Origin of the sequence: Acetobacter papayae (assembly GCF_047721125.1) — a bacterium.
GTDB classification, from domain to species: Bacteria; Pseudomonadota; Alphaproteobacteria; order Acetobacterales; family Acetobacteraceae; genus Acetobacter; species Acetobacter papayae.
Genome location: NZ_JBDNWF010000021.1, coordinates 1 through 43360, shown reverse-complemented (window position 1 = coordinate 43360; position 43360 = coordinate 1). Strand labels below are relative to the sequence as shown.

The window sequence follows — 43360 nt, the reverse complement described above, 5'->3', positions numbered from 1 at the left end:
CCGTATGCCCGCCCGCCCCGAAGCTCTGCCCGCCCCCGCGCGCCAGAAGCTCGAACGTGGCGCACGGCGCGCCCTGTCCGCCCGGCATGGCGGCTTTACCCAGAAAACCAGCATTGGCGGGCACCGCCTGTTCATGCGTACCGGAGAATATGAAGACGGCACGCTGGGCGAACTCTCGCTCTCCCCCACACGGGAAAGCAGCATGGTGCGCGGCCTGATGGAAAGCTTTGGCGAAGCTGTCAGCATCGGGCTGCAATACGGCGCACCACTCGATGCCTTTGTGGATAACTTTGCCTATTCCTGCTTTGGCCCGGCTGGCACGGTAGAGGGCGACCCCGTGGCCTCTTACGCCACGTCCATGCTGGATTACGTGTTCCGCGCCCTGTCAGACACCTATCTGGGCAAACGCCTGCCCGACGGGCCGCATCAGGATACCCAGACAGAGCCCGACCCGCTCCTGCCGCTTGACCTGCCCGGTGAGGATGATACCCCTTCAGGACAGAGAAAGCGTGGCCTGCGGCTGGTCTGCTGACCCGTAGGCACGCAACGATCAAGGGAAGAACCCGCTATGAACACCCCCGAATCCCGCCTTGAAGCTCTTGGCATCATCCTGCCCGTGCCTGCTGCCCCGGTCGCCAATTATGTCGCCTGCGTGCAGACAGGCTCGACTCTGGTGGTTTCAGGCCAGTTGCCGCTACTTGATGGCGCGCTGTTCGCCACCGGCAAGCTGGGCGGACTTGTCACAGTCGAAACCGCTGTGCAGGCCGCCCGTTACAGCATGATCAACGTTATCGCGCAGGTGAAAGCCGCCATTGGCGATCTCTCACGCGTCAAGCGCGTGGTACGGCTGGGCGGGTTCATTGCCTGCACACCGGACTTTACAGCACAGGCCACGGTCATGAACGGTGCATCCGATCTGGCGGTAGCCGTGTTTGGTGATGCCGGACGCCATGTGCGCTCCACCGTGGGCGTGCCGTCCCTGCCGCTGGACGCTCCGGTGGAAGTCGAAGGACTGTTCGAAATCGCGTAATGCCCGGCCTCCCCTCCACCGGGGTGGGAGGCGGCCCCCTACAGGGAGCGTGATCGCCATGGCTGACTGGGCCGTTACTCTGCATGACAGCATTCATGCCATTCCCCCGGCACAATGGGATTCCTGCGCCGGGCCGGATGCCCCGTTCATCAGCCATGCTTTTCTGAGCGCGCTGGAAGACAGTGGTTCCGTCAGCCCCGAAACAGGCTGGATACCCCGCCACCTGCGCCTGCAAAGCCCCGATGGGGCTTTGGCCGCAGTCTGCCCGGCTTATTTCAAGGAACACTCCTGGGGCGAATATGTATTCGATCAGGGGTGGGCACGCGCCTTTAACGCGGCGGGGGGGCGCTACTACCCCAAGCTGCAATGTGCCGTGCCCTTTACCCCGGCACCCGGCCCACGCCTGCTGGCACACCCTGCCGCCCCGCCTGAAACCCGCGCCGTGCTGGCCGATGCGCTCCGCCAGATCTGCGGTGATACGGGGCTTTCTTCTGTCCATGTGACGTTCTGCCAGCCCGAGGAAAGCACCCTGCTGACCGAACGCGGGTGGCTGCCGCGGCTTGGTGTGCAATATCACTGGCACAATCAGGGTTTTTCAAGTTTTGACGATTTCCTCGCCACCCTTTCCTCCCGCAAGCGCAAAAGCATCCGGCGCGAAAGACGCGAGGCCAATAGCTGTGGCCTGACATTTGAAACCCTGCGTGGGCAGGCCATAACTGCAGAAGACTGGCAGGCTTTTTACAGTTTCTATCAAGATACGATCGACCGCAAATGGGGCCGTGCGTATCTGGCCGACAGCTTTTTTCCACTCCTGTCCGACCGGCTGGGCGATGTGGTTGTGATGATGGTAGCACGCCATGGCCAGACCCCCGTTGCCATGGCGCTGAATATTCTGGGCGGCACCACCCTGTTCGGTCGCAACTGGGGATGCAGGGGGGAATGGCCCTTCCTGCATTTTGAACTCTGCTATTACCGGGCAATAGACTTTGCCATTGCTCATGGGCTGGAACGGGTAGAAGCCGGAGCACAGGGCGAACACAAGATCCAGCGCGGCTACCTGCCGGTACTGACCCATTCGGCCCACTGGCTGGAAAATCCCTCCCTGCGCCGTGCCGTGCAGGACTACCTGCAAAGCGAACGCCCGGCCATGCGTGCCGAAGCCGAGACCCTGATGGCGCTGTCGCCTTATCGCAAAGATGGCGATGGCAAGGAAGGAGACAGCACGCCTTCATAGGCCGTCACCCCACCACACAAGACGGCATGCCCAGCTCAGCCCGCGCCGCCGCTACGATACACCGGCATCGGCTGCCACACAGGGCGGCAAGCCGCACAAACCACTCTCTGCCACCCCTGCCGCACCACCCGCCCTCAGGGTTCACGGCATTGCAGGGGCGTTCCTTTTTGCGTATGCCCGACTCATTCCTTACACCAGCAAGACCACACCCTCCGGCGACAGAAGCAATGAGCAGCACCAGCACCCCTCTTTCCTCCGGCCCCAGCGCCCAGCTTATCGACGGCAAGGCCTTCGCCGCCACGCTGCGAAACACGGTGCGCGAGGAGGTGCAGGCCTTCCATGCCCGCCATGCCGTCACGCCCGGTCTTGCCGTTGTACTGGTGGGGAACGACCCGGCCAGCGAGGTCTATGTCCGCAACAAGGCCATACAGACGCACCATGCGGGCATGCGCTCGTTCATGCATATGCTGCCCGAAACCACATCTGAGGAAGAGTTGCTCGGGCTGGTGGACAGGCTGAACAACGACCCCGAAATTCACGGTATTCTGGTGCAGCTTCCCCTGCCCGCCGGACTGGATGCGCGCCGCGTTACCAACGCCATCGCCCCTGAAAAGGATGTGGACGGGCTGGGCGAGGTCAATGCCGGACGGCTGGCCGTCAATCTGCCCGGTATCGTGCCCTGCACCCCCCTTGGCTGCCTGCTGCTGCTGCGCGACCAGCTTGGCGACATGACCGGCCTGCATGCGGTGGTGATCGGCTGCTCTAATCTGGTTGGCAAACCGCTGGCCCTGATGCTGCTGGCCGAAGGCTGCACCGTCTCCATTGCGCATATCCACACCCGCGATACGGCGGCTGTCGCGCGTGAGGCGGATATTCTGGTTGTGGCCACCGGCTGCCGCGAACTGGTGCGCAAGGACTGGGTCAAGCCCGGTGCCACGGTCATTGATGTGGGCATTACCCGCACCACTACGCCAGACGGCAAAAGCCGCCTTGTGGGTGATGTCGCCTTTGATGAAGTCGCAACCGTTGCCGGGCGCATTACCCCCGTGCCCGGCGGCGTTGGCCCCATGACCATTGCCTGCCTGCTGAGCAACACACTGGCAGCAGCACGCCTGCAGATAGAGGGAAAACTGCCGTGAGTCTGGCCCGCTTATCTATCGAACTGGTACCGCGCACACCGGAAGACCTGATAAACGAAGCCCGGACCGTCAAAACCCTGTTTCCTGCGGCGGATACGCTCAACATCCCCGATCTCATGCGCTTTCCCCTGCGCAGCTGGGATGCGGCCACACTCGCGCAGCCTTACTGCAAGCGTATCATCGCGCATGTGCGCGCCATCGACATCGCCCCCGATGCCCCCCTGCCCGGCGCGAATCAGCCGGGACTGGAGGAAGTGCTGGTTGTGCATGGCGACCCACCGGCCGACCTGTCGCGCCGCACCTACCCCAACAGTTCGGAAAGCATTATCCGCCGCTACAGGCGTGAAGCCCCGCACCTGCGGGTTTATGCCGCGTTCGACCCCTATCGCCGCGCGCCATGGCAGGAACTCGAAGACGTTGCCCGCAAGAAAGATGCCGGGGCTGAAGGGTTTTTTACCCAGCCGGTTTTCGATTTCAAACTGTTCGACCTGTGTCGTGAATGGCTCAAGAACGAGACCGTGTTCTGGGGGCTCTCCCCCGTTATCGGACCGCGTTCGCGCTCATACTGGGAAACCACGAACCATATCGTCTTCCCGCATGATTTCTCCCCCACACTGGAGGCCAATGTCGCGTTTGCGGGGCGGGTTCTGCGCGAACTGTCACACACACAGGGCAATGCTTACCTGATGCCCGTGCGCATCAAGCTAGAACAGTATCTCCCGCCGCTGCTGGCCTGGCTGGACTGATACGCACCAGCCAGACCCGCAGAGAGTCTTATTTGGCGGAACCGCCATACAGCGCGGTCAGGCTGGCCGCGCCAAGCTGGTGATGGTGGACCATGAAACCCACCATAGCCGGGCTGGCATCCGCCCCCACATCAAGAGCGGGTACATCCAGCGCGTAAACCGTAAAGATATACCGGTGCACACGCCCCGGCGGTGGGGCCGCCCCACCGTATCCCGGCGCGCCAAAATCAGTACGGATCTGCAAAGCGCCTTCCGGCAGGCCCCCCTTGCCTGAACCCGCACCTTCCGGCAGGGCTGTCACCTGTGGGGGAATATTCACCACCACCCAGTGCCACCAGCCAGAGCCTGTCGGGGCATCCGGATCATAAACCGTCACCACAAAACTGCGCGTGCCTTCCGGAGCGCCTTTCCATGTCAGCGCGGGAGACAGGTTGGCCCCTGTCTGGCCCATGCCGTCATAAACCTGTGCCTGAGGCAGCACATCCCCGGTAACAAAAGCCGGGCTTTCAAGAACAAACGTCATAGCCAGCCCCTACCAGTTGCGGCTGATCAGCCAGAATTCCTCGGATGTCAGGGTTACACCCTGCCCGGATTCCGAAGCTGCCTTGGCCAGCGCCTCGATCCGTTCAATCATGATAACCTTGCGCGTATGCGCCTCGGATGTTTCCGTGACGCTCTTGAGCACACCGAGCGAAACCTCGGCAGCCTTGGCAACACGGGCCGCATCAAGCAGGGCATAGGACATGTGTTTCTCTCCTTGTCGATCTGGGAGCGCACCCGCATCGGGCGGAGTTGCCCCCTTTCATGCAAGGTAAAAGACCGGATTTTGCGTGTAGCTTTTCTGTCCGAACCTCGACCTGTGCTTTTGTACGGGGCGCGTCGCATCCCTGTCAATCTGGGCCATTCCGAGCGCTGATATCGGCCCATAAGCACCGTAGATACCCCGTGTTAAAGCCACGGCTGCTACCGGCAACACCACAGGATGCAGACAGTAAACAGCCGTGGCAAAAACCATATCAACCCGACAAATGCCGCTTGGGCGTCATTATTGACAGGGCCTTGACCAGAACCGGATTTCCCGGCCGTTGGGCATATGCGTGACCTGTTTTACGGAAAAACCGCTTAGCGTTGCAGCCTGCTCCAGTGCTGGCACATCAACCGAAGGAAGAATATCGCCCGCTGTGCCGGGAGAAGACAGTAAAGAGCAACTCGGGCTTGCTTCAATCCAGTGCCTGTAATCCTCTACTGTGCCCGGAAAAGGGGGAGCCTGATCAATGGGCAGTGGCGTGCCCACCCGTCTGCCATTAGCAAACAGCACTGTATTCCCGTTGAGCACATAAGTTCTAAAACCGAACTTCACCTCTTTTCCCGGTGGTGTCATGTCGTGGAGTATAAGAGATATTTGATCAGCCGCCGCCACCCATTGACGAGACTCGTCTGCCGAAATGACGGTGGGCACATCAGGACTTCCGAGCTGGCCGCTGAGCATGTAGCCATAAATCGGTGCCCGTGAATCCGCTTTTGGAATAGTGTGAATCAGTGGCAGGTTAATATTGGCCTCACGGTAGAAAGGTGGGCCCATACCCATCAAGGGAAAGGCCGCAGCAACCGAAGAAACAACCACCAGCGCACTGACAACCCCCTGCCATTGCCGGTTCTGAAACAGGGTGTAGAGGCCATAAAGTGCTACAATGGCAATCGCGGGAAACAGCGGAATAGAAAAACCACTCCCTTTGTTCGATGAACTCATGAGTGCGGCCATGGAAAGCACCGAAAAAATAACGATCGGTGCAATAGCGGATGAAGACAGTCTGGAAAAAAGGTCGTTCCTGCCTGTATGCCGCAGGGCGTATCCCCCCGATGCAATAAGGGCCATCCACCCCAATACAAGCCACAGGAAATGCCGCAACTGCGCGTAAATACCCAGATACTGGACCGTTATTCTTACACTTTCCCAGAAAGCCGAAGGACCATAGTTTTTGGCCTTTGCTCCATACCCAAAGGAAAAAAGATAGCCAAAAACACGCTCCCAACTAAATATCAGCCATGTCGATGCAGTCAGGACCGCTATCACCCCTGCTATCACGGCATTGAGCAATGCCCGCTTTCTGTGCCTGTCATTCGTGAACACCGCCCAGAGCACGGCAGCACCAATCGCGGGATAGAACGCCAGTGTCATGGTGCGGCCAAGCACCATCAGGCCAACGGACACCCCCAATGCGATCGACCAGCGGCGGCTGGACAACCCCTTGGAAAGCAACAGGCATAACAAAGCGAGCGTCGTAAAAAATGTTGCCGCCATGGCGAAATTAAAATTGCGGCTGAAATTGATAATTGCTGGAGAGGTCGCGACAAAGACCGCCACAAGCGTACCAAACCATTCGCCTGCAAGCCTACGCGCAATCAGGTAGCTCAAAATGACCGTCCCTGCGCCAAAAGCAATCGGGACAAGATAACCAAGTTCCGAAACCGGGCCGGCCATCATATAAAGAACAGATGAAAGCGCTGTGGTTATCGGCGACTGGATGGACGGTGCTTCCACCTCTTTTATCCAGCCAAGGAAACCATGGAGCAGCCATGCGCGATAATCGCTTAGGGCCGTAGCAAAATAACCTGCCTCATCAATATCGAGCGCCTGCCCGGCCCGGTAACGCCATATCCACAGAATATTGAGGAACAGAAACAGCTCTGCGGTACCTAAAATAATTGTTTTTGGCAGCCATGCGCGCAGTGGATATACTTCGTTCCGCACGCTCACCGGGGAGGCGCCATGCTCGACTGTCATACCCGTGCCATCGTAATGACCGGGTTAATATTCTCGGGTTGACTAGCAGTATACAATGCCATGGAACACCTTTCAGGTAGAAGCCATGGAAATCTAGAATTGTTTCAGATACATTTCTAGCCTTCAATTGCCTTATCCATAATACACTTCCACAGCATATTCGTTCAGAACTGCCCTATCCGGTTTTCCGCCAGAAAGCGGCACCATGGCAGGCGGCTCCATACCACCTGTCGTGCACAAAAAGGCGTCCATTTTTTCAACAAAGGCTGCCGTGCCTGACTGACGGGCGAGGTCAAAATGGTAGGCTGCGTCCTCAAGCCGGTTTTCGCGCAACAGGAACCGGCCGTAATTGAAGTGCCCACGAAAGTCGCCGCACCGGGCGGCAGCGGCGTACCAACCCCGTGCCCTGCGCAAGTCGCGCGGACAGGCCCAGCCATCCTCATAAAAGCCGCCTATAATATTAAAGGACTTACAGTGCCCAAGGGCTGCCGCACGCCTGAACCACAAAAAAGCGGCGTCATGATCGCGCGCACCATTCCAGCCCAGTGTCAGGCCCGTTGCGTAATTATACATGCCCCAGTCCAGCCCGCCCTGTGCCGCACGCCGGTACCATGGCATGGCCTCAGCCGTGTCGAGTGCTACCCCCCAACCCAGTTCGCGGCAGCGCCCGACCATGTTGCAGCCCATGGCCTGCCCCTGAAGGGCGCTGGCCAGAAACCATCGGAAAGCCGTTTTCTCGTCCCGGCCGGTGCCAATCCCGTTAAGCAGCAACTGGCCCAAAGCCAGTTGCGCCTGTGCATCCCCAGCCCTTGCATGCTGCGTGACAAGGACCAGAAGGGCCGCGTGCTCCTCAGAAGTGGACATTCATGTTGACCATCGCGGTCCGCCCCGGAGCCTGCAGGGCATAATGCGTCGTATAGGCCTGTATGAAATACCGCGTGTTAGCAATATTCTGGATATTGAGCTGCAGCGTATAATGCTTGAGAAAGCGGTAACTGGCCATAAAGTCGAAACGCCAGTATGCGGGCACGAATTTTGGTGCTGTGGGTGAATCCGTGCCGTAAATGCGGCTCATATAATACACACCGCCACCCAGTTTCAGATTTTCGACAGGCCGGAACGTTGTCCATAGCGACAGGCTGTTTTCAGGCGTGTTGGGGGCATGGCGACCGTTCATCAGGCCTGCGCTAGCACCCGAGCCACCATATTCGATAAGCCGCGCATCGAGATAGGAATATCCCCCCGAGACTTCCCACCATCTGGTCAACTGGCCGTTAATGCTGATTTCGCCACCGCGGGTGCGCTTTTTGCCGCCATTGGCAATACCCCCCGTTGCAGTCGTGATCTTGAAATCGCTGGCGTCGATCTGAAACAGAGCTCCGGTTACGAAAATCCTGTTATGCATCAGGCTCCATTTTGTGCCGACTTCAATCGTGCGATCCCGCTCGGGTTTGAGCACGGAGCCCACATTGCCGGAACGATCCGCCCCCAGCGAAATATCATCCGAACCCTGCCCCACCGAGTTGCCCGGCGGAATGGCTGAGGTCGCGTAAGAAACATAAATCGATCCATTGGGTGCAGGTTTGTAAACAAGGCCACCCTGATAGGTAAACAGGTTGTCGCCCCGCCCGTATTCCAGCCCTCCGGAACGGAAGGTGCTCTGAACATTGTCGAGGCGGACACCAAAGTTTCCAAGCAGTTGCGGCAGAAAAGTGATCGTATCGGTCAGGTAAACCGCCTTGGTATCAAAACGGGTGCTGTTAGGATTGCCTGCGCGCCGGATCGAGGCGGAATACGCATCATCAGGGTTAGGGTTAAGCAGCGTAGTGCAGGTGCCCGACGAAAAAGCCAGAGCCGTGGCGCAGCGCGTATAATTCGTGCCCGATGTCACATTAACGCCGTTTACAAAGGCCGCGTAGGTATCGTTCTTGCCCTGCTCACGGGTAAACTCTGCTCCCATTGCAAAGGAATTCTTGAACCCGAGCAGATGCACAGTGCCGTAGAAATCGGTCTGGTTGGTCGCGGTATCGAAGGTGGAAATACGACTGTTCATGCGCCGATAGACATAGCCGTAATAGATATTGCCGTTACTGTCGTCCGGCATGGTCCAGATATCGTCCTGCGTGGTTTCTGAATAACGGGTTGAATTACGGATATGCAGGTTGGGGCTGAAATCATGCTCGAACCGCAAGGTGCCCATGTCGATCCCGTCATTATTGCGATCACGGTTCTTGAGGCCGTACCATGTATCGAACGGCACCGAGACAGGCGCGCCGCTACCGGTGCTCATAACGCGCGGGGCACCATCCGTCCGGGCCGTAAAATTCGGATTGTTATAAGGAATACCGACATCCGGCGTGTCGAAATTCTGCATGTGATAATACATCAGCGTGACACGGTTGGGTGTGCCCAGCCCGAATGAGAGCGAAGGGGCTAGGCCATAGCGCTCAAAATGGGTCGGCCCGCGACCGGCCTTGTCCTCGTCATCAACCATCAGGTTAAAGCGGAATGCCCCGGTGGGGGCTACCTTCCAGTTGCCGTCGAAAGTCGCACGCTTGTAGTCGGCATTACCAAAACCGACATTGGCATCGATAAAGTTCGTTAACTTCGGCATCTTGCTGTTGATGACAATCGCACCACCAGCGCCAGCACGCCCGCTGATTGCGCCGGTATCACCTTTGATGACATCAATGGATTCAACATTGAATGTCTCACGCGACTGGGCCCCGACATCGCGCATGCCATCCACAAAGGTGCTGGACTGCGCATCCTGCCCCCGCAGAAAAGGCCTGTCCCCCACGGGGTTCCCGCCTTCGCCCGCACCCATTGTAATGCCCGGCACATTGCGCAGGGCATCAGCCAGCGTATGGGAGGATGTTTCATCGAGCATCTGACGCGAGATGACCGAAACGCTCTTGGGCGTATCCAGAATGGACGCGGTAAATTTCGGAGACCGGTTCCTGAACTGACCGATAACCTCGACCTGCTCGTAACCAGGCACGGTTTTATGCTGTCCGGCATGTTTATGGTCGGCGGTTTTTTTCTTTTTACCATCCGCATGATCCACATCGACATCAGCGGCGAAGGCAAAAGACTGCGCGCCCATCCATACGGTTGCACCCAGCAGCGTAAGGTTCGAGGCTGCGTCAGTCACTTTTCCAGAAATCGGCCTCACGGACAGATCCTTTATCTCCAGGGTTGAGAATTTTAAATAAGAATTTACTATCGCATCCATAATGATAATGATTCTTAATATCAATATAAATATGACTCTTATGCAAAATGTTTTCAGATGCCGCGTATGCAGCCCGCCAGAGCAGAGGCGCGGCATTTCTCTGGCGTTGCGCGCCCCTATTGCGTAAACCCGGCCCACCATGAGCGACCGCACAGAAGATTTTGACTTCCCCCTGCCCCAGTCCCTGATCGCACAGGAACCGGCGCGCCCGCGTGAAGCCGCGCGCCTGCTGGATGCCACCGCCCCAGCCCCGGCCCTGATCGACCGCCATATCCGCGACCTGCCGGACCTGTTGCAGCCGGGTGATCTGCTCGTGGCCAACGATACCGCCGTTATCCGTGCGCAGTTGCAGGCCCGGCGGGGCGAGGCCCGGATTGGCATCACACTCGACCAGATCCGCCCCGATGCCACATGGCATGTGCTGGTGCGCAATGCGCGCCGCCTCAAGCCGGGCGATACGCTAACCTTCGAAAACACGGTGCACACCGCTCAAGTGCTGGCTCTGGAAGAAGGCGGGGCGGCAACGCTGCGGTTTTCCGCCGAGGGCGATGCGTTCGATACTTTCCTGCGCGATGCGGGCGTACTGGCACTGCCCCCTTATATCCACCGCCCGGATGGCCCAACCGAGCGCGATGCTCAGGATTACGCCACCATTTTTGAACAGGTGCGCGGTGCGGTCGCGGCCCCTACGGCGGGGCTGCATTTCACGCCTGCTCTTCTGGCGGCTCTGGACGCACGCGGCATAAGCCGCTGCACCCTTACGCTGCATGTGGGCGCAGGCACGTTCCTGCCCGTGCGAGAGGCTGATATTTCGCGCCACCACATGCATACGGAGCGCGGCGTTATCACGCCTGAAACGGCGGAGCGCATCAACGCCACACGCAAGGCGGGTGGGCGGGTCATTGCCGTAGGCACCACAACACTGCGCCTGCTGGAAAGTGCGGTAGACGAGCAGGGCGTGGTACACCGCTTCGCAGGAGAGACCGCCATTTTCATCCGGCCGGGCTACCGGTTCCGGGCTGTGGATGTGCTGATGACCAACTTCCACCTGCCCCGCTCCACGCTGTTCATGCTGGTCTCGGCCTTTGCGGGGGTGGAGCGCGCCCGGCAGGTTTACGACCACGCCATAGCCTCGGGCTACCGCTTCTATTCCTATGGCGATGCCTGCCTGCTGCGCCTTTCTACTGACTGACTGCTCCGGAATCCCCTGCCATGACCCGTTTCCACTGGACATGTGAAAGCACCGACGGCGCCGCCCGCGCGGGCACGCTGCACACCGCCCACGGCCCTGTATCCACCCCCACCTTCATGCCCGTTGGCACGGTTGGTACGGTCAAGGCCATGACCATGGACGCCGTGCGCTCCACGGGTGCGGGCATTGTGCTGGGCAATACCTATCACCTGATGCTGCGCCCCGGTGCCGAGCGGGTGCGCGCACTGGGCGGTCTGCACCGTTTCATGGACTGGCCCGGCCCGATCCTGACCGATTCCGGCGGGTTTCAGGTCATGTCGCTAGGGGCGCTGCGCAAGCTGGATCAGGATGGGGTGACCTTCCGCTCCCATATCGACGGTTCGGAACACCGGCTTACACCCGAAAGCTCCACCGACATCCAGCACGCGCTGGATGCCACCATTACCATGTGCTTTGACGAATGCCCGGCCCTGCCTGCCCCACCGGAAGCCATTGCGGCCTCCATGCGCCTGTCCATGCGCTGGGCCGCCCGCTCGCGTGAGGCTTACGTCCAGCGCGAGGGCTATGGCCAGTTCGGCATCGTGCAGGGTGGCACGGAGCCTGAACTCCGGGCCGAAAGCGTGAAAGCCCTGACGGATGTGGGTTTTGAGGGCTATGCCATCGGCGGTCTGGCCGTGGGTGAAGGGCAGGCCCTCATGTTCTCGACACTGGAAGCCACAACCCCGCTGATGCCGCAGGACAAGCCGCGTTACCTTATGGGCGTGGGCACGCCGGATGACCTGCTGGGCGGTGTCATGCGCGGGGTGGATATGTTCGACTGCGTCATGCCCACGCGCGCGGGCCGTACCGCACGTGCTTATACCGAGCGCGGTACGCTCAACCTGCGCAATGCCCGCCATGCTACGGATGCGCGTCCCATTTCACCACATTGCGACTGTCTGGCCTGCACCCGCCACAGCCGAGCCTATCTGCACCATCTGTTCCGCGCGAATGAAATTCTGGGCCCCATGCTGCTGACATGGCATAATATCGCCTATTACCAGCGCCTCATGCGCCAGATGCGCGAGGCCATTACAACCGGCACACTCCAGACCCTTGCGGATACACTCCGCGCCGGGTGGCAGGCCAGCGACTGGACAGAAGATGAAATGCCCCAGCCCGCCATCCCCCTTGCCCCCTGAAAGCCCGGCCTCGCCAGAAGCCGACACACGGCGCATGGCCCGGCTGACAGAGCGTATTCGCGATAAGGCGCTGGCATTGGGGTTTGATGCCATTGGCTTCTGCCCGGCCCATCTCGGCCCCGAAATCCGCGCCCGGCTGGAAGATTTTCTGGCCAGCGGACACCATGGCAGCATGGGCTGGCTGGCTGAACGCACAGCCGAACGCGCCCAGCCCACCGCGCTATGGCCAGAAGCGCGCAGTGTAGTCAGCCTTGGTGTCTCCTACGCCCCGGAAACAGACCCGCGCATTCCCCTGCCGCCAGACAGGGGCACCATATCCGTCTATGCCCGCCACCGCGATTATCATGACATGATCAAGGGCATGCTCAAGCATCTGGCCCAGTTCATGATTGGCGAGGCCACAAAGCTTGGACTCCCTGCTGCCGAGGTCAAGGTATTCGTGGACACAGCCCCCGTGGCCGAAAAACCACTGGCCGCACAGGCGGGGCTGGGCTGGCAGGGCAAACACACCAATCTGGTTTCACGCCAGCATGGAAGCTGGCTGTTTCTGGGCGAAGTCTACACGTCGCTGGCCCTTGCCCCCTCGCCCATACCTGCGGGTGGGTGCGGCACCTGCACACGCTGCCTGAGTGCCTGCCCGACCGATGCCTTTCCCGCCCCCTATCAGCTCGATGCCCGGCGCTGCATCTCCTACCTGACCATTGAACACGCCGGGCCGATTCCCATGGAACTGCGCCGGGGTATCGGCACACGGATCTATGGCTGCGATGACTGTCTGGCTGTCTGCCCGTGGAACCGCTTTGCGCAGGTCTCGCGCCACCCTAAACTCCAGCCAAGAGCCGACCTCATGGCCCCCGAACTGGCGCGGCTGAGCCAGCTTGATGATCCCGCCTTTCGCACGCTGTTTTCTGGCTCTCCCATCAAGCGCATCGGGCGGGACCGATTTATCCGCAATGTGCTGATCGCTATTGGCAATAGTGGCCTGCCGGAACTCCGCCCTTATGCAACCGCCCTGCTGAACGACCCCAACGCCGTTGTGGCGGAAGCCGCGCAATGGGCTCTGGCGCAATCTCACTCTGTGGAAAGCTCCACACCATGAGCCTGCATCTGAAAAAACGCAGCCTGATCCTGGCTGGTCACGATACCAGCGTAGCACTGGAACCCGCTTTCTGGGCTGTGCTGGATCAGGCTGCCACGCAGGACGGTCAGGGACTGGCGCTGCTTGTCACGCGCATAGATGCAGCCCGCCTGCCGGGCCAGTCTTTGGCCTCGGCCCTGCGGGTATTTGCCCTTGAGTGGCTTCAGGCCCGCCTACCCTACCCCCCCGAACAGCCCACCTGACCTCGCAGAATGTGGAGCCACACCCCGCACTGAAACACCGGGCATGGCAGCAACGCCCGGATACCACACAGCCACCTGTGGAAGAGTGCCACGCAGCATGATAGACTGAACCCTATGGCGATATGGGGCAAAATTTTCGGGGGTGTTACCGGCTTTGCCGTGGGCGGCCCTCTGGGAGCGGCTGTTGGAACCGCTCTGGGACACGCGGCGGATACCCGCACCCTTCTTCAGCCCCCCACCGGGGGATGGAGTGAGCGCTGGGCCGCACGGGCCCGCCCCGATGCCGGGGGAGCCGCCACATTCATTGCGGCAAAGCTGGCCGCCACTCTGGGCAAGAAAGAGCAGCTTTACGGGCTGAGCTGCGTTATCCTGAGTGCGAAGCTGGCCAAGTGCGATGCTCCGGTCAACCGCCACGAAATCAATGCCTTCAAGGCACGCATGATGGTGCCCGCGGAAAACATGCGCGAAATTGGCCGCCTGTTCGACATGGCCCGCCAGCGTACGGATGATTACGAGTCTTTCGCCCGCGAACTGGGCAATGCCTATCAGCAGGACAAGCAGCCGCTTGAAGAACTGCTGGCCATTCTGTTTGCCATAGCCCGTGCCGACCTCGCCCCCGAAGACCCGCTAACGCGCGAGGAAGACCGCTTCCTGCGCCGGGTGCATACGCTGTTCGGGCTAAGCCACGGCGCATGGGAGCGCGCCGCCACCGGCCGCGCCCGCCCCGCCATGGCGGAGGAAGACGCCTATGTGGTGATGGGTGTAAGCGCCTCACTTTCCAATGAGGAACTGCGCGCACACTGGAAAACGCTGGTGCGCCAGTACCACCCGGACATCATGGCTGCACGCGGCGCCACCGAGGAAGAAACCCGCGCCGCATCTATCAGGATTTCGAAAATAAATGCCGCCTGGGACGTTATCAAACGCGACAGGGGCCTTTAAGGCGGGCAAGACTGTTTTTGACGGCTGTCGTGCATGCAGGGAAGCCCTGCCATTGCAGATGGCGTTTCTCATGCTAGAGAGGTCTGGCTCACTTTACATGGGCGGGCTTGGGCGCATGCAACATAAGGTAGGGGCTAGAATGACTTCAGGACGGAACGGCGCATGGCTCCGCCCTTGCGCACAGGCGCGGCAGAACCACGAGACCCGGCAAGGCACGCGGCGCGGCTGGCGCCCGACGGCTGGGCGGCTGGGTTTGGCCATGCTGCTGGCCAGCACCACCGCGTGCAGCGCCATCAAGGCGCCCGTCCCCAAGGACCCCGATGAACTGGCGGAATACAAGGCGGCCAACGACCCGTACGAGCCCCTGAACCGCAAGACCTACAACATGACCATGACGTTCGATAAATATGCGCTGCGTCCGGTCGCCAAGGCTTATGTGTGGGCCGTGCCCCGGCCCGTGCGGAACTCGCTAGGCAACATGATCACCACCATGAACGAGCCTTCGGTGTTCTTTAACGACGTGGGCGCGGGCAAACCACGCCGCGCGGGCGACTCGTTCGTGCGCTGGTGCATCAACATGACTGCAGGGCTTGGTGGCTTTATCGACGTCGCCAAAATGGCGGGCTACCCCCACCATGCCAATGATGCAGGCCTAACACTGGCCAACTGGGGCATTGCCTCGGGGCCGTATCTGTTCCTGCCCATGGGCCCGTCCTCCCTGCGCGACGGCATCGGCTACGGAATCGATCAGGGGCTTTCCCCCTGGAACTACGTGCCGCGCGGCTATGGGCTGATCAGCTTCAACTGGGCCTATAACATGCTGGGCGTGATACATGGCCGTTCCGAACATCTTGATGATCTGGACGCCCTGCAGCGCGATGCGCTCGACCCCTACGCCACCATCCGCAGCGCCTACCAGCAGCAGCGCAAGGCACAGGCGGAAGCTATCCGCAACGACCACCGCGCCACCGTGCCTGCCTGGTATCAATAACAACAACAGCAAGGGTGCTTAGCATGACTTTTTCTGTCAGCCGCCGTGGTGTTCTGGGTTTTCTGGCCGTCGCGTCCACCGGGCTTGCGCCCGTATCCGCTGCATGGGCAGCACAGGATTCGCGCGCCTTCATCCAGTCCTTTGGCGATCAGCTTGTGGCCATTGTAAACAGCCCCCTGTCGCTGGCGGACAAAAAAGAAAAAATCATGCCGCTGGTGAGCAAGAACGTCGATATCGACGGGATTGGCCGCTACTGCCTCGGACGCTTCTGGAAAGTGGCAACTCCTGAGCAGCAGCAGCATTATCTGGTGCTGTTCCACCAGATTCTGGCCAACGCCATTGCCGACAAGCTGGGCGATTATCGGGGTGTCAGCTTCACCATTGGTAACGTGACCAAATCGGGTGATGACGACTCCGTCGAGGCCACGCTGGTACGTCCGCAGCAGCCCCCGGCCGCCATGCAGTGGCTGGTGAACAGCAGCAGCGGTTCACCTAAAGTGGTGGATGTCATTGGTGAAGGCGCCAGCCTGCGCCTGACCCAACGCAACGATTACTCCTCCTTCATTGCGCGCAATGGGGGCGATGTGGATACCCTGCTCCGCGCGCTACAAAAGCAGATCGACCACCACAACGCCGCCAGCGCCCAGCAGTAATCATCACCAGCGCGCCGTCTAGGCGCGCTGGCTTTCGTACAGCACCATGGTCTGGCCGTTTCTGGCAAAGGTTTCGACCACGTGCATACCGATACTGCCCAGTATGGTGCGCGATGCCACGTTGCTTTCGGCCGCAACGGCCACCACACGGTGTATACCCGCATCATGTGCGAAGTTCAGGGCCGCATTGGCGGCCTCACGCGCAATACCGCGCCCTCTGGCCCATGGATGCAGGGCAAAGCGCAGGCCAAAGCCACGCCCATCCGGCCTGAGATGCAGGCCGGTCATGCCGACAAAACGGCCATTTTCCCGAATTGTGAAAATACCGACCCGATAGCGCGCCCAGAACGCGATATCCTCGGCCATATCCTGCTCGGCCTGCTGGCGGGTACGCACGCCCCCCAGCATCTGCCCAAAAGCGGCACCATCGGCCTTCAGCGCCGCCATGTGGTCCATATCCTGCCATGTGACAGGATAGAGCCACAGCCGGGGTGTGCGGACGGAACGTAAATCCATCACCTGACCCCGCAGGGTAAAAAAGCGGCCGCAGGCAGCCGCCCCGCCCTGTTAGCGAGCGAGAGGCTTGTAGCGAATCCGGCTGGGCTCGGTGGCATCGGGGCCAAGGCGACGGCGTTTGTCTTCCTCATAGGCCTGGAAGTTACCCTCAAACCACTCGACGTGGGAATCACCTTCAAACGCGAGAATATGCGTTGCCAGACGATCAAGGAACCAGCGGTCATGCGAGATAACGACCGCGCAGCCGGGGAATTCCGCCAGAGCGTCTTCCAGTGCGCGCAGGGTATCCACGTCCAGATCGTTGGTCGGTTCGTCAAGCAGGATAACGTTGCTTTCCTTGCGGAGCATCTTGGCCAGATGCACGCGGTTACGCTCACCGCCCGACAGGATGCCGACTTTTTTCTGCTGATCAGAACCCTTGAAGTTGAACGCCCCCACATAGGCACGGGAAGGCACAGCCCGCTTGCCCAGATAGATGACATCCGTGCCGCCCGAGATTTCTTCCCACACGCTCTTGTCCGGGTCGAGGCTGTCACGCGACTGATCCACGTAACCGAGCTTTACGGTCTCACCAACCTTGAGCGAGCCCGCATCGGGCTCTTCCTGCCCGATAATCATTTTGAACAGGGTGGATTTACCTGCGCCGTTCGGCCCGATCACACCCACAATGCCGCCCGGCGGCAGCTTGAAGTTCAGGTTATCGATCAGCAGACGGTCAGCGAACCCTTTGCTGAGCGCTTCAGCCTCGATCACCGTGCCACCAAGGCGGGGGCCGGGGGAAATGACGATATCCGCCACACCGCTAACCTTCTCCGCACTCGCGGCCAGCATTTCCTCATACTGGGCAATACGGGCCTTGCTCTTGCTCTGACGCGCCTTGGGGCTGGAGTGAATCCATTCCTCTTCAGCCGCGAGAGCACGCTGGCGAGCACTCTCTTCCTTTTCTTCCTGCGCCAGACGCTTGCGCTTCTGTTCCAGCCAGGAGGAGTAATTGCCTTCGAACGGAATACCGCGACCGCGCTCGATTTCGAGAATCCAGTTGGTCACGTTGTCGAGGAAGTAGCGGTCATGGGTAATGACCATGACTGTGCCCGCGTAGTTGCGCAGGGTCTTTTCGAGCCAGGCAACACTTTCCGCATCGAGATGGTTGGTCGGTTCGTCAAGCAGCAGCAGGTCAGGCTTTTCCAGCAGCAGGCGGCACAGGGCCACCCGGCGGCGCTCACCACCCGAAAGCTTGTCCACAGCACTGTCAGCCGGGGGGCAACGCAGCGCATCGAGGGCGATTTCGAGCTTGCGATCCAGCTCCCAGCCGTCGCCCGCGTCAATTTTCTCCTGCAATTCGGCCTGTTCGGCCAGCAGGGCGTTCATTTCGTCATCGTCCATCGGCTCGGCGAAGCGCAGCGAAATCTCGTTGAAACGGTCTACCGCCTTTTTCAGCTCACCAAAGCCAAGGGCCACGTTCTCGCCCACGGTCAGGTTCGGGTCGAGCTGGGGCTCCTGCTCCAGATAGCCGACACGCGCCCCTTCAGCCGCCCAGGCCTCGCCGCCGAACTCCTTGTCCAGACCGGCCATGATCTTGAGCAGGGTCGATTTACCGGCCCCGTTGACACCCAGAATACCGATCTTGGCGCCGGGCACGAAGGACAGGGTAATGCCCTTGAACACCTCACGGCCACCGGGATAGGATTTTGTGAGATCCTTCATCACATAGACGTATTGATAAGATGCCATGATGATGACCCCCCGTATGTGGCTGAAGCTGAAAGCGCTGCCAGCAGACACGCCAGCCAACTCGCGATGAATGCCTGCGCCCGGCAGGACTTGAACCCGCAACCAAGCCGTTATGAGCGGCCCGCTCTAACCAATTGAGCTACGGGCGCGCAGGCGGCTTCCTGATTACGCAACCAGAGAAATTTGGCAAGGGTCTTCCTCAGGAAAATCCACGTAAAGCCATACCGCGGGGTGGCTGCCACGCCCGTGCACCAAAGGGCTCTTGGCAAGCTGCGGGCGGGCGGATAGGGTCTGCACCATCCCAATTTTCATGTGCTGGAGCCGTGTTCCATGGATGTCTCGAAACTTTCCGCCGGCAAGGATGTGCCGTTCGACATCAATGTCGTGATCGAAATTCCGCAGGGTTCTTCGGTCAAATATGAAATCGACAAGGAAAGCGGCGCCCTTGTGGTGGATCGTTTCCTGTTCACCCCCATGGCCTACCCCACGGCTTATGGCTTTATTCCCAACACGCTGGCCGCCGATGGCGACCCGACGGATGCACTCGTGCTCACCCCCGCCGCCGTCGTGCCCGGCAGCGTAATCCGCGCCCGCCCCATTGGCGTGCTGAAGATGGAAGACGAGTCCGGTCAGGACGAAAAAATCATCTGCGTGCCGCACGACAAGGTGCACCCACAGTTCACCACCGTGCAGTCCATCGACGACCTGCCCGAAATCACGGTCAAGGCCATTGAGCACTTTTTCACCCGCTACAAGGATCTGGAAAAGGGCAAGTGGGTCAAGGTAACGGGCTGGGGCGACAAGGCCGAAGCTGGTGACTTCATCGTTCAGGCACTGGAAGCGGCGCGCGGCAAGTAAGCCGCCCACCCGCTGGCCACAGGCCATGGAACGGCGCATCGGCTCCCGCATTCAGGGAGCGGATGCGCCGTTTCTGTTTGTTGCCCGCAAGCCAAATCCGAGCCGGAATAAAAAATGACCCATCTGGTGCATTTTTTTGCTTAACCCCGGTTGCCAAACGAAAAAACATCAGTATAAAGCGGCACATACCGACGCACACCACGGTGAGCGTCTGGACTGCGGGTGTAGCTCAGTTGGTTAGAGCGCCGGCCTGTCACGCCGGAGGTCGCGGGTTCGAGCCCCGTCACTCGCGCCACTTCAAAATTCCTTAAATCAGAATATGTGAAGTGGCGCGACAGACACCTTCTGGTGCCTGTCTACCACGCTTCAATCAATCTTCCAGAGCTACAGCGGCCTCAAGCGTTACGGCAACGGCATGCACGACTGCGGCAATCCGCGCGGCTGTCTGCACGGCCCCAGAGCCCAGCGCCTCACGCACGATTTTTTCATGACTGGTCACGCACAGGTCACAGCCATTGATGGCGGACACAGCCAGACACCACAGCTCAAAATCCACCTTTTCCACACCGGGGTTGCCAATCACGCTCATACGGAGCTGCGCAGGCATCTTGCCGTATTCACCACCCGCCATATGCACAAAGCGGTAGTAGATGTTGTTCATGCCCATGATGGCTGCAGCGGACTTGGCCGCCGCCAGTGCCTGTGCGGACAGGACATCCGTGAACTGGGCTACAACGGCGCGTGTCACCTCATCATTGCGCGCGGCAATGGCGCAAGCCACGAACGTGCCCGCAAGCTGCTGGGGGCTCAGGCTGACATCATTGGCCAACGTGCCGAGATTGAGGCGCAGGTCTTTGGCGTAATCGGGAATACGATCCTTGAGTGCATCAATGGACATGACTTTTCCTTCACCTGTTGGGGTGTTGTGGCAATAAAACTGAACGGAAAGATCAGAAATCAGGGGCCTGTCCGGCAATAATATGCCGAGACCGCCAGCGGCACGCCATGGCGCAGCGCCATAACTGCTTGTGATGGGGTGCCGCCCTGCAGAGCGAGGCACCCCACACCCCACGTGCGGGGGCTCCGACAGGGCCAAAGGCCCCGCGGAAACCTTTCCGGCCAAACCGGAAAGGCAGGTTTTCAGGCTCAGACTTTGATGAAGTCTTCGCCCTGCTTCCAGTTGCACGGGCACAGCTCATCGCTCTGCAGACCGTCGAGCACGCGCAGGACTTCCTGCGGGTTACGACCAACGGACAGGTCGTTGACGGAAACATGACGGATCACGCCCTGCGGATCGACAATGAAGGTAGCGCGCAGAGCAACGCCTGCTTCCTTGGCCATGACGCCCGTGCCTTCCGTCAGCTCGCGCTTGATGTCGGCCAGCATCGGAATCGGCAGATCCTTCAGATCCGCGTGGTGGAGGCGCCAGTTCAGGTGAACGAACTCGCTGTCGATGGACACACCGTACACAACGGCGTCACGGTCAGCGAAGTCTTTGGCCATCTTGCCGAAAGCCACGATTTCCGTGGGACAAACGAACGTGAAGTCCTTGGGCCAGAAGAACACGATCTTCCACTTGCCCGCGTCGGTCTGATCCGTAATCTGAACGAACTCGCCCTTGAGGCCTTCCGGGCCACCCGGAACGGAGGTCAGGTTAAAGCTGGGAAATTTATCGCCAACGGTCAGCATTGTTCTAGCTCCTTGTTTGACTAGCTTTTTTGCCACCAGCGCCAGAAACGCCAGCGGCTGCGTTAATCTGTATGGCCCGGCCCGTTCATTTAATCCAATGAATATTTTATATAATAATGATTGATAGGATCGATCAAACGCGCCACGTTTGATGAACCGACCTCCGCCATACGGGAAACCGCCATGCTGCCCCTGCCCTCCGCCCAGCAGCTCCGTTATCTGATTGCCTTGTCCGAACTGCGCCATTTTGGCCGGGCGGCAGCGGCCTGCGCAGTCACACAATCCACCCTGTCCGCCGGGATCATGGCGCTTGAACGCCAGCTTGACGCCACCCTGCTTGACCGCACGGTAGGCAAAAAAGTGGTATTTACCCCGCTTGGTCACGAAATCGCGCTCAAGGCCCGGCAGGCGCTGGCGGCGCTCGAATCCGTGCCTCAATTAGCCGCCGCAGCCCGCACCCCCCTGACAGGCCCAATGCGACTCGGTATCATCCCCACCATCGGGCCGTTTCTCATTCCGCAGACCGTCACCACCCTGCGCGAGCATTTTCCGCAGCTACTTCTGTCCATTACGGAAGACACGACCGAGCATCTGCTGGAAAAACTCTCGCTCGGTCAGCTCGATATTCTTGCCCTTGCCATGCCCTGCCTGTGCGATGGCACGGAAACCCACCCTCTCTGGCAGGACCCTTTCCGCGTTATCATGCCCGAGGGCCATCCACTGGCCAGCCTGAACACCGTGCCAGTCTCCCGCCTGTCGAGCCACGGCATGGTAATGATGGAAGACGGGCACTGCCTGCGCGAGCAAACACTGGCCATCTGCCGGCAAGGCCCCAACCGGGCAGGCACCGAAGGGGAAAGTGAGGCCACCTTTACCGCCATGTCGCTCCACAGCATGGCCGAGCTGGTGGAACTGGGTTTGGGAATCGCCATCATGCCCGCTCTGGCCATTGATGCTGGTATATTGAAAGGGCGGCGGATTCTTTCACGCCCCCTGACTGGCGGCCCCGCATGGCGCACACTCGGGCTGGCATGGCGGCCCCGCTCTCCCCGCTCGGCGGATTTTCAGACCCTCTCCGCAACACTGGCGACACTCCGCCCACCGGAAACCGCCTAAAAAGGCTGCGCGCTCCTTTGACACCGCAGCATGGCCTCATGCGGGGGTTTTCAGCCGGAAAAATGGCGAATTTGTCGATCAAACAGGCCGTAAATCTTGACTCCGGGGCTTAGTGCCAGTAATTGCCAACCCAACTTGAATTATGCACTCACCAGTTTCGGCGGAGAATACGGGCCATGAAGATCAGAAACAGCCTGAAGTCAGCCAAGGTGCGCGATAAGGACTGCCGTGTGGTTCGTCGTCGTGGCCGGGTTTACGTCATCAACAAAAAGAACCCCCGCATGAAGGCCCGTCAGGGCTAAAGCATATGGCGGAACAGACCCACACGGTCTGCTTGTTCCTGCCTGTCATGCGTGAGACCCGTTTTTCCGCACGGCGGAGAAACGGGTTTCTGTTTTTATGCCTGCTGCATCTGGCCCTGTTAGGCAGCACTGGTGCCATAATGGTTCTGGGCCTGCCTCCTGCCGCTCACGCGCAAGCTCCCGATCTGTCCGAGCCTGATGGCAGTGCTGGCCCCCCGCCAGTACCGACCCTGCCGCCCATGATGCAGATCCACCGCCCGGCTGCGCCCGCCACATCCACACCACAGGCCGCCCGGCCAGCGACAGCTCCCACACAGCCTGTGGCCCCTGCTCCGGCCTCCCCCATGATAGGGGTGCTGGCAGACCGGCTGGCCCACGCCAAAACACCCGAACAGGCCCATGGCCTTGAGAGCCGTCTGGAAACCCTGCGCGCTTCCAAGCTGGCCCCGGCCACACGCCTGCTGCTGCACCGCTCCGAAAAAGATCTGGCGGCTGAAAAGCCCGATGACGCCGTGCAGGACCTTTCGGACGCACTGGCACTCCAGCCCGACCAGCCGATTCTGTGGCGCGGCCGCGCCCAGATGCGCCTTGCCGCCGGTGACCTGAAAGGGGCTATTGCCGATCTAGGCGAAGGTCTGGGGCGCGACCCGTCAGACGCCGCCGCGTGGATTCTGCTCTCGACCATAGAAGAACGCCGCAACGACGGCCGGGCCGCCCTACAGGCATGGGAAAAGGCCATGAGCCTGAACCCCATGCTGGACAAGGCCCACAAGCGTCAGGAACAGCTCCGGGTGAAAGCCTTCGGCCAGCCGACCTGAACGGGCGGCAGGCCTGCCCTGTCAGGCCTGCCGGTTCTCGATCAGGCTTTTGCGGATAGCGCGACCGCGCTCGATTTTGTCCACAATATACGCCTCATCTCCCCAGCGAATCGCACGGGCCATGGCCTGTGCGTCCTCCATGAAGCGCCCCAGCATTTCCAGCAGGGCCTCACGGTTATACAGGAAGATGTCACGCCACATGATAGGGTCTGACGCGGCGATACGCGTAAAGTCCCTGAACCCGGAGGCCGCAAGGTCGAGCACCTCGGAGCGGGTTTCAGCCGCCAGATCGTCCGCCGTGCCACATATGGTAAAGGCGAGCAGATGCGGCAGATGGCTGACAATGGCGCATACCCGGTCATGATGCGGCGGTGTCATTTCGCGCAGGCGCGCCCCACACCGCTCCCACAGGGTGCGAATGCTCTCAAGGGCTGCCTCAGTCGTGCTTTCAAGCGGGGTCAGCAGGCACCAGCGATCCTCGAACAGATGCTCCAGCCCTGCATCCGGGCCGGAGAACTCCGTTCCCGCCATGGGGTGCGTCGGCACATAAGGCACATCGGCGCGCAGAATGGGCGCGATGGCCTCAATAACCGAAACCTTGGTGGAGCCCACATCCGTCAGCACGGCACCACTCTTCATGGTAGGCACGACCTGAGCGGCGACCTCGCCCATGGCCCCCACGGGCACACATAGCATCACGCAATCGGCCTGAGCGGCAGCGGCGGCCAGATCGGTCGTGGCTTCATCCGCCAGATCGAGCTCGCGCACACGGGCGCAGACTGCGGGGCTACTATCCGCAGCGATCAGCCTGCGGGCAATATTGCCACGCACACGCGCACGCCGCAGCACGGAAGACCCGATAAGCCCCGGGCCGACAACAAGCAGCGTATCGAAAATAGGTGCCTGCACTTCAGCCAATACCCTTATCCTCCATGGTGGAAGATGCGGTTTCCGCCGCGCGTTCGCCCGACCGCAGGCTGCGCATTTCCATGACCTGCCATGCCAGCAGAACAGGAATACCGATAATGAGTTCACGCCCTCGCCGTAGCAGAGACAGACCCAGCGCCACAGAAGGTTCTATGCCAAAAGCATGGCCCAGCGCCATATAGGCCCCTTCCTGCACGCCAAGGCTACCCGGCACCAGAAACCCCATGGACATGATGGCGCAGGTTACACCTTCCACCGCCACAGCATCCGCAAAGGTCAGGTTCGCTCCCAGAAAACGAGCTGTCAGCCACAGAATACCAGCGCTGCCCAGCCAGCCTACCAGATGATAGAGTGCCGAGCGGGCGATATGCCACGGGCGGTTCCACGCCGCTTCAAGGCGTTCCTGCAAATGGTCGGCCCCGGCCTGCAGGTTATCATGCCACTGACTGGCGATATTGCGGGTAATCACCCCTCCGAAACGGCGGAAAATATTGCCGCCATGCCGCTGGGTCCAGATAAAGCCGACAATCCCGACAATCAGAAACACCGCCCCGATCACAACCGGCAGGACAAACGGGCTGGAGCGCTGATGCGCAACCAGACACGCCACAGCCAGCAGCACAAAACCCACCTGCCCCATGACTTCGGTAGTGATATCCACAAGATTGGCGCAGGTGGCTTCGGGCAGTTCAATCTGCCTGCCGCGCGTGGGGTGCAGGCCATGGCCCGAGCAGGTGGCGCGGATACCCACCACCATGCCCCCGATCTGTGAAAAAGGCAGGCATGTCGCTGCTGCATCCCTGACCATGCGAGCACCTAGAAGCTTAACATAGCCGATCTCGGGAAAAGCCGCGTGCCAGGCAAGACCCAGCACCCCATTGACAACCAACTGGCAGCAGACAACAGCGACAAAACCACCCATGCCAATGCGCAGAACCGCATGCAGGACGGAATCGAACCCGCTCCATGCCATAGCGGCTGTAATGACGACCAGCCCGAGGAAAGTGAGAAAAACAGTAAGCTTCTTCAAGGTACCAGCTCTGTCCGCCCATCACGCCAGATGGGCCTGCCCGCCCTGAAAGCCTGACAGAAACCCCTTGCGGGCATGTCTATGAATGATCCGCCCCCTTACACCACCACGGGGTCTGGCGCCACCTCATGCGTCAGGATAAAGAAACAAACCGTACGTTTAAATCAGGCTGCCCATCCCGTTTCAGGCACCCTTTTGCACAGAGGCCCCACGCATGACCGCCACCGCCCCCACACTTGTCACCGGCGCCACAGGTTTTGTCGGGTCCGCCGTGGCGCGCACATTACTGGCGCGCGGGCATAACCTGCGGCTGATGGTGCGCGCGGGCAGCGACCGGCGCAATATTGCCGATATCCCGGCTGAACTGGTGGAGGGCGATCTCTCCAGCCCCGAAACCTTCGCCCGCGCGGTAGAAGGCTGCCGCTATATCTTTCATGTTGCGGCGGATTACCGGCTGTGGGTGCCTGATCCCGCCCCCATGATGAAAGCCAATGTGGAAGGCACGCGCCTGCTCATGCTGGCAGCACAGGCCGCGGGGGTTGAGCGTATCGTCTACTGCTCCTCCGTAGCCGCACTGGGGCTGATCGGGGATGGCAGCGTGGCGGATGAAACCACGCCAGTGCGCGAGCATGCGGTTATCGGCATCTACAAGCGTTCAAAATACCGTGCGGAGCAGGAAGTGCTGCGCCTCGTCCGCGAAAGCGGCCTGCCTGCCGTTATCGTCAATCCTTCCACCCCTGTTGGCCCGCGCGACATCAAGCCCACCCCCACGGGGCAGATGATTCTGGACTGTGCCGCAGGGCGCATGCCCGCCTATGTCGATACAGGCGTGAACATCGTGCATGTGGATGACGTGGCCGAAGGCCATGCGCTGGCACTCGAACGCGGTGTTATTGGCGAGAAATACATTCTGGGCGGGCAGAATTTCCTCCTGCGCGACCTGTTTGCCATGGTTTCGGACATAGCCCATGTGCCGCCGCCGAAAATAAGCCTGCCACAGGAGGTTATCTGGCCTGTGGCCGTTGTTTCGGAATGGCTTTCGCGCGCGTTTGGTATTACGCCGCGCGTTACCCGTGAAATGCTGGCCATGTCGCGCAAGAAAATGTTCTTTTCATCCGACAAGGCCATACACGAGCTGGGCTATGCCCCCCGCCCCGCGCGTGAGGCGGTGGCGGACGCCATCGCGTGGTTCCAGTCCAACGGCATGCTGAAGTAAGAAAGAGGGCACGGACTCATGCTATTGGCTCTCGCCGTTCTGTGCGCCGCCATCTGGGTAGGACTCCTCTTTTTCCACGGACGCTTCTGGCAGAAAGGCCCCATTCTGGCCCCTGCGACACCAGATCAGATCATTCCCACGGCGGACGGTAGCGCGCCTGCCGTCACGATTGTCGTGCCTGCCCGTGACGAAGCCGAATCCATTGAGGTCGCCCTGTCCTCGTTAATGGCGCAGGACTATCCCGGCCCGCTCTCCATCATTCTGGTCAATGACCGCAGCGCGGATAACACCGGCCCGCTGGCCCGCGCCCTGCCCGACCCGGCCAACCGCCTGCACGTGCTAGACGGGGTTGCCCCGCAGCCCGGCTGGAGCGGCAAGCTCTGGGCTGTCTCACAAGGCGTGCAGGAAGCCGAACGCCGCGCAACGCAAGGTGATGGCTATATCCTGCTGACCGATGCCGACATCATCCACGCGCCCCAGCATGTCGCCACACTGGTTAGAAAAGCCCAGACCGACCGCCTGCACATGGTGTCGGAAATGGTGGAACTACAGTGCGAAAGTCTGGCCGAACGGGCACTGGTGCCAGCGTTTGTCTTCTTTTTCGCGCTGCTCTACCCCTTTGCCAGAGTAAACGACCCCAAAAGCCGCACCGCCGGGGCCGCGGGCGGCACCATCCTGCTCCAGCGCGACATGCTGCGCCGTATCGGCGGCATAGATGCGCTGAAAGGTGCCCTGATTGATGACTGCACCCTCGCACTATGCGTCAAGCAGGCCGGGGGGCTGCTCTATCTGGGCCATTCGCAGTTGGCGCGCTCCATCCGCCCCTATCCCGGCCCGGCCGATATCTGGCGCATGATCACGCGCACCGCTTATGTGCAGTTGCGTTTTTCGCCCCTGTTGCTGGTCCTGACCGTGCTGGGCATGCTGCTGGTGTGGATTACCCCTGCCCTGCTTGGCCTGTTTGCCCACGGTCCGGCGCACTGGATTGGCGCTGCCACATGGCTGGCCTCAACCTGCTCGTTCCTGCCCACGCTCAGGCGCTTCAAACTCTCACCGCTCTGGGCGCTCGCACTGCCGTTCATTGCGGTTTTCTATACCGCCGCTACCGTCGGCTCGGCTGTCAACCACCACCGGGGACGCGGCGTTGTCTGGAAAAACCGCTCCTACACGGATGCCATCCCCAACGATGGGCGTACCGGCTAGGATACGCGAAGGGATAGGCAGGCCGGGGTGGCTCGTGTAAACCACAGGCTGCCATTTTTGATCGGGCCGAGGCATGACAGACGATACAGACGTATGGGGAACAACCGACGTTTCTTCCGGGAAAGGCGCGTCCGACGAGAATTTTCCCGTCGGCTCCCTGCTGATCAGCCGGGCGCTGCGCCCGCATGTTCATGCGTATTACGCCTATGCCCGCGTTATCGACGATATTGCCGATAGCGAAACACTAGCCCCGCAGGACAAGGTTGCACGGCTCAACGCCATGGAGGAGGTGCTGCACGGGCAGCGCTCCGCCATCAACAGGCCCGATGCCCAGAGTGCCGCGCGCCTGCGCGTCTCTCTCATGCAGACCGGCGTACCGTTTGAAACCGCAACCGACCTGCTGATCGCCTTTAGGGATGATTCTCTGGGCAAGGAATACGCAAGCTGGTCAGACCTGCTGCATTACTGCCGCTACTCCGCCAACCCGGTGGGGCGTTATCTGATCGGCCTGCACAAGGAGAGCGCTGACGCCTTCGCGGCGTCCGATGCCCTGTGCACCTCGCTCCAGATTCTCAACCACCTGCAAGACTGCGCGCAGGATCTGCAGCGGCTCAAGCGCTGCTACATTCCCTCCGACATGCTGCGCCAGCACGGCCTGACCTCCGAAGCCCTGCTTGAAGGTCGCACCTCGGCTGCCCTGCGCCGCGTTTTTAACGCCCTGCTGGACGGTGTGGACACACTCAACCGTCAGGCCGCTATTCTGCCGGGGCAGATACACAGCCGCCGCTTCCGCATGGAATGCGCCGCCATTGTCACTCTGGCCGAACGCCTGACCCTGCGCCTGCGCCGTGAAGACCCGCTGGCAGGCCGCGTTGCCCTGCGCCGCACAGACGCCTTGCATGCGGCAGCCGCAGCCTTGAAGGCATGGCGCTGACCTTCCCCCATCATGAAACTTCTGTAAAAAGGGGCTCTCTTCTTCGGAACGGTGGCCCCGTTTCCAGCATCCAGAGCAGACAGGTAAGAGCGCGTGACAGCACAGGACATCCAGACGCATAACCAGCCCACCCCCCTGGGATGCGACCCTGCGGACCTCGCGTGGGTGGAAAATACCGTCAAACAGGCTGGCACGTCTTTTGCAGCGGGTATGAAAATTCTCCCGCCCATGCGCCGTTACGGCATGTTCGCCATCTATGCTTTCTGCCGCGTTGTGGACGATATTGCCGATGGCAACGCCCCGCTGGCCGAGCGTACACAGGCGCTGGATGAATGGCATGCCCGCATCGCGCGGCTGTATGGCCCGCAAAGCGCCCCGCAGCCCGAACCGCTCGAACGCGTACTGCTGGCCACGATCAATTTTTTCGCACTCCGTCAGGCTGACTTCACCGCCGTGATCGATGGCATGATGATGGATACCCAGTCCGCCATTGTCGCGCCGGATGAAGCCACACTCGACCTGTATTGCGACCGCGTGGCCTCGGCCGTGGGCCGCCTGTCCGTGCGTATCTTTGGTGAATGCTCCGATAACGGCGACAAGGTTGCCTACCATCTGGGCCGCGCCCTGCAGTTGACCAACATCCTGCGCGATATCCCCGAGGATGCAGCGCGTGGCCGCCTGTACCTGCCCTCCGACCTGCTGGAACGTTTTTATGTCCCGCGCGACGCCGTCAAGGCGCTGGACGCGCCGGGGCTTGAGGGCGTGTGCCGGATTCTGGCCACCCGCGCGCAGGATCATTTCCGCATCGCGTTTGTCACCATGAAAGCCTGCAACGGCCGCGCCATGCTGCCCGCACGCATCATGGGGGCCAGTTACGAGGCCATTCTCAAAGCACTGTGCAAGCGCGGCTGGTCCGCCGCCGTACTGCGCCAGCGCCCCAGCACCACCCTGCTCGACAAGGCAAAGTGGTTCTCCCTCTCCTATCTTCCGTAAAATCCGGGCGGTATTCAGCTATGGCAGGCGTACTGCACATTATTGGTGGCGGCATGGCAGGACTGGCCGCCGCCGTGGAAGTGGCGGGATCAGGCCGGCATGTTATCGTGCATGAAGCTGGGCGCGCCTGCGGCGGTCGGGCCCGCTCCTATGATGACAAGCAACTCGGCTGCCGGATCGACAACGGCAACCACCTGTTTCTGTCCGCCAACAAGACCCTGTTTCGCTATCTGGCCCTGACAGGCGCACTCGATACGCTGGCCGGACCAAAAGCTCCCATTTTTCCCTTCGTGGACCTTGAGGAAGACGCCCGCTGGACGATCAACCTCTCACGCGGGCGCATGCCTTGGTGGGTGTTTCAGCCGCATCGGCGCGTGCCGGACATGCGCCTGCCTGACCTGCGCAGCCTCTATGCCCTCATGCAGGCCGGACCGGACACAACCGTTGATGACTGCCTGCTACCCGGCGCACTGGCCCGCAGGCTGCTTGAACCCCTGGCAATCTCGGCACTCAATACCGACTGCGCCACAGGCAGCGCCGCCCTGATGGGGGCTGTTATCCGCCAGTCGCTCTCTCTGGGTGGTAGCGCGTGCATTCCCTTCCATGCGCGTGATGGACTGTCCGAAACCTTCGTGGACCCCGCACTGGCGCATCTGCGCGCTGTACGGGCCGAAGTGCGCACACAAAGCCGCATGACAGGCATCGAAACCGCACAGGGCCGGGTAACAGCACTGCACACGGCTGAAGGGGCTATCCCCGTTGATGCGCAGGATCATGTGATTGTCGCCACACCCGCCCCCGTAACGCGCGGCCTGCTGGAAAACCACCTGCATGGTCTGGTAACGCCCACCGCGTTCGAGAGCATTCTCAACCTGCATTTCCGCCTTGATACCCCCCCGCAGCCTGTTGGCTCCTTTGCCCGTTGCGGCTTTATGGGGGTGATTGGTGGCATTGCGGAATGGGTGTTCCTGCGCGGCTCTGTCCTGTCCGTCACGGTTAGTGCGGCCAACCGCCATGCCGAGCGTGACCCTGAAGAACTGGCCCGCGCTATCTGGCGCGAGGTCCGCCGTGCCTGCGATCCTGCCCTGAGCATACCGCTACCCGCCACACCGGCTGAGCAGCGCATTGTATGGGAAAAGCGCGCGACCTTTGCCGCCACTCCCGAGCAGAACCGCCTGCGGCCCGGCCCCGCCACAGCGCTGGCCAACCTTGCGCTGGCGGGAGACTGGACCAACACAGGCTTGCCCGCGACCCTTGAAGGTGCAATGAGATCGGGTATCCTTGCAGTGCATGCACTCGGACTAAGGGCGCCAGGCTAAAAGCCACCATTCACCGCATAACCGCGCGAACACGCCCGCGAACAGAGAGGAACACTGACCATGGCCGCTGACGGCAGCGCCCTTCCCGCTTCCCCCTTATCCCGTGACGAGCTGGACCGTGTCGTCACCAATGCCCATGCGGCTCTTGGCCGTGTGCAGCAGGATGATGGCCACTGGGTTTACGAGCTGGAAGCCGATGCCACCATTCCGGCGGAATATATTCTGCTGGAACATTTTCTCGACCGGATCGATGACGAACTGGAACAGAAAATGGCGGTCTATCTGCGCCGTATCCAGAGCGACGTGCATGGCGGCTGGCCCCTTTACCACGATGGCGATTTCAATATTTCCGCCTCGGTCAAAGCCTATTTTGCCCTCAAGGCAGCCGGGGACGATATCAACGCCCCGCATATGAAACGCGCGCGTGAAGCCATTCTGGCCCATGGCGGGGCAGAACGCTCCAACGTCTTCACCCGTTTCCAGCTTGCCCTGTTCGGGGAAGTGCCGTGGCGGGCAACGCCCGTCATGCCTGTGGAAATCATGCTGCTGTCGCGCTCGGCATTCTTTTCCGTCTGGAACATGTCGTACTGGTCGCGCACGGTTATTGCGCCGCTGCTGGTGCTGGCGGCCCTACGCCCGCTGGCCCTCAACCCGCGCCAGATCCATGTGCGTGAACTCTTCTGCACCCCGCCTGAAAAGGTGCGTGACTGGATTCGCGGCCCATACCGCTCCAACTGGGGCTATGTGTTCAAGGGGCTGGACATGGCCCTGCGTCCGCTCGTGCCGATGATCCCGGCCAAGACGCATAAAAAAGCTATCAAGGCTGCAATCGACTTCATTGAACCGCGCCTGAACGGCAAGGACGGCATTGGCGCCATTTACCCGGCCATGGCCAATACGGTCATGATGTACCGCGCGCTGGGTGTGCCCGATACCGACCCGCGCGCCGCCACCGCATGGGAAGCCGTGCAGGGGCTGATCGTGCGTAAGGATGATGAGGCCTACTGCCAGCCCTGCGTTTCCCCTATCTGGGATACGGGCCTGTCCGGCCATGCCATGATTGAGGCCGCTTCCGGCCCGAACGGTATCGCCCCGGAAAAAACGCTGGCCGCCCTGAAGAAAACCAGCGCATGGCTGCGCAGCAAGCAGATTCTGGACGTCAAGGGCGACTGGGCTATCAACAAGCCTGATCTGGCACCGGGCGGCTGGGCTTTCCAGTACGGCAACGACTATTACCCGGACGTGGACGATACCGCCGTGGTGGGCATGCTGCTGCACCGCGAGGGTGATCCTGAAAACGCGGAATCCATCGAACGCGCCCGCCAGTGGATCATTGGCATGCAGAGCACCAATGGTGGCTGGGGTGCCTTTGATATCGACAACAACAAAGACCTGCTCAACCACATTCCCTTTGCCGATCACGGCGCGCTGCTCGACCCACCCACGGCAGACGTAACGGCACGGTGCGTGTCTTTCCTGGCCCAGCTTGGCAACCCCGAAGATGAACCCGTGATCCAGCGCGGGCTCGCCTATCTGCGCCGCGAGCAGGAGGCCGATGGCTCTTGGTTCGGTCGCTGGGGCACAAACTATATTTACGGCACATGGTCGGTGCTGTGCGCCTTTAACGCGGCTGGCCTCTCGCATGATGACCCGGCCATTGTCCGCGCTGTGGAGTGGCTGCGCTCTGTCCAGCAGGCAGATGGAGGCTGGGGCGAAGGCTGCGAATCCTTTGAAGACGGCCCGCGCGGCACCTACAAGCAGAGCCTGCCTTCGCAGACAGCATGGGGTGCTCTGGCCCTGATGGCCGCAGGCCGACGGGACGACCCCTCCGTTTCCCGGGCGATGTCGTGGCTGGCCTCCCAGCAGGACGAGCAGGGCGAATGGCACGAAGACCCGTATAACGCCGTTGGTTTCCCCAAGGTGTTTTACCTCCGCTACCACGGCTACAAGCAGTTCTTCCCGCTGCTGGCACTGGCCCGCTACCGTAATCTGGAAACCAGCAACACCCGCCGCGTGGGTTTCGGGTTCTAGACCCATGGCACTGGCCGCCACACAGTTCCCCCTCTCCCGGCCGGGTATTCTGGTCGGGCTGAAGGCCGAAGCCCGCCTTGTCCGCAAGGTATTCCCCCATGCGGCCATTGCGGCCAGCGGCGCCACCCGCGCGGGAGCCGAGCGGGAAGCCGCCCGGCTGGCTCAATGTGGCGTCAACTGCCTACTGTCTTTCGGGTTGGCCGCCGGGCTTGAACCGGGCCTGCCTGCTGGCAGCATCGTTATTCCCGATACGGTCGTTGACCATGCAGAACGCTGGAAATGCGACCCGACCCTGCGCCATATTCTGGGCGGGGAACTCAGTACCGTGCGTGGCGGTGCTCTGCTGCATAGCGATGAAGTCGTGCTGGATACCGCCCATAAAGCGGCCCTGCATACGCGCTTCAATTGTGTGGCACTGGATATGGAAAGCGGCTTTCTGGCACGGGCCGCGCAGGAATCCGGCCTACCTTTTGCTGTTCTGCGCGTTGTGTGCGACCCGGCCGAGCGCTCCCTGCCGCCTGTTGCGGCCACCGTTCTTTCCCCCGATGGTGGCCTGAATATTGGTGCGCTGTTACGCTCGCTACTGCGAGACCCAAGACAGATTGCAGCCCTCATCCGCCTTGGGCAGGATGCCACACAGGCCCGGCGCAACATGATTGGTTTTCTTGAAAACCGCACCCGTTCGCCTGCTTTCCAGCGCCTGACGGCCTGAGCCAACAGCTCTCACAGACAAAATTTGGCGTGGCCGGGCGGGTATAAACCCGCCCACACCCTTTACTGCGAGAACGCCTTGGCCAGCACGTTCTGGGTTTCGAGGGAGACCGGCAGTGTAGAGTTGGTCAAAGCGACACCTTTCCAACCCGCACCCAGTGCCGTGTAAAGGTTAACCGCATCGCGCAGGCGCTCAAGCCGGGCCAGCGCTTCCATGTTCTGGGCCTTGAGGGTCGTGCGTTCGGTTGTCAGCACTTCCAGAAAGCCCACAAGCCCTGCACCGTACAGCTTACGCGCCCGCTCGCTGGCTGTTGCGCTGTCTTCCGCCGCTTTATGCAGTTGTTCGGCATATTCGATATCATCATGCCATGCCGCCATGCTGTCTTCGACTTCCTTGAAAGCCTGCAAAACAGTCTGGCGATAGCTCAGACGCGCAGCTTCTGCCACCGCCTGCGAAGCCCGCACCTCGGCCGTCATTTTACCGCCGTGCATCAGCGGCATGCTAGCCATAAGCAGGAACTGCCAGCTCATGGCATTCGCCTGAAACGCCTGATACATGGCGGATGCATTCGGGTTGAAGGTCAGCGGCACCACGAAATGCGGATACAGATTGGCCACCGCAACACCAATCTGTGCTGTGGCCAGCGCGTATTTGCGTTCCGCCATCCGCACATCGGGGCGGTTTGCAATCACCACCGAAGGCAGAACTGCGGGGAATTCCGGCACATGCGGGAGCGCACGAGGCTGTTTGAGTTCATCTTCAAGCTCACCAGGCATTTTGCCCAGCAGCACGGCAATGGCGTGGGTAACCTGCGAAACCCTCGTTTTCAGCGGCTCACGTTCAGCAATCTGGGCATCAAGCTCGGCCTGCGCCTGAGCGATCTGCAGGGTATTACCCACACCTTCGCTATACAGACGGTTTGTCAGGTCCACCGCATCCTGCGCGACACGGATATTGTCGGTCGCGATCTTGATCTGCAACTGGGTGACACGCAGCAGCATGTAATCCGATGCCAGTTCGGATAGAAGCCCCATCAGAATGGCGCGGCGGCCTTCAATATTGGTTTCCACCTCACGCTCATGCGCTTCCACATCACGGCGGATGCGACCGAACATGTCCAGTTCCCATGTAGCGGTAGCGCCATAGGTGAGCATGGAGGCTTCAGCCCGGTTCTGGGGATTACCCGGACGAATAGGCCAGTTATCGATATTGAGCGAGTAGCGTACATCGCCACCGCCCATATTGGCATCAAGCTGTGGGTACCACTGCGAGGCCGCACGGTCACGCACCGCACGCTCGGCCAAGATATGCTGGCTGGCAATCTGTAGGTCGTAATTGCCCTTGATGGCTTCATCCACCAATTGCGACAGCATGGGGTCCTGGAATAGGGACCACCACTCCACCATTTCCTTGTTGGTGCGCGCGATTTCTTCAGGCGTCGCGGGGTGTTCCTCTGCGGCTTCCTTGAAGCCAGCCGGCAGCTTCATACGGTCAGGCTGGTAGTTCGGCCCAACCGTGCAGGCAGACAGCAGCAGCGAAGAGGCCATGCCCAGCGCGAGACGGCGATAAATCTTCATGACTTTCGTCCTGTCCCCGCGATCAGAGATGATCCTGTAGCCACGTTGTCAACCTGCCGCTCCGGCCCCGAGGCTCCGGCCCGACACTGACAGTAGCCGTCATGCCCGCCGCCAGCGTTACGCTATCGGGCACATGATCGAGGTGGATACGTACCGGAATACGCTGGGCCAGACGCACCCATGTGAAAATGGGATTGACCGACTGCAGCCCCAGCTTGTCGGGAGAGCCATTGGTATCATTGATACCACGGGAAATGCTGACAACATGGCCCAGAAGGATAGGCTTATAGCCCATCAGCTTCACACGGGCCTCATCCCCTACATGCACGCCCCACATTTTGGTTTCTTCAAAATACCCGTAAACCCAGTAGGAATCGGCATCGATGACGGCCATGCGGGCCTGCCCGGCGGAAGCATAATCCCCCACCCGCAGGTTGAGGTTGGTGACATAGCCATTAACCGGGGCATACAGCACGGAACGCTGCAGGTTCAGCTTGGCTACATCCAGCGCCGCACGAGCGGCATCCACCGATGCAATCTGGGTTGCAACGCTGGAGTTGAACACTTCCTGCTCTTCAGCAGACACAATACCGCCCAGCCCCATACGGCGCTTGGCATCGTTCTGCTTGAGCTTCAGATCTTCCAGCGCGCCATCGAGCCGGGCCTGCGCCTCACGGATAGCCAGACGGAAACGCACTGGGTCGAGCACGAAAAGCGGATCGCCTTTATGTACGTACTGGTTGTCCACCACCGGAATCTGCACCACCGTGCCAGACACTTCCGGTGCCACATCCACCACGTAAACCCGCACGCGGCCATCACGCGTCCAGGGCGCGATCATGTAGACATTCCACAGAGTAACCCCCAGCACTATGGCCAGAGACACGACCGCAAGGGTCAGGACGATGCGAATGAGGGTGCGCAGAAGGGACATTGCGGCGGTCTCGAAAGCCTTTTCGGGTCAGACGTAAAGGATCAGCAGGCAGAGAATACAAACGTAAAGCGACACTTCAAACAGCGCGATATGCCAGAACCAGCCCAGCAGGCCGCTCCACCACAGCATGAAGCGGATACCCATGGTAATGGGCAGGGCGGCCAGCGCGTACACGACAATCGGTGCCATAAAGACACCGAACAGATTGAATTCAGTCAGCATGGCGCACACTCACCACGGCAGCAGAAAACCATCATACGTGATCGCTCCCCCGGCCGGTGCCACTGTCCCTGCGTAACGGCACGGCGTGGGAAGCCAGTTCCCTGTGCTCCTGCGCAGCCTGTTCCACCCGATCCAGCACCTGACCGCACTCATCCAGCTCCCGATCCGATATGGCGGCGGTAAGACGGACCGTGACCTCATCCGCCACCTGACTGACAAGGGCCGCAACCTGCCGCCCTTCATCCGTAATACTGACAAGTTTGGAGCGACGGTCTTCCTCGTCCGTTTCACGAACGACATAACCGCGCTTTTCAAGCACGTCCAGCAACCTGACGAGAGAGGGAGCCTCAAGCGACAGGGAACGGGCCAGATCGGTCTGGCGCATGGGTGTGGTGGAGAAATTGAGATAGTAAATAGGACGCCACGTGGCGTCAGTCAGGCCAAAAGCGCGTAGATCGGTATCGATCTCGCGCCTCCAGGCTGCGGCAATCCGCGCCAGTCTATGCCCGAAGAACCGGCGGGCCTCGCTTGCCTCAAGAGAATCGTTCTCAGGTTCCATTCACCGCTCACGCTGACAAGTATGCAAAAAATTTGCACGCTTATTAAAATGCTGAGCCATCATTTACTCAAATGACGCCCCGCGCCAATGCAAATTTGGAATGGAACCTATGGCTTTACCCCCGCTAGACAGTTGGGGGACAATTTCAGTCCTTTTTGCGCCGCACGATATCCCATGCCTTGCGCACGCCACCGCGGCCAACAGTACCCGCAACAGTGGCTGTAACAGCCGCCATTGTAAGGGATTCGCGGATATGGGTCATGGAGCGGTCACGCGCGATCCGCGCTTCGACCTCAGCCGTTGTCAGGTAAGAGCGGCGGCCAAACAGCACGCAAACCAGCGCTGCCAGCACATCAAGGCCAAACACCATGAAAGAGGCACCAACAGGCCCCATATGGCCGCCGAAAACCAGCAGAATCCACAAAAGCCCATGCCCCGTTATCAGGGCAAAGAACCCGAACACAGCCGCCATGACCAGAAACGCAAGCTGACGGCCATAGCGTATGGCCATCTGCTGCATGAGACTGGTCTGCGCATTCAGGACGGATTTACCAAGATCGAGGATATGCATGGGTTCTGCGGCTACCTTATACTCGGGTGACGCTCATGCTTCAGCGAGACAGCCGCCCGAGTATGAAACCGACCACGCCCGAAATAGCGATGGACACCCACGACGTCTGGCCCCGCGTCTGCTTTGCGAGATCATTGCGCGCATGATCTGCCAGTTCGCGGGCGTTGGCAACTGCCTGTTCCGTGAAAGCCCCTGCCTGCTCGCTCGCCCTGCCTAAAACCGGCGTGACACGCTGGCCGATCAGCTTCTCCAGCTGCGCCTTCAGGGAGTCGATTTCATCACGCACCGTATCCGCGGCAACTGCACCAGCCGCCTTGATATCCTTGATTTTATCAGAAGACATCTCTCAAACCTCGTCTATTCAGGGTTCTTTAGTGTTTACCCCCCCTTTAACAGCCGACAAGGATCATGGTTGCATGCCGCACATGCATGGCTCGCCTCCGGCGCTGGCGCTGCACTCTTTCACGGTTCTGCCGCAGGCACCGGGCCTGACGCTATCCCTGCCACGGGGGGGCTGTCTGGCTGTGCTGGGAATCGCCCCCGACAGCCCGGATCTGGAAGCGCTGACAACCGGGCTGACTGGGCAGGTGGCAGCACACACACGCGCAACACCCCCGCAGAAAGGCCGCATGCTCGTGGCGGGAGAGGATGTCACGCATCAGCTTCCCGGTTTGCGTCACGTCGCATCCTGCGGCGTGCATGCGCCGCTATTCGGCCATCTGTCGGTGCTGGACAACATTGTCTTTCCCCTGCGGGCACGCGGAGTACTCGAGCCGCACGAAATCCTGCGTCAGGGTCATGACCTGCTGGCCCTGACGGGGCTGGACTCAGCCCGCCACCTGCCCGCGAACAGACTTACCTCCAGTCAGGCCTTTCGCGCCGGACTGGCGCGCGCACTGATACAAAAGCCCGAGGTGCTGATCCTCAACCAACCCTTTACCACCATGGGCTCACACACCAGCCAGCAGGAACAGGCCATGCTGGACAGGCTGCGGCACGCTCTAGGCCTGAGCATCCTGCTCCTGACCCGCCAGCGCGCCGAGGCCCTGCTGAGTGCGGATGACATTGCCGTTATGGACAAAGGGACACTGCTGCAAAGTGCGGATGCCCCTACCCTGCTCAACCGCCCTGCCTGCACCGCTGTGGCTGTCGCGATGGATGACGCCAATGTGCTAACCGGCAAGGTGCTGGACATTCAGGATGACATCGCCAGCCTGCGTCTACCTTCGGGCGAGACGGTGGAGGCCATGGCCGACCATACCCTTGCCGTCGATGATCTGGCCTGTATCTGCATCCCGCCGGATCGGCTGTCCATTCTCCTACCGCGCGCGGGCGCATCTGTTGATGAAGAAGCCGAATCGGGCGATGTCCACTGCACGCTCGTTTCGGCCCATCATCTGGGCCGTACTATTATCATGCGCTTGCGTAGCCGCGATGGAACAGAGATAACGCTGCATCGTCCGCCTGTTCACACCATGCGCGACCTGCGGCCCGGACGCACGGGTCTGGTGGCGTGGCAGGCACGGAACGCCATCGCCTTTCCGATGGATGAAAAATCACGCTAGACTGTTCCCGTCCGACCGGCCTTCAGACGTGCAAAGAGGTTCCCCTGTTCTCCTTCTCATCCCACCGCGTTGCCAGCACAGTAAACGGCAAAACAGCACACAGGCTACCAGCCGCGCACGGGATCTCACGTCGGCAGGCGCTGCTGGCCGGTTTGGGCTGCCTGCTCCCGGCAGAAGCCATGGCCAAACGCGCGCATACACTCAGAAGCCTGACAGTGCTGACCTTTGCTGGCAAAATTGCCCAGACCCAGAAAAAAGTCCTGTTTACCCCCTACAGCCAGCTTTCTGGGCACCCACTGCTTTGCAGAACATGGAACGGCGAACCCAGCACCCTGCGGCAGCAGGAAGAACACCCCGTTCACAGTCTGGCGGCTGTCATGATGGAATGCAGCAGCCTGCAGATCGGCTGCGAAATGGGGCTTCTGACCAAAGAAACCGACAGCAGGAACCAGATCGTCTGCAGCACGCCCTCCGCTTCCATCGACTACGCCATGGCGTGGGATCGCTTCCGTTTTGAAGTGGCACCGGGCTGGGCAGATTTCTGGGATGTGGCGCGGCATCCGGGCCGCCGCAGCCTGCGCCGCGACCCACGGACCACACTGGAAATCGCCCTGCTGGCAGACGGCATACCGGCAGATGCGCTCTATCGGGTGCTGAACTCGCGGGATGGGCTGAACCACGCGTTCATGAAACTGGATCAGATACGCCCCTATATTGCTTGGTGGTCCACGCCTGAAGAAGCCGGACAGATCCTGCTTTCTGGCGGCGCACTCATGGGGCTGGTGCCCACAGGGGAAATTCTGGGGGCACAGGCTGACAGCCGGGACAAGTTCGGCCTGCTCTGGAAACAGCGCCTGCTTGTGCAATACGGCTGGGGGGTGCCACGCAGCGCCGCCCATAACAATGCCAGTCTGGCACTGGCCTCGTGGCTGGAACAGCCTGCCCAGAAGCAGGCATTCGCCAATGCGTGGCCCTCTCTCCCCTCCATGCAGGACATTACGGCGGCTGGCGGCGCGCTCTCACCACTGCCGCCTGCAACCGTTGTGGACGACTCATTCTGGGGCCAGAATTTACCAGCCATAGCAGAGCGCTTTCACCGCTGGGCCGCGCACCCATGATCGCCCAGCTTACCGGCCTACCCGTTCATGCAGGCAATGCACTCTCCACACTACTGCTTGCCCTCACCGCTCTGGCCGGAACGGGTATGGTTCTAGCCGCCATGGTACGCCTACGCTGCGCGCCTACTGTTTATGTTCTCTCGCTCCTGCTGAGCATACCCGCCACCCTGCTCGCGCTCATACTCCCCGCTGTCTGGTGGACAAACCTGACAGCTCCGGCACAAGGAGTGCTGCTGGTACCCCTGCTGGTTCTGCCGCTAACGCTCCCTTTGCGCACACTCCCCGCAAACTGGACAGCCACGGCATTGGAACTGGGGGCCTCACTCCCCAAAAGGCTAACACTCCTGTGGTGGCCACTATTGAAAAAACCTGCCCTGACCAGCCTTGTTCTCGCCTTTGCTTTTGGAATTCTGAAATGACTGCTTCTCTCCCGTTCTGGGAAACAACCGCTCTGGCCGATATGACCCGTAGCGAGTGGGAATCCCTGTGCGACGGCTGCGGTCGCTGCTGCCTGCACAAACTGCGCGATGATGACACGGAAGAACTGCATTATACATCTGTCGCGTGCAGGCTGCTCAATACCAAAACCTGTCAGTGCGAGGATTACCCAAACCGGCACCGCAAAGTGCAGGATTGTGTAACCCTGACACCCGACATGATCGACACGCTCGACTGGCTTCCGCCTGACTGCGCTTATCGCCGCTTGGCCGAAGGGCGCGGTCTACCCCTGTGGCATCCACTGATCAGTGGCACGACAGAAACCGTTATCAGTGCAGGGGCTTCCGCCGCAGGGCGCTGCATTAGCGAACGCCGTGCCGGCGCACTGGAGGATTACATTGTCACCTGGCCCGGACAGCCCGCTACTACCGAATAACATCGACCTTGATTCTATCGGTAATTTTCCGGTGCTCTGGCGTGTATCCAAACAAGCCAGACGCCTGTCCATGCGTCTCGCGCCACGCCAGAATGCCATAACCGTCACCCTGCCCGCCACCTGCCCGCCCGCTCAGGCTCTGGCCTTCCTGCATAATAATAAAAGCTGGCTAGCCAGCCGTCTCAAGCGTGTGGAAAACGCTTTTTCCTTCACTATAGACAGCGTGATCCCCATCGAAGGCCAGCCTCACCTGATTGTTCACAGCCCGAACCAGCGTGGGGGAGCATGGATCGAAAACGGGCAGATTATCGTCTGTGGTGAGACAGCTTTCATCTCCCGCCGGGTTATGGATTGCCTGCGCCACCATGCCGCACGCGTGCTGGGTACCGAATTACGGGAAATGGCGAAAGCTGCTGACCTCAAGCCGACACGGCTGGATATCCGTGACCCCACAAGCCGCTGGGGAAGCTGCTCCACAACAGGACGCATCATGCTGTCATGGCGCCTGATCATGGCACCACCTGAAGTCAGACATTACCTGATAGCCCATGAACTTAGCCACCTCGTGCACATGAACCACAGCAACCAGTTCTGGCAGCAAGTCAAACGCCTTACTCCACACCGCCAGCGAGCAGAAGCCTGGCTACGCCATCACGGCCCAAACCTCATGCGTGCCGGACAGCAGGAGTTGCCGCTGGCCTGAAGCGTTGCTAGAAGACAAAGCGCAACACTGACACAAGCTACCAGTTGCACGCTCCACGCGAACTTGGCGGAATGGTAGACGCAGGAGACTTAAAATCTCCAGCCCATAGGGCGTGCGGGTTCGAGTCCCGCAGTTCGCACCACAGACACCTGAAATAGCACGATTTTTCGGCTGAATGAGGGGCAAAGGCTGTCTTTGCTCCATCGTCCTTCCCCACCGAGGGAAGATTTTATGCTCCGTGTCCGAGGCACTACCTACCACTTCCGCCGTATCGTTCCCCCTGCCCTGCGAGCAGCCTTAAACCGGCGCGAAATCTGGGTTTCCCTGAAAACCGGCTACCAGAACGAAGCCCGCAAACGGGCATCACTCCTCCATGCCAGAACCACAGAACTGTTCTCTCAGGCCCATTCTGTGCTGGCTGAACCAGACGCTTTAAGCAGGCTTGAAGGACTGCGGGTTACACTGCGGGATTTGCAGAGCGTGATTCAGCTTTCATCTGCTCAGGAAACGGGGTCCGTGCCAGTGTCAGCACTGGTGCCCAAACCCCGAACGATGAAGAAACCAGCCAAAGCCCCCCAAGCCCAACCTTTAATGCTTTCCGGTGCCCTGAAACGCTTTGTACTGGATAATCTCCATGCCAGCGCTGACACCAAGAAAGCCACTCAACGAGCCGTAGACCTCTTTCTACAAGCCTTTGGCGATGCGCCTGTGTCCATTATCGGTGGCGAGAAGACTGGAGCGTTCCGTGACCTGCTCTTTTCCCTTCCTGCCTCACTGGGCAAACGCAAAAGCAGCCTTACCCTTGAGGAAGAGGCACAGAGAGCCAGAGAAGATGCTTTACCGACCCTGAGCGGGAAGAGTGTGAAAAACCACATGATGCGTCTCTCTGCCCTTTGGAACCAGTTACACCAGCGGGAACTGGTCACACGCAATCCGTGGACAGGCTGGAATTTCGAGAATGGGCAAAAGACTGTCAGAAGAAGCTGGATGACAAAGGAACTGGCTTTGCTCGCCTCTGCCTCATGGCACAGCACGTCCGTGCCAGAAGATACCTTCAGGCTGGTTACATTGATTGCAGCCTACTCTGGCATGAGACTGGGTGAAATCTGTACTCTACGCAAGGAAGACCTTCAGACCGTTGACGGTATCCCCTGCTTCCTTATCCGCCCCCATACCGAAACCGGCTGGGCACCCAAGACAGAAGCGGGCACTCGTGTGGTGCCTGTCCATTCAAAGCTGATTGAAGCAGGTGTGCTGGCCCTTAAGGATACCACTGACAGCCCTTATCTCATTCCGGGTCTGGAAACCTCAAAACAGGGTGTCAGGGGCGCAGCCCTTGGCAGAGCTTTCTCATTGCTCAAGACCCGCATTGG

At 60.4% G+C, this 43360-nt stretch carries 46 protein-coding genes and 3 tRNA genes; 31 read left to right on the top strand and 18 right to left on the bottom strand.

The features are described 5' to 3' along the window. From ABF757_RS08000 to ABF757_RS07980, 5 genes are all read left to right on the top strand, one after another. The coding region (locus tag ABF757_RS08000; RefSeq protein ID WP_462897826.1) for a TSCPD domain-containing protein at positions 1 to 532 on the top strand (532 nt) is incomplete at its 5' end. A 36-nt stretch (positions 533 to 568) separates the two neighbouring features. After that, positions 569 to 1030, top strand: a complete 462-nt coding sequence (locus ABF757_RS07995) for a RidA family protein (protein ID WP_415481678.1) — start codon at positions 569 to 571, stop codon at positions 1028 to 1030. A gap of 58 nt (positions 1031 to 1088) precedes the next feature. Continuing rightward, on the top strand, positions 1089 to 2264 hold the full coding sequence (locus ABF757_RS07990; protein WP_415481677.1) for a GNAT family N-acetyltransferase: 1176 nt from the start codon (positions 1089 to 1091) through the stop codon (positions 2262 to 2264). A gap of 227 nt (positions 2265 to 2491) precedes the next feature. Beyond that, on the top strand, positions 2492 to 3403 hold the full coding sequence (locus tag ABF757_RS07985; protein ID WP_025861542.1) for a bifunctional methylenetetrahydrofolate dehydrogenase/methenyltetrahydrofolate cyclohydrolase: 912 nt from the start codon (positions 2492 to 2494) through the stop codon (positions 3401 to 3403). Further along, a complete protein-coding gene (locus ABF757_RS07980; RefSeq protein WP_025861541.1) occupies positions 3400 to 4149 on the top strand; it encodes a methylenetetrahydrofolate reductase in 750 nt (249 codons plus the stop codon). The genes ABF757_RS07985 and ABF757_RS07980 overlap by 4 nt, the downstream gene beginning before the upstream one ends. 28 nt (positions 4150 to 4177) lie before the next feature. On the opposite strand, the gene ABF757_RS07975 is transcribed toward ABF757_RS07980, so the two are convergent. The 5 genes from ABF757_RS07975 to ABF757_RS07955 all read right to left on the bottom strand — a co-directional run bounded on the left by ABF757_RS07975 (position 4178) and on the right by ABF757_RS07955 (position 10088). Then, positions 4178 to 4672, bottom strand: a complete 495-nt coding sequence (locus ABF757_RS07975; RefSeq protein WP_415481676.1) for a kinase inhibitor — start codon at positions 4670 to 4672, stop codon at positions 4178 to 4180. 9 nt (positions 4673 to 4681) lie between these two features. Then, positions 4682 to 4894 (bottom strand): hypothetical protein, encoded by a 213-nt coding sequence (locus ABF757_RS07970; protein ID WP_025861538.1) that lies wholly within the window; start codon positions 4892 to 4894, stop codon positions 4682 to 4684. A 300-nt stretch (positions 4895 to 5194) separates the two neighbouring features. After that, the gene (locus ABF757_RS07965; protein ID WP_415481674.1) at positions 5195 to 6934 is read right to left on the bottom strand and encodes an ArnT family glycosyltransferase; all 1740 of its coding nucleotides are present in this window, start codon (positions 6932 to 6934) and stop codon (positions 5195 to 5197) included. A 132-nt stretch (positions 6935 to 7066) separates the two neighbouring features. Next, positions 7067 to 7798 carry a tetratricopeptide repeat protein gene (locus tag ABF757_RS07960; RefSeq protein WP_415481673.1) on the bottom strand — a complete coding sequence of 244 codons (732 nt, stop codon included), beginning with the start codon at positions 7796 to 7798 and terminating at the stop codon, positions 7067 to 7069. Then, entirely contained in the window at positions 7785 to 10088 is a 2304-nt protein-coding gene (locus ABF757_RS07955) for a TonB-dependent receptor (RefSeq protein ID WP_415481672.1), read from the bottom strand. Before ABF757_RS07955 ends, ABF757_RS07960 begins: the two co-directional genes overlap by 14 nt. A gap of 220 nt (positions 10089 to 10308) precedes the next feature. Here ABF757_RS07955 and queA point away from each other — a divergent pair, with 220 nt between their 5' ends. The 7 genes from queA (at position 10309) to ABF757_RS07920 (ending at position 16469) form a co-directional block, all read left to right on the top strand. Continuing rightward, a complete protein-coding gene (gene queA, locus ABF757_RS07950) occupies positions 10309 to 11361 on the top strand; it encodes a tRNA preQ1(34) S-adenosylmethionine ribosyltransferase-isomerase QueA (RefSeq protein WP_415481671.1) in 1053 nt (350 codons plus the stop codon). 20 nt (positions 11362 to 11381) lie between these two features. Next, complete coding sequence (gene tgt, locus ABF757_RS07945; RefSeq protein ID WP_415481670.1) at positions 11382 to 12542, top strand: tRNA guanosine(34) transglycosylase Tgt; 1161 nt, start codon at positions 11382 to 11384, stop codon at positions 12540 to 12542. 34 nt (positions 12543 to 12576) lie between these two features. Next, positions 12577 to 13641, top strand: coding sequence for a tRNA epoxyqueuosine(34) reductase QueG (gene queG / locus ABF757_RS07940; protein WP_415481680.1), 1065 nt, complete (start codon positions 12577 to 12579; stop codon positions 13639 to 13641). Further along, positions 13638 to 13883: a ribbon-helix-helix domain-containing protein gene (locus ABF757_RS07935; RefSeq protein WP_415481669.1), complete on the top strand. Its 246-nt coding sequence runs from the start codon at positions 13638 to 13640 to the stop codon at positions 13881 to 13883. Before queG ends, ABF757_RS07935 begins: the two co-directional genes overlap by 4 nt. 114 nt (positions 13884 to 13997) lie before the next feature. Beyond that, positions 13998 to 14825, top strand: coding sequence for a TerB family tellurite resistance protein (locus tag ABF757_RS07930; protein ID WP_415481668.1), 828 nt, complete (start codon positions 13998 to 14000; stop codon positions 14823 to 14825). A 139-nt stretch (positions 14826 to 14964) separates the two neighbouring features. Then, positions 14965 to 15816, top strand: a complete 852-nt coding sequence (locus tag ABF757_RS07925) for an MlaA family lipoprotein (protein WP_025860584.1) — start codon at positions 14965 to 14967, stop codon at positions 15814 to 15816. Positions 15817 to 15839: 23 nt separating this feature from the next. Continuing rightward, on the top strand, positions 15840 to 16469 hold the full coding sequence (locus ABF757_RS07920; protein ID WP_415481666.1) for an MlaC/ttg2D family ABC transporter substrate-binding protein: 630 nt from the start codon (positions 15840 to 15842) through the stop codon (positions 16467 to 16469). Positions 16470 to 16487: 18 nt separating this feature from the next. On the opposite strand, the gene ABF757_RS07915 is transcribed toward ABF757_RS07920, so the two are convergent. The 3 genes from ABF757_RS07915 to ABF757_RS07905 all read right to left on the bottom strand — a co-directional run bounded on the left by ABF757_RS07915 (position 16488) and on the right by ABF757_RS07905 (position 18865). Further along, complete coding sequence (locus ABF757_RS07915) at positions 16488 to 16985, bottom strand: GNAT family N-acetyltransferase (protein WP_415481665.1); 498 nt, start codon at positions 16983 to 16985, stop codon at positions 16488 to 16490. Between the two features lie 51 nt (positions 16986 to 17036). Next, complete coding sequence (gene ettA / locus ABF757_RS07910) at positions 17037 to 18716, bottom strand: energy-dependent translational throttle protein EttA (protein ID WP_025860580.1); 1680 nt, start codon at positions 18714 to 18716, stop codon at positions 17037 to 17039. Positions 18717 to 18791: 75 nt separating this feature from the next. Further along, a tRNA-Ile gene (locus ABF757_RS07905) sits at positions 18792 to 18865 on the bottom strand. Between the two features lie 181 nt (positions 18866 to 19046). Here ABF757_RS07905 and ppa point away from each other — a divergent pair. Then, positions 19047 to 19574, top strand: a complete 528-nt coding sequence (ppa, locus tag ABF757_RS07900; RefSeq protein ID WP_025860579.1) for an inorganic diphosphatase — start codon at positions 19047 to 19049, stop codon at positions 19572 to 19574. 218 nt (positions 19575 to 19792) lie between these two features. After that, positions 19793 to 19869, top strand: a tRNA-Asp gene (locus ABF757_RS07895). Between the two features lie 75 nt (positions 19870 to 19944). On the opposite strand, the gene ABF757_RS07890 is transcribed toward ABF757_RS07895, so the two are convergent. Together ABF757_RS07890 and ABF757_RS07885 are read right to left on the bottom strand one after the other, a co-directional pair. Further along, entirely contained in the window at positions 19945 to 20472 is a 528-nt protein-coding gene (locus ABF757_RS07890) for a carboxymuconolactone decarboxylase family protein (RefSeq protein ID WP_025860576.1), read from the bottom strand. Positions 20473 to 20720: 248 nt separating this feature from the next. Next, a complete protein-coding gene (locus tag ABF757_RS07885) occupies positions 20721 to 21263 on the bottom strand; it encodes a peroxiredoxin (protein ID WP_025860574.1) in 543 nt (180 codons plus the stop codon). A gap of 183 nt (positions 21264 to 21446) precedes the next feature. On the opposite strand from ABF757_RS07885, the gene ABF757_RS07880 reads away from it, so the two are divergent. The 3 genes from ABF757_RS07880 to ABF757_RS07870 all read left to right on the top strand — a co-directional run bounded on the left by ABF757_RS07880 (position 21447) and on the right by ABF757_RS07870 (position 23499). Continuing rightward, positions 21447 to 22379: a hydrogen peroxide-inducible genes activator gene (locus ABF757_RS07880; protein ID WP_415481679.1), complete on the top strand. Its 933-nt coding sequence runs from the start codon at positions 21447 to 21449 to the stop codon at positions 22377 to 22379. A gap of 176 nt (positions 22380 to 22555) precedes the next feature. Then, positions 22556 to 22681: a type B 50S ribosomal protein L36 gene (ykgO, locus tag ABF757_RS07875; protein ID WP_003625637.1), complete on the top strand. Its 126-nt coding sequence runs from the start codon at positions 22556 to 22558 to the stop codon at positions 22679 to 22681. 5 nt (positions 22682 to 22686) lie between these two features. Beyond that, entirely contained in the window at positions 22687 to 23499 is an 813-nt protein-coding gene (locus ABF757_RS07870; protein ID WP_415481664.1) for a tetratricopeptide repeat protein, read from the top strand. Positions 23500 to 23520: 21 nt separating this feature from the next. Here ABF757_RS07870 and ABF757_RS07865 read toward each other — a convergent pair whose 3' ends face one another. Both ABF757_RS07865 and ABF757_RS07860 read right to left on the bottom strand, forming a co-directional pair. Continuing rightward, a complete protein-coding gene (locus ABF757_RS07865) occupies positions 23521 to 24417 on the bottom strand; it encodes a prephenate dehydrogenase/arogenate dehydrogenase family protein (protein WP_415481663.1) in 897 nt (298 codons plus the stop codon). Beyond that, positions 24410 to 25456, bottom strand: coding sequence for a lysylphosphatidylglycerol synthase domain-containing protein (locus ABF757_RS07860; protein WP_415481662.1), 1047 nt, complete (start codon positions 25454 to 25456; stop codon positions 24410 to 24412). Before ABF757_RS07860 ends, ABF757_RS07865 begins: the two co-directional genes overlap by 8 nt. Positions 25457 to 25670: 214 nt before the next feature. Here ABF757_RS07860 and hpnA point away from each other — a divergent pair, with 214 nt between their 5' ends. The 7 genes from hpnA to ABF757_RS07825 all read left to right on the top strand — a co-directional run bounded on the left by hpnA (position 25671) and on the right by ABF757_RS07825 (position 33864). Beyond that, positions 25671 to 26672, top strand: a complete 1002-nt coding sequence (gene hpnA / locus ABF757_RS07855) for a hopanoid-associated sugar epimerase (protein ID WP_415481661.1) — start codon at positions 25671 to 25673, stop codon at positions 26670 to 26672. A gap of 18 nt (positions 26673 to 26690) precedes the next feature. Beyond that, positions 26691 to 27875, top strand: a complete 1185-nt coding sequence (locus tag ABF757_RS07850) for a glycosyltransferase (protein WP_415481660.1) — start codon at positions 26691 to 26693, stop codon at positions 27873 to 27875. 73 nt (positions 27876 to 27948) lie between these two features. After that, complete coding sequence (gene hpnC / locus ABF757_RS07845) at positions 27949 to 28809, top strand: squalene synthase HpnC (protein ID WP_025860569.1); 861 nt, start codon at positions 27949 to 27951, stop codon at positions 28807 to 28809. A gap of 93 nt (positions 28810 to 28902) precedes the next feature. Next, positions 28903 to 29802: a presqualene diphosphate synthase HpnD gene (gene hpnD, locus ABF757_RS07840; RefSeq protein WP_415481659.1), complete on the top strand. Its 900-nt coding sequence runs from the start codon at positions 28903 to 28905 to the stop codon at positions 29800 to 29802. A 20-nt stretch (positions 29803 to 29822) separates the two neighbouring features. Beyond that, the gene (gene hpnE / locus ABF757_RS07835) at positions 29823 to 31121 is read left to right on the top strand and encodes a hydroxysqualene dehydroxylase HpnE (protein ID WP_415481658.1); all 1299 of its coding nucleotides are present in this window, start codon (positions 29823 to 29825) and stop codon (positions 31119 to 31121) included. A gap of 60 nt (positions 31122 to 31181) precedes the next feature. Then, positions 31182 to 33152 (top strand): squalene--hopene cyclase, encoded by a 1971-nt coding sequence (shc, locus tag ABF757_RS07830; RefSeq protein WP_415481657.1) that lies wholly within the window; start codon positions 31182 to 31184, stop codon positions 33150 to 33152. Between the two features lie 4 nt (positions 33153 to 33156). Then, positions 33157 to 33864 carry a phosphorylase family protein gene (locus ABF757_RS07825; RefSeq protein WP_415481656.1) on the top strand — a complete coding sequence of 236 codons (708 nt, stop codon included), beginning with the start codon at positions 33157 to 33159 and terminating at the stop codon, positions 33862 to 33864. Between the two features lie 62 nt (positions 33865 to 33926). On the opposite strand, the gene ABF757_RS07820 is transcribed toward ABF757_RS07825, so the two are convergent. The 6 genes from ABF757_RS07820 to ABF757_RS07795 form a co-directional block, all read right to left on the bottom strand. Next, on the bottom strand, positions 33927 to 35441 hold the full coding sequence (locus ABF757_RS07820) for an efflux transporter outer membrane subunit (protein ID WP_025860562.1): 1515 nt from the start codon (positions 35439 to 35441) through the stop codon (positions 33927 to 33929). A gap of 22 nt (positions 35442 to 35463) precedes the next feature. Beyond that, on the bottom strand, positions 35464 to 36375 hold the full coding sequence (locus ABF757_RS07815; protein WP_025860561.1) for a biotin/lipoyl-binding protein: 912 nt from the start codon (positions 36373 to 36375) through the stop codon (positions 35464 to 35466). 27 nt (positions 36376 to 36402) lie between these two features. Further along, positions 36403 to 36597 carry a DUF1656 domain-containing protein gene (locus ABF757_RS07810; protein ID WP_025860559.1) on the bottom strand — a complete coding sequence of 65 codons (195 nt, stop codon included), beginning with the start codon at positions 36595 to 36597 and terminating at the stop codon, positions 36403 to 36405. A gap of 31 nt (positions 36598 to 36628) precedes the next feature. Continuing rightward, positions 36629 to 37156, bottom strand: coding sequence for a MarR family winged helix-turn-helix transcriptional regulator (locus ABF757_RS07805; protein ID WP_025860558.1), 528 nt, complete (start codon positions 37154 to 37156; stop codon positions 36629 to 36631). Positions 37157 to 37301: 145 nt separating this feature from the next. Beyond that, entirely contained in the window at positions 37302 to 37727 is a 426-nt protein-coding gene (locus tag ABF757_RS07800; RefSeq protein ID WP_415481655.1) for a phage holin family protein, read from the bottom strand. 40 nt (positions 37728 to 37767) lie between these two features. Then, on the bottom strand, positions 37768 to 38070 hold the full coding sequence (locus ABF757_RS07795; RefSeq protein WP_415481654.1) for a hypothetical protein: 303 nt from the start codon (positions 38068 to 38070) through the stop codon (positions 37768 to 37770). Positions 38071 to 38143: 73 nt separating this feature from the next. Here ABF757_RS07795 and ABF757_RS07790 point away from each other — a divergent pair, with 73 nt between their 5' ends. The 7 genes from ABF757_RS07790 to ABF757_RS07760 all read left to right on the top strand — a co-directional run. After that, a complete protein-coding gene (locus ABF757_RS07790; RefSeq protein WP_415481653.1) occupies positions 38144 to 39292 on the top strand; it encodes a TOBE domain-containing protein in 1149 nt (382 codons plus the stop codon). A 179-nt stretch (positions 39293 to 39471) separates the two neighbouring features. Next, on the top strand, positions 39472 to 40410 hold the full coding sequence (locus tag ABF757_RS07785) for an extracellular solute-binding protein (protein WP_415481652.1): 939 nt from the start codon (positions 39472 to 39474) through the stop codon (positions 40408 to 40410). Next, the gene (locus ABF757_RS07780) at positions 40407 to 40829 is read left to right on the top strand and encodes a hypothetical protein (protein WP_415481651.1); all 423 of its coding nucleotides are present in this window, start codon (positions 40407 to 40409) and stop codon (positions 40827 to 40829) included. The genes ABF757_RS07785 and ABF757_RS07780 overlap by 4 nt, the downstream gene beginning before the upstream one ends. Further along, a complete protein-coding gene (locus ABF757_RS07775; RefSeq protein WP_415481650.1) occupies positions 40826 to 41284 on the top strand; it encodes a YcgN family cysteine cluster protein in 459 nt (152 codons plus the stop codon). The genes ABF757_RS07780 and ABF757_RS07775 overlap by 4 nt, the downstream gene beginning before the upstream one ends. A gap of 70 nt (positions 41285 to 41354) precedes the next feature. Beyond that, entirely contained in the window at positions 41355 to 41987 is a 633-nt protein-coding gene (locus ABF757_RS07770; protein WP_415481649.1) for a M48 family metallopeptidase, read from the top strand. Between the two features lie 57 nt (positions 41988 to 42044). Next, positions 42045 to 42129 (top strand) — tRNA-Leu (locus ABF757_RS07765). Between the two features lie 89 nt (positions 42130 to 42218). Next, positions 42219 to 43360, top strand: a 1142-nt coding sequence (locus ABF757_RS07760; RefSeq protein WP_415481648.1) for a DUF6538 domain-containing protein, incomplete at its 3' end; no start/stop codon positions are given.

Excerpts from the sequence above, each read along its gene's own strand:
- ABF757_RS07995 (WP_415481678.1), top strand. The coding sequence starts at position 569 with ATGAACACCCCCGAATCCCGCCTTGAAGCTCTTGGCATCATCCTGCCC.
- ABF757_RS07990 (WP_415481677.1), top strand. The coding sequence starts at position 1,089 with ATGGCTGACTGGGCCGTTACTCTGCATGACAGCATTCATGCCATTCCC.
- ABF757_RS07985 (WP_025861542.1), top strand. The coding sequence starts at position 2,492 with ATGAGCAGCACCAGCACCCCTCTTTCCTCCGGCCCCAGCGCCCAGCTT.
- ABF757_RS07975 (WP_415481676.1), bottom strand. The coding sequence starts at position 4,672 with ATGACGTTTGTTCTTGAAAGCCCGGCTTTTGTTACCGGGGATGTGCTG.
- ABF757_RS07970 (WP_025861538.1), bottom strand. The coding sequence starts at position 4,894 with ATGTCCTATGCCCTGCTTGATGCGGCCCGTGTTGCCAAGGCTGCCGAG.
- ABF757_RS07965 (WP_415481674.1), bottom strand. The coding sequence starts at position 6,934 with ATGACAGTCGAGCATGGCGCCTCCCCGGTGAGCGTGCGGAACGAAGTA.
- ABF757_RS07960 (WP_415481673.1), bottom strand. The coding sequence starts at position 7,798 with ATGTCCACTTCTGAGGAGCACGCGGCCCTTCTGGTCCTTGTCACGCAG.
- queA (WP_415481671.1), top strand. The coding sequence starts at position 10,309 with ATGAGCGACCGCACAGAAGATTTTGACTTCCCCCTGCCCCAGTCCCTG.
- tgt (WP_415481670.1), top strand. The coding sequence starts at position 11,382 with ATGACCCGTTTCCACTGGACATGTGAAAGCACCGACGGCGCCGCCCGC.
- queG (WP_415481680.1), top strand. The coding sequence starts at position 12,577 with ATGGCCCGGCTGACAGAGCGTATTCGCGATAAGGCGCTGGCATTGGGG.
- ABF757_RS07935 (WP_415481669.1), top strand. The coding sequence starts at position 13,638 with ATGAGCCTGCATCTGAAAAAACGCAGCCTGATCCTGGCTGGTCACGAT.
- ABF757_RS07930 (WP_415481668.1), top strand. The coding sequence starts at position 13,998 with ATGGCGATATGGGGCAAAATTTTCGGGGGTGTTACCGGCTTTGCCGTG.
- ABF757_RS07925 (WP_025860584.1), top strand. The coding sequence starts at position 14,965 with ATGACTTCAGGACGGAACGGCGCATGGCTCCGCCCTTGCGCACAGGCG.
- ABF757_RS07920 (WP_415481666.1), top strand. The coding sequence starts at position 15,840 with ATGACTTTTTCTGTCAGCCGCCGTGGTGTTCTGGGTTTTCTGGCCGTC.
- ABF757_RS07915 (WP_415481665.1), bottom strand. The coding sequence starts at position 16,985 with ATGGATTTACGTTCCGTCCGCACACCCCGGCTGTGGCTCTATCCTGTC.
- ettA (WP_025860580.1), bottom strand. The coding sequence starts at position 18,716 with ATGGCATCTTATCAATACGTCTATGTGATGAAGGATCTCACAAAATCC.
- ppa (WP_025860579.1), top strand. The coding sequence starts at position 19,047 with ATGGATGTCTCGAAACTTTCCGCCGGCAAGGATGTGCCGTTCGACATC.
- ABF757_RS07890 (WP_025860576.1), bottom strand. The coding sequence starts at position 20,472 with ATGTCCATTGATGCACTCAAGGATCGTATTCCCGATTACGCCAAAGAC.
- ABF757_RS07885 (WP_025860574.1), bottom strand. The coding sequence starts at position 21,263 with ATGCTGACCGTTGGCGATAAATTTCCCAGCTTTAACCTGACCTCCGTT.
- ABF757_RS07880 (WP_415481679.1), top strand. The coding sequence starts at position 21,447 with ATGCTGCCCCTGCCCTCCGCCCAGCAGCTCCGTTATCTGATTGCCTTG.
- ykgO (WP_003625637.1), top strand. The coding sequence starts at position 22,556 with ATGAAGATCAGAAACAGCCTGAAGTCAGCCAAGGTGCGCGATAAGGAC.
- ABF757_RS07870 (WP_415481664.1), top strand. The coding sequence starts at position 22,687 with ATGGCGGAACAGACCCACACGGTCTGCTTGTTCCTGCCTGTCATGCGT.
- hpnA (WP_415481661.1), top strand. The coding sequence starts at position 25,671 with ATGACCGCCACCGCCCCCACACTTGTCACCGGCGCCACAGGTTTTGTC.
- ABF757_RS07850 (WP_415481660.1), top strand. The coding sequence starts at position 26,691 with ATGCTATTGGCTCTCGCCGTTCTGTGCGCCGCCATCTGGGTAGGACTC.
- hpnC (WP_025860569.1), top strand. The coding sequence starts at position 27,949 with ATGACAGACGATACAGACGTATGGGGAACAACCGACGTTTCTTCCGGG.
- hpnE (WP_415481658.1), top strand. The coding sequence starts at position 29,823 with ATGGCAGGCGTACTGCACATTATTGGTGGCGGCATGGCAGGACTGGCC.
- shc (WP_415481657.1), top strand. The coding sequence starts at position 31,182 with ATGGCCGCTGACGGCAGCGCCCTTCCCGCTTCCCCCTTATCCCGTGAC.
- ABF757_RS07825 (WP_415481656.1), top strand. The coding sequence starts at position 33,157 with ATGGCACTGGCCGCCACACAGTTCCCCCTCTCCCGGCCGGGTATTCTG.
- ABF757_RS07820 (WP_025860562.1), bottom strand. The coding sequence starts at position 35,441 with ATGAAGATTTATCGCCGTCTCGCGCTGGGCATGGCCTCTTCGCTGCTG.
- ABF757_RS07815 (WP_025860561.1), bottom strand. The coding sequence starts at position 36,375 with ATGTCCCTTCTGCGCACCCTCATTCGCATCGTCCTGACCCTTGCGGTC.
- ABF757_RS07810 (WP_025860559.1), bottom strand. The coding sequence starts at position 36,597 with ATGCTGACTGAATTCAATCTGTTCGGTGTCTTTATGGCACCGATTGTC.
- ABF757_RS07805 (WP_025860558.1), bottom strand. The coding sequence starts at position 37,156 with ATGGAACCTGAGAACGATTCTCTTGAGGCAAGCGAGGCCCGCCGGTTC.
- ABF757_RS07800 (WP_415481655.1), bottom strand. The coding sequence starts at position 37,727 with ATGCATATCCTCGATCTTGGTAAATCCGTCCTGAATGCGCAGACCAGT.
- ABF757_RS07795 (WP_415481654.1), bottom strand. The coding sequence starts at position 38,070 with ATGTCTTCTGATAAAATCAAGGATATCAAGGCGGCTGGTGCAGTTGCC.
- ABF757_RS07790 (WP_415481653.1), top strand. The coding sequence starts at position 38,144 with ATGCCGCACATGCATGGCTCGCCTCCGGCGCTGGCGCTGCACTCTTTC.
- ABF757_RS07785 (WP_415481652.1), top strand. The coding sequence starts at position 39,472 with ATGGCCAAACGCGCGCATACACTCAGAAGCCTGACAGTGCTGACCTTT.
- ABF757_RS07780 (WP_415481651.1), top strand. The coding sequence starts at position 40,407 with ATGATCGCCCAGCTTACCGGCCTACCCGTTCATGCAGGCAATGCACTC.
- ABF757_RS07775 (WP_415481650.1), top strand. The coding sequence starts at position 40,826 with ATGACTGCTTCTCTCCCGTTCTGGGAAACAACCGCTCTGGCCGATATG.
- ABF757_RS07770 (WP_415481649.1), top strand. The coding sequence starts at position 41,355 with ATGCGTCTCGCGCCACGCCAGAATGCCATAACCGTCACCCTGCCCGCC.